The organism is Pseudomonas sp. XWY-1 (assembly GCF_002953115.1).
GTDB lineage: Bacteria > Pseudomonadota > Gammaproteobacteria > Pseudomonadales > Pseudomonadaceae > Aquipseudomonas > Aquipseudomonas alloputida.
This window is the reverse complement of the sequence record NZ_CP026332.1, coordinates 1,587,309-1,644,342: the sequence shown is the minus strand read 5'-3', so window position 1 is coordinate 1,644,342 and position 57,034 is coordinate 1,587,309. Positions and strand designations below refer to the sequence as shown.

56 protein-coding genes (2 of these 56 only partly in view) are annotated in these 57,034 nt (G+C 62.0%); 10 read left to right on the top strand and 46 right to left on the bottom strand.

The window, feature by feature from the left end:
* From flhA to PRJ_RS07700, 42 genes are all read right to left on the bottom strand, one after another.
* Window positions 1-1,597, bottom strand: the 5' portion of a protein-coding gene (gene flhA / locus PRJ_RS07935) for a flagellar biosynthesis protein FlhA (RefSeq protein ID WP_104961056.1). 533 nt of this gene lie to the left of the window's left edge; 1,597 of the gene's 2,130 nt are visible here — the first part of the coding sequence; its start codon is at window positions 1,595-1,597; its stop codon lies beyond the left edge, outside the window.
* Between the two features lie 969 nt (window positions 1,598-2,566).
* The gene (gene flhB / locus PRJ_RS07920) at window positions 2,567-3,709 is read right to left on the bottom strand and encodes a flagellar biosynthesis protein FlhB (RefSeq protein ID WP_104886512.1); all 1,143 of its coding nucleotides are present in this window, start codon (window positions 3,707-3,709) and stop codon (window positions 2,567-2,569) included.
* A 2-nt stretch (window positions 3,710-3,711) separates the two neighbouring features.
* The gene (fliR, locus tag PRJ_RS07915) at window positions 3,712-4,488 is read right to left on the bottom strand and encodes a flagellar biosynthetic protein FliR (RefSeq protein WP_010955080.1); all 777 of its coding nucleotides are present in this window, start codon (window positions 4,486-4,488) and stop codon (window positions 3,712-3,714) included.
* A 7-nt stretch (window positions 4,489-4,495) separates the two neighbouring features.
* Window positions 4,496-4,765 (bottom strand): flagellar biosynthesis protein FliQ, encoded by a 270-nt coding sequence (fliQ, locus tag PRJ_RS07910; RefSeq protein ID WP_014590156.1) that lies wholly within the window; start codon window positions 4,763-4,765, stop codon window positions 4,496-4,498.
* Between the two features lie 21 nt (window positions 4,766-4,786).
* The gene (fliP, locus tag PRJ_RS07905) at window positions 4,787-5,542 is read right to left on the bottom strand and encodes a flagellar type III secretion system pore protein FliP (RefSeq protein WP_003254415.1); all 756 of its coding nucleotides are present in this window, start codon (window positions 5,540-5,542) and stop codon (window positions 4,787-4,789) included.
* On the bottom strand, window positions 5,542-5,976 hold the full coding sequence (gene fliO, locus PRJ_RS07900; RefSeq protein WP_050545952.1) for a flagellar biosynthetic protein FliO: 435 nt from the start codon (window positions 5,974-5,976) through the stop codon (window positions 5,542-5,544). The genes fliP and fliO overlap by 1 nt, the downstream gene beginning before the upstream one ends.
* Window positions 5,977-5,988: 12 nt before the next feature.
* The gene (fliN, locus tag PRJ_RS07895; RefSeq protein ID WP_003254417.1) at window positions 5,989-6,453 is read right to left on the bottom strand and encodes a flagellar motor switch protein FliN; all 465 of its coding nucleotides are present in this window, start codon (window positions 6,451-6,453) and stop codon (window positions 5,989-5,991) included.
* A gap of 47 nt (window positions 6,454-6,500) precedes the next feature.
* The gene (gene fliM / locus PRJ_RS07890; RefSeq protein ID WP_003254418.1) at window positions 6,501-7,469 is read right to left on the bottom strand and encodes a flagellar motor switch protein FliM; all 969 of its coding nucleotides are present in this window, start codon (window positions 7,467-7,469) and stop codon (window positions 6,501-6,503) included.
* 9 nt (window positions 7,470-7,478) lie between these two features.
* Window positions 7,479-7,976, bottom strand: coding sequence for a flagellar basal body-associated protein FliL (gene fliL / locus PRJ_RS07885; protein ID WP_064491804.1), 498 nt, complete (start codon window positions 7,974-7,976; stop codon window positions 7,479-7,481).
* Between the two features lie 218 nt (window positions 7,977-8,194).
* Window positions 8,195-9,460, bottom strand: a complete 1,266-nt coding sequence (locus PRJ_RS07875; protein WP_104961052.1) for a flagellar hook-length control protein FliK — start codon at window positions 9,458-9,460, stop codon at window positions 8,195-8,197.
* 71 nt (window positions 9,461-9,531) lie between these two features.
* Complete coding sequence (locus tag PRJ_RS07870) at window positions 9,532-9,879, bottom strand: Hpt domain-containing protein (RefSeq protein ID WP_004577674.1); 348 nt, start codon at window positions 9,877-9,879, stop codon at window positions 9,532-9,534.
* Between the two features lie 48 nt (window positions 9,880-9,927).
* The gene (locus tag PRJ_RS07865; RefSeq protein ID WP_104961051.1) at window positions 9,928-11,619 is read right to left on the bottom strand and encodes a fused response regulator/phosphatase; all 1,692 of its coding nucleotides are present in this window, start codon (window positions 11,617-11,619) and stop codon (window positions 9,928-9,930) included.
* Between the two features lie 8 nt (window positions 11,620-11,627).
* Window positions 11,628-11,933, bottom strand: coding sequence for an STAS domain-containing protein (locus PRJ_RS07860; protein ID WP_003254426.1), 306 nt, complete (start codon window positions 11,931-11,933; stop codon window positions 11,628-11,630).
* 309 nt (window positions 11,934-12,242) lie between these two features.
* The gene (gene fliJ / locus PRJ_RS07855; protein ID WP_020192694.1) at window positions 12,243-12,695 is read right to left on the bottom strand and encodes a flagellar export protein FliJ; all 453 of its coding nucleotides are present in this window, start codon (window positions 12,693-12,695) and stop codon (window positions 12,243-12,245) included.
* Between the two features lie 6 nt (window positions 12,696-12,701).
* Complete coding sequence (gene fliI, locus PRJ_RS07850; RefSeq protein ID WP_010955088.1) at window positions 12,702-14,057, bottom strand: flagellar protein export ATPase FliI; 1,356 nt, start codon at window positions 14,055-14,057, stop codon at window positions 12,702-12,704.
* A complete protein-coding gene (gene fliH, locus PRJ_RS07845; protein WP_104961050.1) occupies window positions 14,047-14,835 on the bottom strand; it encodes a flagellar assembly protein FliH in 789 nt (262 codons plus the stop codon). Before fliH ends, fliI begins: the two co-directional genes overlap by 11 nt.
* Window positions 14,836-14,997: 162 nt before the next feature.
* Entirely contained in the window at window positions 14,998-16,017 is a 1,020-nt protein-coding gene (gene fliG, locus PRJ_RS07840) for a flagellar motor switch protein FliG (RefSeq protein ID WP_003254434.1), read from the bottom strand.
* Window positions 16,010-17,788 (bottom strand): flagellar basal-body MS-ring/collar protein FliF, encoded by a 1,779-nt coding sequence (gene fliF / locus PRJ_RS07835; protein ID WP_104961049.1) that lies wholly within the window; start codon window positions 17,786-17,788, stop codon window positions 16,010-16,012. Before fliF ends, fliG begins: the two co-directional genes overlap by 8 nt.
* Before the next feature lie 15 nt (window positions 17,789-17,803).
* Window positions 17,804-18,136 (bottom strand): flagellar hook-basal body complex protein FliE, encoded by a 333-nt coding sequence (gene fliE, locus PRJ_RS07830; RefSeq protein WP_003254438.1) that lies wholly within the window; start codon window positions 18,134-18,136, stop codon window positions 17,804-17,806.
* Between the two features lie 194 nt (window positions 18,137-18,330).
* Window positions 18,331-19,686 carry a sigma-54 dependent transcriptional regulator gene (locus PRJ_RS07825; protein ID WP_104886518.1) on the bottom strand — a complete coding sequence of 452 codons (1,356 nt, stop codon included), beginning with the start codon at window positions 19,684-19,686 and terminating at the stop codon, window positions 18,331-18,333.
* A complete protein-coding gene (locus tag PRJ_RS07820; protein ID WP_014590148.1) occupies window positions 19,686-20,903 on the bottom strand; it encodes a PAS domain-containing sensor histidine kinase in 1,218 nt (405 codons plus the stop codon). Before PRJ_RS07820 ends, PRJ_RS07825 begins: the two co-directional genes overlap by 1 nt.
* A 202-nt stretch (window positions 20,904-21,105) precedes the next feature.
* Window positions 21,106-22,581, bottom strand: coding sequence for a transcriptional regulator FleQ (gene fleQ / locus PRJ_RS07810; RefSeq protein WP_003254443.1), 1,476 nt, complete (start codon window positions 22,579-22,581; stop codon window positions 21,106-21,108).
* Window positions 22,582-22,751: 170 nt separating this feature from the next.
* Window positions 22,752-23,045, bottom strand: coding sequence for a hypothetical protein (locus PRJ_RS07805; RefSeq protein WP_003254445.1), 294 nt, complete (start codon window positions 23,043-23,045; stop codon window positions 22,752-22,754).
* A 19-nt stretch (window positions 23,046-23,064) separates the two neighbouring features.
* Window positions 23,065-23,460, bottom strand: coding sequence for a flagellar export chaperone FliS (fliS, locus tag PRJ_RS07800; protein WP_003254447.1), 396 nt, complete (start codon window positions 23,458-23,460; stop codon window positions 23,065-23,067).
* A 77-nt stretch (window positions 23,461-23,537) separates the two neighbouring features.
* A complete protein-coding gene (fliD, locus tag PRJ_RS07795) occupies window positions 23,538-24,893 on the bottom strand; it encodes a flagellar filament capping protein FliD (protein ID WP_104961048.1) in 1,356 nt (451 codons plus the stop codon).
* A 78-nt stretch (window positions 24,894-24,971) separates the two neighbouring features.
* Window positions 24,972-25,322 (bottom strand): flagellar protein FlaG, encoded by a 351-nt coding sequence (locus tag PRJ_RS07790; protein ID WP_104961047.1) that lies wholly within the window; start codon window positions 25,320-25,322, stop codon window positions 24,972-24,974.
* 76 nt (window positions 25,323-25,398) lie between these two features.
* On the bottom strand, window positions 25,399-27,147 hold the full coding sequence (locus PRJ_RS07785) for a flagellin (RefSeq protein ID WP_004575774.1): 1,749 nt from the start codon (window positions 27,145-27,147) through the stop codon (window positions 25,399-25,401).
* Window positions 27,148-27,540: 393 nt separating this feature from the next.
* Complete coding sequence (locus PRJ_RS07775) at window positions 27,541-28,470, bottom strand: ketoacyl-ACP synthase III (protein ID WP_003254453.1); 930 nt, start codon at window positions 28,468-28,470, stop codon at window positions 27,541-27,543.
* Between the two features lie 498 nt (window positions 28,471-28,968).
* A complete protein-coding gene (locus tag PRJ_RS07765) occupies window positions 28,969-30,534 on the bottom strand; it encodes a flagellar hook-associated protein 3 (RefSeq protein ID WP_003254454.1) in 1,566 nt (521 codons plus the stop codon).
* Between the two features lie 13 nt (window positions 30,535-30,547).
* A complete protein-coding gene (gene flgK, locus PRJ_RS07760; RefSeq protein WP_104961044.1) occupies window positions 30,548-32,590 on the bottom strand; it encodes a flagellar hook-associated protein FlgK in 2,043 nt (680 codons plus the stop codon).
* 12 nt (window positions 32,591-32,602) lie between these two features.
* The gene (gene flgJ, locus PRJ_RS07755; protein WP_104961043.1) at window positions 32,603-33,757 is read right to left on the bottom strand and encodes a flagellar assembly peptidoglycan hydrolase FlgJ; all 1,155 of its coding nucleotides are present in this window, start codon (window positions 33,755-33,757) and stop codon (window positions 32,603-32,605) included.
* Between the two features lie 11 nt (window positions 33,758-33,768).
* Window positions 33,769-34,878 (bottom strand): flagellar basal body P-ring protein FlgI, encoded by a 1,110-nt coding sequence (locus tag PRJ_RS07750; protein ID WP_004575771.1) that lies wholly within the window; start codon window positions 34,876-34,878, stop codon window positions 33,769-33,771.
* Window positions 34,879-34,890: 12 nt separating this feature from the next.
* On the bottom strand, window positions 34,891-35,586 hold the full coding sequence (gene flgH / locus PRJ_RS07745; protein ID WP_003254461.1) for a flagellar basal body L-ring protein FlgH: 696 nt from the start codon (window positions 35,584-35,586) through the stop codon (window positions 34,891-34,893).
* 36 nt (window positions 35,587-35,622) lie between these two features.
* Window positions 35,623-36,408 (bottom strand): flagellar basal-body rod protein FlgG, encoded by a 786-nt coding sequence (flgG, locus tag PRJ_RS07740; protein ID WP_003254462.1) that lies wholly within the window; start codon window positions 36,406-36,408, stop codon window positions 35,623-35,625.
* A 47-nt stretch (window positions 36,409-36,455) separates the two neighbouring features.
* A complete protein-coding gene (flgF, locus tag PRJ_RS07735; protein ID WP_010955101.1) occupies window positions 36,456-37,196 on the bottom strand; it encodes a flagellar basal-body rod protein FlgF in 741 nt (246 codons plus the stop codon).
* 160 nt (window positions 37,197-37,356) lie between these two features.
* Window positions 37,357-37,548: a hypothetical protein gene (locus PRJ_RS07730; RefSeq protein ID WP_003254464.1), complete on the bottom strand. Its 192-nt coding sequence runs from the start codon at window positions 37,546-37,548 to the stop codon at window positions 37,357-37,359.
* 70 nt (window positions 37,549-37,618) lie between these two features.
* Complete coding sequence (gene flgE, locus PRJ_RS07725) at window positions 37,619-38,941, bottom strand: flagellar hook protein FlgE (RefSeq protein WP_020189992.1); 1,323 nt, start codon at window positions 38,939-38,941, stop codon at window positions 37,619-37,621.
* Window positions 38,942-38,969: 28 nt separating this feature from the next.
* On the bottom strand, window positions 38,970-39,671 hold the full coding sequence (flgD, locus tag PRJ_RS07720; RefSeq protein ID WP_003254468.1) for a flagellar hook assembly protein FlgD: 702 nt from the start codon (window positions 39,669-39,671) through the stop codon (window positions 38,970-38,972).
* Between the two features lie 12 nt (window positions 39,672-39,683).
* On the bottom strand, window positions 39,684-40,127 hold the full coding sequence (flgC, locus tag PRJ_RS07715; protein ID WP_003254469.1) for a flagellar basal body rod protein FlgC: 444 nt from the start codon (window positions 40,125-40,127) through the stop codon (window positions 39,684-39,686).
* 2 nt (window positions 40,128-40,129) lie between these two features.
* Entirely contained in the window at window positions 40,130-40,540 is a 411-nt protein-coding gene (flgB, locus tag PRJ_RS07710; RefSeq protein WP_010955103.1) for a flagellar basal body rod protein FlgB, read from the bottom strand.
* Window positions 40,541-41,164: 624 nt separating this feature from the next.
* Complete coding sequence (gene cheR / locus PRJ_RS07705; protein ID WP_004575768.1) at window positions 41,165-41,992, bottom strand: protein-glutamate O-methyltransferase CheR; 828 nt, start codon at window positions 41,990-41,992, stop codon at window positions 41,165-41,167.
* 52 nt (window positions 41,993-42,044) lie between these two features.
* Entirely contained in the window at window positions 42,045-42,974 is a 930-nt protein-coding gene (locus PRJ_RS07700; RefSeq protein WP_010955104.1) for a chemotaxis protein CheV, read from the bottom strand.
* A 77-nt stretch (window positions 42,975-43,051) separates the two neighbouring features.
* Here PRJ_RS07700 and flgA point away from each other — a divergent pair, with 77 nt between their 5' ends.
* The 4 genes from flgA (at window position 43,052) to PRJ_RS07680 (ending at window position 45,623) form a co-directional block, all read left to right on the top strand.
* Window positions 43,052-43,804 carry a flagellar basal body P-ring formation chaperone FlgA gene (gene flgA / locus PRJ_RS07695; RefSeq protein ID WP_012051593.1) on the top strand — a complete coding sequence of 251 codons (753 nt, stop codon included), beginning with the start codon at window positions 43,052-43,054 and terminating at the stop codon, window positions 43,802-43,804.
* 164 nt (window positions 43,805-43,968) lie between these two features.
* Window positions 43,969-44,283: a flagellar biosynthesis anti-sigma factor FlgM gene (gene flgM, locus PRJ_RS07690; protein ID WP_003254479.1), complete on the top strand. Its 315-nt coding sequence runs from the start codon at window positions 43,969-43,971 to the stop codon at window positions 44,281-44,283.
* Between the two features lie 49 nt (window positions 44,284-44,332).
* Window positions 44,333-44,800 carry a flagella synthesis protein FlgN gene (locus PRJ_RS07685; RefSeq protein ID WP_020193298.1) on the top strand — a complete coding sequence of 156 codons (468 nt, stop codon included), beginning with the start codon at window positions 44,333-44,335 and terminating at the stop codon, window positions 44,798-44,800.
* Between the two features lie 79 nt (window positions 44,801-44,879).
* The gene (locus tag PRJ_RS07680; RefSeq protein ID WP_104961042.1) at window positions 44,880-45,623 is read left to right on the top strand and encodes a flagellar brake protein; all 744 of its coding nucleotides are present in this window, start codon (window positions 44,880-44,882) and stop codon (window positions 45,621-45,623) included.
* 93 nt (window positions 45,624-45,716) lie between these two features.
* Here the strand turns inward: PRJ_RS07680 and PRJ_RS07675 are convergent, their stop codons facing one another.
* The 3 genes from PRJ_RS07675 to bkdR all read right to left on the bottom strand — a co-directional run bounded on the left by PRJ_RS07675 (window position 45,717) and on the right by bkdR (window position 49,147).
* Window positions 45,717-47,057, bottom strand: a complete 1,341-nt coding sequence (locus PRJ_RS07675; RefSeq protein ID WP_104961041.1) for an MFS transporter — start codon at window positions 47,055-47,057, stop codon at window positions 45,717-45,719.
* A gap of 131 nt (window positions 47,058-47,188) precedes the next feature.
* Window positions 47,189-48,430 carry a glutamine synthetase family protein gene (locus PRJ_RS07670; protein WP_162497236.1) on the bottom strand — a complete coding sequence of 414 codons (1,242 nt, stop codon included), beginning with the start codon at window positions 48,428-48,430 and terminating at the stop codon, window positions 47,189-47,191.
* A gap of 231 nt (window positions 48,431-48,661) precedes the next feature.
* Entirely contained in the window at window positions 48,662-49,147 is a 486-nt protein-coding gene (gene bkdR, locus PRJ_RS07665; RefSeq protein WP_003254485.1) for a Bkd operon transcriptional regulator BkdR, read from the bottom strand.
* Between the two features lie 198 nt (window positions 49,148-49,345).
* On the opposite strand from bkdR, the gene PRJ_RS07660 reads away from it, so the two are divergent.
* Genes PRJ_RS07660 through lpdA form a run of 4 tightly spaced genes read left to right on the top strand, consistent with a single transcriptional unit; the run spans window position 49,346 to window position 54,292 of the window.
* A complete protein-coding gene (locus PRJ_RS07660; RefSeq protein WP_003254486.1) occupies window positions 49,346-50,578 on the top strand; it encodes a 3-methyl-2-oxobutanoate dehydrogenase (2-methylpropanoyl-transferring) subunit alpha in 1,233 nt (410 codons plus the stop codon).
* 1 nt (window position 50,579) lies between these two features.
* The gene (locus tag PRJ_RS07655) at window positions 50,580-51,638 is read left to right on the top strand and encodes an alpha-ketoacid dehydrogenase subunit beta (RefSeq protein WP_012051588.1); all 1,059 of its coding nucleotides are present in this window, start codon (window positions 50,580-50,582) and stop codon (window positions 51,636-51,638) included.
* Window positions 51,639-52,910: a dihydrolipoamide acetyltransferase family protein gene (locus tag PRJ_RS07650; protein WP_010955112.1), complete on the top strand. Its 1,272-nt coding sequence runs from the start codon at window positions 51,639-51,641 to the stop codon at window positions 52,908-52,910.
* 2 nt (window positions 52,911-52,912) lie between these two features.
* Complete coding sequence (lpdA, locus tag PRJ_RS07645) at window positions 52,913-54,292, top strand: dihydrolipoyl dehydrogenase (protein WP_104961039.1); 1,380 nt, start codon at window positions 52,913-52,915, stop codon at window positions 54,290-54,292.
* Between the two features lie 272 nt (window positions 54,293-54,564).
* Here lpdA and PRJ_RS07640 read toward each other — a convergent pair whose 3' ends face one another.
* Window positions 54,565-55,563, bottom strand: a complete 999-nt coding sequence (locus tag PRJ_RS07640; RefSeq protein ID WP_104961038.1) for a diguanylate cyclase domain-containing protein — start codon at window positions 55,561-55,563, stop codon at window positions 54,565-54,567.
* A 215-nt stretch (window positions 55,564-55,778) separates the two neighbouring features.
* Here PRJ_RS07640 and PRJ_RS07635 point away from each other — a divergent pair, with 215 nt between their 5' ends.
* Together PRJ_RS07635 and PRJ_RS07630 are read left to right on the top strand one after the other, a co-directional pair.
* Window positions 55,779-56,306, top strand: a complete 528-nt coding sequence (locus PRJ_RS07635) for a hypothetical protein (RefSeq protein ID WP_104961037.1) — start codon at window positions 55,779-55,781, stop codon at window positions 56,304-56,306.
* A gap of 312 nt (window positions 56,307-56,618) precedes the next feature.
* Window positions 56,619-57,034 carry the 5' portion of an amino acid permease gene (locus tag PRJ_RS07630; protein ID WP_104961036.1) on the top strand. The gene runs 967 nt beyond the window's last position, so the window shows 416 of its 1,383 coding nt (coding positions 1-416); it begins with the start codon at window positions 56,619-56,621; the stop codon falls past the right edge of the window.

Genomic DNA, 57,034 nt, shown 5'->3' with positions numbered 1-57,034 from the left:
CAAGTTTAGGCGATGCCTTGGCCAGCACCTGCAGCAGCTGCTGAACCTCTTCGTGGCCGATCAGCTCGTGGCAGTGCTTCTGCAGGATCTGGTTGAGGTGGGTGGCCACCACGGTGCTGGCATCGACCACGGTGTAACCCAGCGACTGCGCCTGTGAGCGCTGGCCGACGTCGATCCACACCGCCTCCAGGCCAAACGCCGGGTCGCGCGCGGCAATACCGTTGAGGGTGCCAAACACCTGCCCAGGGTTGATCGCCAGTTCGCGGTCCGGATAGATCTCCGCCTCGGCCAGAATCACCCCCATCAGGGTCAGGCGGTACGCGCTGGGTTGCAGGTCGAGGTTGTCACGAATGTGCACGGTGGGCATCAGGAAACCCAGGTCCTGCGACAGCTTCTTGCGCACGCCCTTGATCCGCGCCAGCAGCTGGCCGCCCTGGTTGCGATCGACCAGCGGGATCAGCCGATAGCCGACCTCTAGGCCGATCATGTCGATGGGGGTGACGTCGTCCCAACCCAGCTCCTTGGTTTCCAGCGCGCGCTGTGGCGAGGGCAGCAGGTCCTGCTGGCGCTGCGCCTCTTGCTGGGCTTTGACCTTGGCCTGCTGCTGCTTCTTCCACACCAGGTAGGCGCCGCCGGCAGCCATCAGGCCGAGGCTGAGGAAGGCAATGTGCGGCATGCCCGGCACCAGCCCCATGACGATCATCAACGCGCCAGACACCGCCAGGGCCTTGGGCGAATCGAACATCTGCCGATTGATCAGCTTGCCCATGTCCTCGGAACCCGACGCGCGGGTCACCATGATCGCGGCGGCAGTGGACAACAGCAGTGATGGCAATTGCGCCACCAAACCGTCACCGATGGTCAACAAGGCGTACACCTTGCCGGCCTCCGTGAAACTCATACCGTGCTGCATCATGCCGATCAATATGCCGCCGATCAGGTTGATGAACAGGATCAGCAAGCCAGCGATGGCGTCGCCGCGCACGAACTTGCTGGCACCGTCCATCGAACCGTAGAACTCGGCCTCCTGCGCCACCTCGGCACGGCGGTGCTTAGCCTGGGCCTGGTCGATCAGGCCGGCATTGAGGTCGGCGTCGATGGCCATCTGCTTGCCAGGCATGGCGTCGAGGGTGAAACGCGCACTCACTTCCGAGATACGCCCGGCACCCTTGGTCACCACCACGAAGTTGATGATCATGAGGATGGCGAATACCACGGCACCGACCACGTAGTTACCGCCGATCACCACCTCACCGAAGGCCTGGATCACTTTACCGGCAGCGCCATGGCCCTCCTGGCCATGCAGCATGACCACACGGGTGGACGCGACGTTCAGGGCCAGGCGCAACAACGTGGCCACCAGCAGGATGGTGGGGAACGCGGCAAAGTCGAGCGGGCGCAGGGCGTATACACAGACCAGCAGCACCACGATCGACAGGGCGATGTTGAAGGTGAAGAACACGTCGAGCAGGAACGGCGGTATCGGCAACATCATCATTGCCAACATCACCAGCAGCAACAGCGGCACACCCAGGTTGCCCCGGCCGAGCCCGGCCAGGTTGTTGCGGGCGTTGCTGATTAACTGAGTGCGATCCACCGCGAGTCCTCTTGATGCAAAACTTTGACGCCCAGGGGGCGCCTGGGCGTGGCTTTGCAAGAAGCTTTCCAACTTTGCTCGGCGAGAGATTTATGTTGCTGGTACCGGCCCTTTCGCGGGTAAACCCGCTCCTACGACGGGCTGTGCCCAAACACCAATGTGTGCCCACCCCCGATAGGTGTAGGAGCGGGTTTACCCGCGAATACGGTAGCGGCGGCAACGGTGAACGGCGGGTGGAAATTGGCCAGCAGGCCCGGCCCTTTCGCGGGTGAACCGCTCCTACACGCGGCCTGTGCCCAACCACCGACATGTGTCCAACCCCGATCCGGCGTAGAGCGGGTTTACCCGCGAATACGGTAGCGGCGGCAACGGTGAACGGCGGGTGGAAATTGGCCAGCAGGCCCGGCCCTTTCGCGGGTGAACCCGCTCCTACACGCGCCTGTGCGCCAACCACCGACTGTGTCCACCCCCGATCCGGCGTAGGAGCGGGTTTACCGCGAATACGGTAGCGGCGGCAACGGTGAACGGCGTGTGGTAATTGGCCAGCAGGTCCGGCCCTTTGCGGGTGAACCCGCTCCTACACGCGGCCTGTGCCCAACCACGACATGTGTCCACCCCGATCCGGCGTAGGAGCGGGTTTACCGCGAATACGGTAGCGCGGCAACGGTGAACGGCGGGTGGAAATTGGCCAGCAGGCCCGGCCCTTTCGCGGTAAACCCGCTCCTACACGGCGGCCTGTGCCCAACCACCGACCTGTGTCCACCCTCGATCAGGCGTGTAGGAGCGGGTTTACCCGCGAATACGGTAGCGGCGGCAACGGAGAACGACGGGTGGAAATTGGCAGCAGGCCCGGCCCTTTCGCGGGTGAACCCGCTCCTACACGCGGCCTGTGCCCAGCCACCGACCTGCGCCCACCACCGTGGTAGGAGCGGGTTTACCCGCGAAAGGGCCAGAAGCCGTGACACAAGGTCAACTGTCGCGGCGCAGGTCCGGCGGGATCGGCAGGTCGTCCTTCAGCGGCTCTGGGCGCTTGCCCTTGCCGGCGCGGTATTGGCGAATCTGGAACACATACGCCAGCACCTGCGCCACCGCCAGGTACAGCCCCGCCGGGATCTCCTGCTCAAGTTCGGTGGAGTAATAGATCGCCCGCGCCAGCGCCGGCGATTCGAGGATCTGGATGTTGTGCTCCACGCCAATTTCACGAATCTTCAACGCCATGAAATCGCTACCCTTGGCCAGCAGCAACGGCGCCGCACCGCCTTTCTCCGGGTCGTATTGCAAAGCCACCGCATAATGCGTCGGGTTGGTGATGATCACGTCTGCATCCGGTACCGCCGCCATCATGCGCCGCTGCGACACCTCGCGCTGCAGTTGGCGAATACGTTGCTTGACTTCGGGCTTGCCCTCGCTGTCCTTGTACTCGTCGCGCACTTCCTGCTTGGTCATCTTCATTTTCTTGTGCGTCTGGTACAGCTGGAACGGCACATCTGCCGCGGCAATCAGCAACAGCCCGGCTGACATCCACAAGGCACTCCAGCCCACCACCTGCAAGCTATGGATGATCGCCTGCTCCAGCGGCTCATTGGCAATCGACAGCAAGGCCTGGCGGTCACCGGAGAGCACCACCACCGCCACCACCAGAATCACGAAGAACTTGGCCAGCGCCTTGAGCAATTCAGTCAGGGCCTGCATCGAGAACATGCGCTTGATCCCCGCCAGCGGGTTCATGCGGCTGAATTTGGGCTGCAGCAAGCTGCCCGAGAACAGGAAGCCGCTAAGCGCGATGGGCGCCACGAAGGAAACCACGAACAGCAGGATCAGCACCGGCTGCACCGCCCATATGGCCATCTTGCCCGAGGCCAGCAGGAAGGCACCCATGGCCCGTTCATCGACGATGATGTCGCGGGTCAAACTGAAGTTCATGCGCATCAACGCAAGCAATGTCTCGGCCACGTGGCCGCCGAACGCCAGGAGGCCACCGGCACCCGCCAGGGTCACCGCCACCGTGTTCAGCTCCTTGGAGCGGGCGACCTCGCCCTTCTCGCGGGCGTCGCGCTTGCGCTTTTCGGTGGGGTCTTCTGTCTTGTCCTGACCGCTCTCGCTTTCTGCCATGCTCAGCGCACCCTCGCCAGCTCACGCAGCCATTGCAGCGTTTCGCTGGCCAATGCCTGATAGTGGGACAGGACATCGGCCAGGCCGACCCAGAAGATGAACATGCCCATGACCAAGGTCAGCGGGAAGCCGATGGAGAAAATGTTCAGCTGCGGCGCGGCGCGGGTCATTACGCCAAAGGCAATGTTCACCACCAGCAGCGCAGCGATCACCGGCAGAATCAACAGCAGGCCGGCACCGAACACCCAGCCCATACGCCCGGCCAGCTCCCAGAAGTGATTGACCACCAGCGCACTCCCCACCGGCAAGGTGGTAAAACTTTCGGTCAGTACCTCGAACACCACCAAGTGGCCGTTCATCAACAGGAACAAGACACTCACCAGCATGGTCATGAACTGGCTGATTACCGTGACGTTGACCCCGTTGGCGGGGTCGACCATCGAGGCGAACGCCATACCCATCTGTACCGCGACGATTTGCCCGGCAACCACGAAAGCCTGAAACAGCAACTGCAAGGCCAGGCCAAACAGCGCACCAACGATGATCTGCTCGGCGCACAGCAGCATACCGCGCAGGCTCAACGGGTCGAACTCGGGCAGCGGCGGCAATGCCGGCACGATCACCACGGTCACCGCCACCGCCACGTACAGGCGAATCCGCGCCGGCAACATGCGGGTACCGAAGATCGGCATGGTCATCAGCACCGCAGTCACCCTGAACAACGGCAGGATGAAGGTGGCGACCCAGGTGCCGATCTGCGTGTCGGTCAGTTCCAGCATCGCCGCATCAACCTATGAGCTGCGGGATGTTGGTGTAGAGCGTGGTGAAGTACTCCATGAACTTCTGCACCAGCCACGGCCCGGCGATGATCAGCGTGATCAGCATCACCAGCAGGCGCGGCAAAAAGCTCAAGGTCTGTTCGTTGATCTGCGTGGCAGCCTGGAACATCGCCACCACCAGGCCCACCAACAGGCTCGGCACCACCAGCACGGCGACCATGAGGGTGGTCAGCCACAGGGCATCACGAAACAGGTCGACAGCGACTTCAGGTGTCATCGGCGGCTCTCCTTGACGGCGTCAGACACCGCCGAAACTGCTGGCCAGGGTGCCCATGATCAACGCCCAACCGTCGACCAGCACGAACAGCATGATCTTGAACGGTAGCGAGATGATCAGCGGCGACAGCATCATCATACCCATGGCCATCAGCACACTGGCCACGACCATGTCGATGATCAGGAACGGGATGAAGATCATGAAACCGATCTGAAACGCCGTCTTCAACTCGGAAGTGACGAACGCCGGCACCAGGATCGTCAGCGGCACCTGGTCGGGGCCGGCGATGTCGGTACGCTTGGACAAGCGCATGAACAGGTCAAGGTCGCTTTGCCGGGTTTGCGCCAGCATGAAGTCCTTGAGCGGCCCCTGGGCCTTGTCGATCGCCTGCTGGGCAGTCATCTGCTCCTTCAGGTAAGGCTGCAGCGCGTCCTGGTTCACCCGATCGAACACCGGCGCCATGATGAACATGGTCAGGAACAGCGCCATGCCGGTCAGCAACTGGTTGGACGGCGTCTGCTGCAGGCCCAGGGCCTGGCGCAGGATCGAGAACACGATGATGATGCGGGTAAAGCTGGTCATCAGGATGACGAACGCCGGGATGAAGCTCAGCGCGGTCATGATCAGCAGGATTTGCAGGCTGACCGAATATTCCTGTTGCCCGTCCGGGGTGTTGGACAGGGTGATGGCCGGGATCGACAGCGGGTCGGCGGCCAGGGCCAGCGGCGCAGCCAGCAGCAGCGCCAGAGTCAACAACGTACGCAGCGCGCCGCTCATCACTTGTTGTCCTTAGGGTCCTTGCCCATCAGCTCCATCAGCCGCTGGGCAAACTCCGGCGTCGCCTGACGGACGCTTGCCGGCACTTCCACGGGTTCGGCCAGTACGTGCAGCGCTTCGATACTGCCGGGGGTATGGCCGATCAGGATCTGCTCCTTGCCCACCTGCACCAGCAGCAGGCGGTCACGCGGGCCGATGGCACGGCTGCCGACAATCTCGATCACCTGCCCACCCTTCACTGCGGTGCTCTGCAGGCGCCGCAGCAGCCAGGCCAGAAAGAAGATCAGGCCCACCACCAGCAGCAGGCCCAAGACCATCTGCGCCAGCTGCCCGCCAAGACTGCCAGGTTGAGCCGCCGGGGTGGCTGCTGGCGTGGCCGCCGCCAGGCAGGCGTGGCTGGCGAACAGCACCGCTGCCGCAGCGATGGCGCGCATCGTGCCCTTCACTCAGCGCAGCTTCTTGATACGTTCGCTGGGGCTGATCACGTCGGTCAGGCGGATGCCGAACTTTTCGTTGACCACGACCACTTCGCCATGGGCGATCAGCGTGCCGTTGACCAGCACGTCGAGCGGCTCGCCGGCCAGGCGGTCGAGCTCGATCACCGAGCCCTGGTTGAGCTGCAGCAGGTTGCGGATGTTGATCTCGGTGCTGCCCACTTCCATGGAAATGTTCACCGGGATGTCCAGGATCACGTCCAGGTTCGGGCCTTCGAGGCTGACATTTTCGTTCGGCTTCGGCGAGCTGGCGAATTCTTCCATCGGCAGGCGGCCCGGGCCGCTGCTGCCGGTGTCCCCGCCCAGCAGCGCATCGATGTCGGCCTGGCCGGCAGAACCGGTTTCTTCCAACGCTGCGGCCCACTCATCGGCCAGTGCCTGGTCCTCTGGGGAGGTGATCTCGTTTTCGTTAGCCATGATTTCCTCGACAGGCATTCAATTCGTTGTAAGCGACCGGCACACCGTCAGCGGCGTTCGATCGGGTCGATGATCTGCAGGGCTAGGTTGCCCTTGTGCGAGCCCAGCCGCGCCTTGAACGCTGGCACCCCGTTAGCGCGTAGCACCAGGTGTTCGGGCAGCTCCACCGGGATCACGTCACCCGGCTGCATGTGCAGGATGTCGCGCAGCTTCAGCTGGCGTCGGGCAACCGTGGCGGTCATTGGCACGGCCACGTCCAGCACGTCCTCGCGCAGGGCCTTGACCCAGCGCTCGTCCTGGTCGTCCAGGTCCGACTGGAAACCGGCATCGAGCATTTCCCGCACCGGCTCGATCATCGAGTACGGCATGGTCACGTGCAGATCGCCGCCGCCACCGTCCAGTTCGATGTGGAAGGTGGACACCACCACCGCTTCGCTGGGGCCGACAATGTTGGCCATGGCCGGGTTGACCTCGGAGTTCATGTACTCGAAGCTGACCGGCATGATCGCCTGCCAGGCTTCCTTCAGGTCGACGAAACACTGGTCCAGCACCATGCGCACCACACGCAGTTCGGTCGGGGTGAACTCACGCCCTTCGATCTTGGCGTGGCGGCCATCGCCGCCAAAGAAATTGTCCACCAGCTTGAACACCAGCTTGGCGTCGAGGATGAACAGCGAAGTGCCGCGCAGCGGCTTGATCTTGACCAGGTTGAGGCTGGTGGGCACGTACAGCGAGTGCACGTATTCGCCGAACTTCATTACCTGCACGCCACCCACGGCCACGTCAGCGGAGCGGCGCAGCAGGTTGAACATGCTGATACGGGTATAGCGGGCGAAGCGCTCGTTGATCATTTCCAGGGTCGGCATGCGACCCCGCACGATACGGTCCTGACTGGTCAGGTCGTAGCTTTTGATACTGCCAGGCTCGGATGCACTCTCGGTCTGCACCAGCCCGTCGTCGACACCATGCAACAGGGCATCGATTTCATCCTGGGACAGCAGGTCCTGTACGGCCATTGCGGACTCCTACTGCAATACGAAATTGGTGAACAGCAACTGGTCGATGACCGGCTTGCCGACTTCCTTCTGCGCCACTTCCTGGACCACCGCGGTGGCCTTCTGGCGCAGCATCTCCTGCCCTACCGGGCTGCTGGCGAGGGTGTCGAACCCTTGCCCGGAGAACATCATCACCAGGTTGTTGCGGATCACCGGCATGTGCACCTTGAGGGCATCCAGGTCGGCCTGGTTACGCGCCTGCAGGGTGATGCTCAGCTGCATGTAGCGCTGGCGGCCGTTCTGGTTGAAGTTGACCACGAAGGCAGGGGTCAGCGCCTCGTAGATCGCCGCTGGCTTGACGTTGCTGGCCGTGGCCTCGGCGGCCGGAGCCGGCTCGCTCTTGTGCATGATGAACCAGGTAGCGCCCACCGAAAGGCCGATCGCCAGCAACAGGCCGACGACAGCCAGCAGGATCAGCTTGAGTTTGCCTTTAGTGGCGGGGTCTTTGACTGCTTCGCTCTTCGCCATGCCAATAATCCGTCGTCCATCGGGGGTTCAAAGGAGAATGGCTTGGCTTGAGCAAGTGTTATGCCAGATTTTGCAGGGGATGGATTCCAGCAGGTTTTGCGGTGCTGGCTTCTTCGCGGGCACGCCCGCTCCCACAGGTACCGCACAGGGTTCGAAATCAACGAAATTCCTGTGGGAGCGGGCTCGCCCGCGAAGAAGCCAGCCCAGGCCAACAGGCATCAGGCGTAGTAATCGACCGCACTGTCGCCGACAACCACCTGCTGCTCCAAAGGCCGGGCGCTATCGACCGCTTCGGCCCCACCCTGCTCGGCCCGGCGCGCCGCCACCCCGGAAAGGTTGCTGCCCTGCGCCTGCCCCTGCTGTTGTTGCTGCCCGCGCGACTGGTCAGCCACGTTGACATCCGGCTGCGCCAACCCCTGCTGGGCAAACAGTTCGCGCAGGCGGTGCACCTGGCTGTCGAGGGCGTCACGTACGCCGGCGTGGCCGCTGATGAAGGTGACCTGGGTGGCCTGGTCCGCCGCAACATTGACGCGAATGTCGAGGCGACCGAGTTCTGCCGGCTCCAGCTGGATATCAGCCGACTTGAGGTTCTGGCTGGACAGGTACATGACCCGGTTGACCAGGCCCTCGGCCCAAGCGTTCTGGTTCATCGGCAATGGCTGATGCAGCGGGTTCGCAGTGGCCGATACGGCGTTGGCGGTCTTGGCCGTGGCCGCCTGGGTCAGGCTGGCCAGGCGGTTGGCAAAATCATCGATGCGGGTGTCGCTGCTGGCGCTCTTGGTGTCTTTCAGGCCGTCTTCAAGCAAGGCGCCAAAGGCCTTGCCACCTGATTCAGCGCTTTCGCCATCGGTATCCTCGACCAGATTCGCCAAGGTATTGACGGCCGCCTGCCCTTCCTCGCCCTGAGCCTGGGCAGCATCAAGGGCATGTGCAGAGGTGCCCCCCTTGGCCTGGGCACTGTGCTCCAGCGCCAGGCGCAGGGTCGGCAGGTTGGCCAGGGGGTCAGCATCCGGATCGAAGGCTTCCTCGGCGGACGGCTCTTCAGGCAGTGCCGCGGCAACCTGGGTTTGCGCCGTGGCCGCCTGCAGCACGGGCGCCACCGCCTCGGCCTGCGCCTGGATCAGTTGTGCGCCAGGCTGGGCATCAGTGACCTGACCGGCCACCAGGCTGGCATCACGTACACCCGTCTCGGCCTGGGCCGAATCCTCTTCTGGCAACTTGTTGCCGTCATCGGCAACTGCAGCTTTGCCAGAAGGGTCTTTCTTGCCGCCAACTGCCGCATCAGGTTTGTCCTTGGGCTTGGCCTGAGCGACCTTGTCGTCCTGCCCGGCAACCTTGTCGCGGCCCTGCCTGGCCATCACCTGGCCAAAGGCATCGCCCTTGTCACCCAGCGCCTGCAACGGTTTGTCCGCCTGCACGGTGGCCGAACGCGAGGTTTTGGCAATGGCATTGGCTTGCAGCAAAGGGTTGGGTGCGACAGGCATCGAGCGGTCTCCGCGCCAGAAACAAAAAATCATTCAGGCAGAGACAGGCAAGACTCGCGCCAACTCGCGTATCAGCCTGCGGAAATACGTTGCTGCTCACCACGGTAAAAGTGCTGCACCACGACGAATTCCATGTCGATGCGGCTGATCAAGTCTTCAATACCGTACAACGGGGGCCGCCGCGCGCGCTCTTCGAGCTGCTGACACAGGCTGGCCAAGGCCACCGCGCCCATGTTGCTGCTGCTGCCCTTGAAACTGTGGGCTGCCGCGCCAAGCTCCTCGGCGCTTTTGGCCGCGTGCAACTGCCCAAGACGCCGCTCCGAGTCGTCCAGAAAAGTCTGCACCAATTGCAGGTAGCCATCTTCCATGACCTCACGCAGGTCACTGAGTACCTTGTGGTCAATATGCATGTCAGTCACTTGTTCACTCCTTGATCAAGCCAGATTATGCCCGAGCCAACCCGTGGCTCACCATACGAACTCCACATGCGCGCAACGCCCGCCCTCACTCCAGCACGCGTCACTGGCCAACTGCCGCACCAGATTCAGACCGCGGCCGCTCAGCCCCTGGTCCGGCGAAGGCCGCGCAAGCACGCGCTGCACGTCGAAGCCGGCACCGCTGTCGCGCACTTCGATCATCAGACGCCCACCGCCGCCATGCGGTTCAACCTTGAAATCGATGCTTACAAAGCCTTCGGTCAGCGAGCCCAGGCGCCGGGCACGCTCCTGGTAATAGTCGGTAAAGCCTTGCACATCGCGCTTGAGCTGCGAGTCCAGGCCCAGCACACCATGCTCCAGCGCATTGGCATACAACTCGCTAAGCACACTGTGCAGGTTGCCGGTACGTGCGCGCAGGCCATGAATTTCCTGCAACAACTGCACCAGGTACGGCACAGGGTTGAAGCGTTTCAGGCTTTCGCCACGCACCTCGAAGCTCAGCGACCAGTCCAGCGGGCTGGAGCGGCCACTATCAGAGTAGATCATCGGGGCCGCCACCCGCTCCTCGGCAGTGAACATGCGAATATCGCACAAGCTGATGTCATCGCGTGGCTGCCCACCAAAACGCTCCAGGGCCAGCATCAGCTCATCGAACAACTTCACCGGGTCGCGGTTGTCGGCCAGCACCGCTCGCAGGCGCTGTACGCCAAACAGGCATTCCTGGTCGTCGGCGGTATCGATCACACCGTCTGACAGCAGCAACAGGCGCTCGCCCGGTGCCAGCGGCAACACCTCCGTGCTGTCATCGAAACGCTCAGCGGCCAGAATGCCCAGCGGCAGGTGCCGCGAACTCAGTGCCGACAGCACTTGGCCATCCACCGACAGGCGATAGCCATCAGGCATACCGCCATTCCACACCTCCACCGAGCCGCGCTGCATGCTGAGGTTGAGCAGTAGCGCACAGCAGAACATATCCACCGGCAGGATGCGCTTGAGCTTGGCATTCATCTCGCGCAGGATCTGCGCCATGCCGTAGCCCTTGGCGGTCATGCCGTAGAACACCTCAGCCATCGGCATGGCGCCGACCGCCGCCGGCAGGCCGTGACCGGTGAAATCGCCAAGCAGCACACGCATGTCGCCGGCCGGGGTAAATGCCGCCAGCATCAGGTCGCCATTGAACAGCGCGTAAGGCGATTGCAGGTAGCGAATGTTGGGCGCAGAAAGGCAACCAGAGTGGGCCACCTTGTCGAACACCGCCTTGGCGACCCGCTGCTCGTTAAGCAGGTGATGGTGATGCCGGGTGATCTGGTCACGCTGTTCCAGTACCGTTGCCTGCAAGCGACGCAGGCGGTCCATGGCGCGAATCTTGGCAGCCAGGATCACCGCGCTGTAGGGCTTGGCCATGAAATCATCGCCCCCCGCCTCCAGGCAACGCACCAGGCCTTCTTCTTCATTCAGCGACGTCAGGAAAATGATCGGCACCAGCGCTTCGCCAGCCAATGCCTTGATCTGCCGCGCCGCCTCGAAGCCATCCATGACCGGCATCAGGGCGTCCAGCAGCACCAGTTGCGGGCGCCGCTCGAGGTACAGCGCTACCGCCTGCTCACCGTTTTCAGCGGTGAATACCTGATGCCCCTGGCGGCGCACGATCTGCGCAAGCAGAAGGCGATCGACAGCACTGTCTTCGGCGACCAGCACGGTTAACGCCTGTTCGGCCGGCATGTCGGCGCTCAACTGATATCGAAGAGTTTTTCGAAATTGGAGATGGCGAGAATCTTGCGCACATCGGAGCTGGCATGCACTACCCGCACATCCGACTCGTCGCCGCCCGCGTGGTCGCGCAGCAACAGCAGCATGCCGAGCGCGGAGCTGTCGAGGTAGGTGGTGTCCTTCAGGTCGACGACCACCGAATCCGGCCGCCTGGGCTGGCGTTCGTAGGCGTCGCGAAACTCCTGATGCTTGCCGAAATCGAAGCGCCCCTTGATCTTGATGGTCAGCTTTTTCCCGTCCTGCGAAAAATCAGTCTCGACTGCCATGCTAGCGATTCCTTCGATGATGGCGGATGCAACTGCTTTAAGGTTTAGCAGGCGATGGTGGGGGAGGCAAGCGGATGCAGGCTCATGGCGTTGATGGCCTGTACCGGCCTCTTCGCGGGTGAACCCGCTCCTACAATCAATCGGTGGTGTCGCCCAATACCGTGGTAGGGGCGGGTTCACCCGCGAATAGGCCGGACCTGCCAGCCAATATACCCGGTCATACACCGTCGCAGCCGCCACCGCATTCGCGGGCAAGACCTCTCATTTGTTTCGGGCCAATTATTCCGCTGCAAGGCCTGCGGCGAACACCTATAGCTGGTTTTGCCGCGGCAGGCGCTGCGACAGCTCATCCAGCAAACGCTGCTCGCGCTTGTCTTCAGCGCGCCGGGCCTCGTCCTGGTAGCGCTGTACCAGCTTGCGCAAACCTTCCACCCGGGCATAGGCCTGCTGCCATGTACCACGGGCGTTATTGAGGTTGTTCTGGTGCCAGACCAGGCTCTGGCGCTGCTGGGTCATGGCCGTTTCCAGCTGCCCCAGAAAGCGCTGGTAATTGACCAGCCAGCTGCCATTGACCCCTTGCCCGCCGCGGTTGATCCACTGCAGCTGGTAATCCTCGCGAAAGCGCTCCAGCTCGGCCAGCTTGGCCTGGGCCGTGGCCACCTGCTGCTGGAAATGGCCAAGGCGCTGAGCCGCCTTGCGCTCGGCCTCTTCGGCCATGTCCACCACCGGCGCCAGGCGCGCGGCACGTCCGGGCAGCGCCATGGCTTATCAACCTGCCGGGGGCGTGAAAATCGCCCCCAGCTGTTCGCGGCTCTGCGCCATGCCCACGTTCTCGCGCAGGCCCTGGCGCAGAAACTCAACCAGCTTCGATTGCAAGGCAATGGCCAGGTCGGTCTCCGGATCACCGCCGGCTACATAGGCGCCCACGCTGATCAGGTCGCGGCTTTGCGACAGGCGCGACCACAGTTGTTTGAACTTCTGCGCCTGGCGCAAGTGGTCGGCATCGACCACTTGGGGCATGACCCGGCTGATCGACGCTTCGATGTCGATGGCCGGGTAATGGCCTTCCTCAGCCAGCCGACGCGACAGTACAAAGTGGCCGTCAAGCACGCCCCGCGCCGAGTCGGCGATCGGGTCTTGCTGATCGTCGCCTTCAGACAGCACGGTATAGAACGCAGTGATCGAACCACCGCCAGGTTCGCCATTGCCTGCCCGCTCCACCAGCTTGGGCAGCTTGGCGAACACCGAGGGCGGGTAACCCCGGGTGGCTGGCGGCTCGCCGATGGCCAGGGCAATTTCCCGCTGGGCCTGGGCGAAACGGGTCAACGAGTCCATCAGCAACAGCACATTCTTGCCTTTGTCGCGGAAGTACTCGGCAATGCGTGTGCAATACATGGCGGCGCGCAGGCGCATCAGCGGCGCATCGTCGGCCGGCGAAGCCACCACCACCGAGCGCTTGAGGCCCTCTTCACCGAGGATGTGCTCGATGAATTCCTTCACCTCGCGCCCCCGCTCCCCGATCAGGCCGACCACGATGATTTCGGCTTCGGTGAAACGGGTCATCATGCCCAGCAATACCGATTTACCCACACCGGTACCGGCGAACAGGCCTAACCGCTGGCCACGGCCGACAGTAAGCAGGCCGTTGATACTACGAATGCCCACATCCAACGGCTTGCTGATAGGGTCGCGGTTGAGCGGGTTGATCACCGGGCCGTCCATCGGCACCCAGTCCTCGGCCTTCATCCCGCCCTTGCCATCCAGCGCACGGCCGGCGCCGTCGAGCACCCGGCCCAGCATGCTCATGCCCATGGGCAGACGGCCGCCGTCATCCAGCGGCACGACCCGGGCCCCCGGTGCGATACCGACGATACTGCCCACCGGCATCAGAAACACCTTGGGCCCGGCAAAGCCCATGACTTCGGCCTCGACCTGCACGGGGTGATAACTGTCATCGTTGATCACCAGACAGCGGCTGCCCACTGCAGCGCGCAGGCCTTCGGCTTCCAGGGTGAGGCCGACCATACGCAGCAAGCGGCCTTCGACGATGGGTTGCGCCGGCAGCTCGATGGCCTCAGCGTAAGTGCCCAGGCGCTTGCCGAAGCTGGTGCGTTCAAGGCGCATCTGGGCTGTCCACGGTACGCTCGACCGGCGCGTCCAGGTCTATCGACATGTCTGGCGCCGCCGGGTGCAGGGAATGATCGTGCAACTGGTCGAACAGCTGCGCCACCGCTTTTTCGATACGCGTTTCCATGGTGGCATCGATACGGCTGTGGGCCGTCTCGATGCGGCAACCACCCGGTAGCAGCGCGCTGTCTTCCAGCAGCCGCCAGTTCTCCTCATGGCGTTCGCGCAGGGCCTTGGCCAGCTCGAAATCCTGCGGGTTGAGGTGGATGCGGATATTGTCCGCACCCATGGGCAGCAGCTTGAGCGCTTCGCGCAGCACCTGAGTGATCTGGCTGGAATCGTTGCGTAGCTCGCGGCCGATCACCTGGCGGCTCATGTGCGCGATCAGGTGCACCAGGCTTTTCTCGATCTGCGTGTCTTGCTCGGCAATCGGCTCCATCAGGTTAGCCATCAGCCGCTCGAGGCTGTCGAGTTTGGTTTTCAGGGCCTCTTCGGCCTCCTGGCGAACCTTGAGCTGGGTGCTGTGGAAGCCCTCGCGCTCACCGGTTGCGAAGCCCTCGTTGTAAGCCTCCTGACGGATGGCTTCGAGCTCTTCCAGGGTCAACGGCTGGACTTCTTCCAGCGGCACTTCCTCGACTTCTTCCGCGATGACCTCGGGTTCCGGCTCTGGCTCGGGCTCGGGCTCCGGGTCGAAGCTTGGCAGCGTCCACACATCCACGCCCTCGAGGTCGCGGGCACGGATCAGGTCGCTGGGGTGGTGTTCTTTGGTGGGCATGCTGTCATGTTCTCAAACCATGTTCGGCCGACACGGTCCCTTGTAGGAGCGGGTTCACCCGCGAATGCGTCGGCAGCGACAACCTCGATTGCCAGGACCGACGCCTTCGCGGGTAAACCCGCCCCTACAAAAGGCGGCGTCGGCTATGGGATCGCGAATACCTTAGATCATTTCCTCGGCGCCCTTGCCGCCGAGCACGATCTCGCCGGCCTCGGCCATGCGCCGGGCAATGGTGAGGATTTCTTTCTGCGCGGTTTCCACGTCGCTGACCCGTACCGGCCCTTTGGCCTCCAGATCGTCACGCAGCAGTTCCGAAGCACGTTTGGACATGTTCTTGAAGATCTTGTCCTTGACCCGCTCGTCGGCGCCCTTGAGCGACACCACCAACACGTCGGAGGACACTTCGCGCAACAGCGCCTGGATGCCCCGGTCGTCGACGTCGGCCAGGTTGTTGAAGACGAACATCAGGTCTTCGATCTGCTCCGACAGGTCGCTGTCGATTTCGCGGATCGCGTCCATCAGTGCGCCTTCCACCGAGCTGTCGAGGAAGTTCATGATGTCGGCAGCACGCTTGATACCACCCAGGGTGGTGCGCGCGGCGTTGGAGTTGCCCGAGAACTGCTTCTCGAGGATCTGGTTCAGCTCCTTCAGCGCCGCGGGTTGCACGGTGTTCAGCGATGACACGCGCAAGACGATATCCAGGCGCACCTTGTGGTCGAAGTTGCTCAGCACTTCACCGGCCTGGTCGGGGTCGAGGTAGGCGACCACGATGGCCTGGATCTGCGGGTGCTCGTAGCGGATCACGTCGGCCACGGCACGCGGTTCCATCCACTTGAGGCTGTCCAGGCCGCTGGTATTGCCGCCGAGCAGGATGCGGTCGACCAGGCCGTTGGCCTTGTCCTCGCCCAGGGCCTGGTTGAGCATCTTGCGGATGTACGCATCAGAACCGACGCCCAGGCTGGTCTGGTCGCCGACGATGTCGACGAACTCGCTCATCACCTGTTCGACCTGGTCACGGTGCACATTGCCCATCTGCGCCATGGCCACACCCACCCGCTGCACTTCCTTCGGGCCCATGTGCCGCAGCACCTGGGCCGCATCGGTCTCGCCCAGCGAGAGCAGGAGGATCGCCGCCTTGTCGACGCGGCTCAGCTTGGCGGTAACGGCTCGGTTATCACTCATCGGCGTTGATCCAGTCTTTCACGACCTGAGCCACACGGCCCGGGTCTTCGGCCACCAGGCCTTTGATTGCGTTGAGCTGTGCCTCGTAACCCTCGCTCGGGCTAGGCAGCAGAATGCTTGTCGGGCCACCCAGGCTGACGCGGTCGTTGGCCAGTTCGCCATCCAGACCCATCATGCCGCCCAGCTCCATGTCACTGTCCGGGGCAGCCTGCTTGCCGCCCCCGGTAATGTTGTTCAGCACTGGCCGCAGCACGCCGAACACCAGCACCAGGATGAACACCACGCCCAGCACCTGCTTGACGATATCCCAGAACCACGGCTGCTGGTAGAAGGCGATGTCGGCGATTTCCTCGCCACGGTCGGCGGCGAACGGCACGTTGATCACCGTCACGCTGTCGCCACGACTGGCATCGAAGCCAACTGCGTCCTGCACCAGGCGGGTAAAGCGCGCCAGGTCCTCGGCGCCCCATGGCGCACGCGTGGTATCGCCAGTGGCCGGGTCGATCTTGACCTGGTCGTCCACCACCACCGCTACCGACAGACGGGTCATGCGCCCCTGCTGCTGACGAGTGTGGCTGATGGAACGGTCCAGCTCGAAGTTCTTGGTGCTTTGCTGACGTTTGTCTGACGGGTACGGCGCGAGCATCGGCTGGCCGGTGGCCGGGTCCATGATCTGCTGGCCGTTGGCATCCACCAGCGGTTGGCCAGGCTGAATGGCGGCAGCCGGGGTAGCCGCGCCACCGGTGGTCTGCGGTGCCGAAGCGGCCCCTGGTGGCTGGTTGCTCAGCGCGCCAGGCACGCCTTGCGGGCCTTGGCTGCTGGCACGTTGTTCGTCAACCGACTGCTCGCTGCGCAACGCCGGCTGGTCGGGGTTGAACTGTTCGGAGGTGGACTCGACCGCACTGAAGTCGAGGTCGGCGGACACTTCGGCCTTGTAGCGGTCGTTGCCCAACACCGGCTGCAGAATGTTGTGCACACGCTGGGTGAGCATGCTTTCCACCCGGCGGCTGTAGTCGAACTGCTTGCCGGCCTGGGTCAGTGCGGAATCCTGAATCTGCTCGGACAGCAGGTTGCCCTTCTGGTCGACGACGGTGACCTGGGATTTGTCCAGTTCCGGCACGCTGGTGGCGACCAGGTTGACGATGGCCATCACCTGCCCGGCTTCCAGTGCACGGCCTGGGTACAGCTCGACCAGTACCGAGGCGCTGGGCTTGCGTTCATCACGCACGAACACCGAACTTTTCGGGATGGCCAGGTGCACGCGCGCGGCCTTGACGTTGTTGAGGCTGGAAACGGTACGGGCCAGTTCGCCTTCCAGGCTGCGGCGGTAGCGGGTGGCTTCCATGAACTGGCTGGTGCCCAGGCCCTGCTCCTTGTCGAGCAGCTCGAAGCCGACATTGCCATCGCTCGGCGCCACGCCGGCGGCTGCCAGTTTCAGGCGCGCACGGGAGAGGTCGTCGGCCTTGACCAGCAGGGCACCCGAGTTGGGCTCCACGTTATAGGGGATGTCAGCAGCAGCCAGGGTGTCCATGACCTGCTTGGTGTCCATGCCCGACAGGCTGCCGTACAACGGACGGTAATCGGGTTGTTGCGACCACAGCACCACGGCAAAGCCGATGGCCACGCTGGCCGCCAGGCCGACCAGGAGGCCGATCTGGCGCAGCATGGGCATCTGCGAGATGTTTTCCAGAAACGCCATGCCAAACAGCGGCGGCTTGGCCGCTGGCGAGCCAGCTTTGGCGGGGGCGTTTTCGACGACTGCTTCAGCCATGGGTTACATCCGTCCTCAAACCGGCATCTGCATGATGTCCTGGTACGCCTGGACCAGCTTGTTGCGTACCTGGGTCATGGCTTGCATCGACACGCTGGCCTTTTGCGAAGCGATCATCACGTCAGTCAGGTCGACGCCGCTCTTGCCGATTTCGAACGCGTTGGCCAGTTGGGTCGAGGCCTGCTGCGTCTCATGCACCTTGCCGATGGCCTGGCCGAGCATGTCGGCGAAGGTGCTTTGCCCTGGCGCCAGCTCGGGGGCGGCAGTTACCTTGGGCAGCGACATGGCATCGGCCTGCATGGCCCGCATGTCCAACATCAGACGATTGAATTCAACACCTTGGCTCATGACCCTTCTCTCTCCTGCGGCCGCATTTTTTTGACAGTCATGCGGCGAATGACCTACCTAAAGCAACAAAGGTGCCAGCCTTCGCAACTCATTTCCCAGGGATCACACAATTCCTGTGGGAGCGGCCTTGCGTCGCGATAGGGACGCAAGGCCGCTCCCACAGAGGTCCGCGCCAGTTGCAGATGATTTGCCAGTCAGCCGAACAGGCTGGCCTCGACGTCAAACCCGGCATCGCGCATCTGCGCCAGCTTGTAGCGCAACGTACGTGGACTGATCCCCAGGCGTTCGGCCGCCTCTTTGCGGCGGCCGCGCTCGGCGCGCAGGGTGTCGATGATCATCTGGTACTCGTGGCGACGCATGTCATCCCCCAGGCCGCCGGCATCAGCAGCCACCTCGAGAGATGGCTCGGTGCCAGCCGACAATGGAATGGCGCCTGCCAGACAAAAATCCGCCGCCTCGATCACGCCACCCTGCTGCAGAATCAACGCCCGCTGCAGGGCGTTGTCCAGTTCGCGCACGTTGCCCGGCCAGGCATATGCCTGCAGGCAGGCCCGAGCCGCTGGCGAGAGGCGCACCGGGGCATGCTTCATCTTGGTCACATGGCGCGCCAGCAGGCGCTCGGCCAGCTGCAGGATATCGCCCGGCCGCTCACGCAGCGGGCGCCAGGCCAGCGGGAACACCGACAGGCGGTAGTACAGGTCTTCGCGGAAGCGCCCGGCCGCCACCTCGCCGGCCAGGTCGCGGTTGGTGGTGGCCAGCACCCGAATGTCCAGGCTGATCGGCTTGCGCCCGCCTACCCGCTCCACCTCGCGCTCCTGCAGCACACGCAGCAGCTTGGCTTGCAAGGCCATGGGCATTTCCGAGATTTCGTCGAGCAGCAGGGTGCCGCCTTCGGCCTGCTCGAACTTGCCTGCCTGAGCCGCGATAGCACCGGTGAAGGCACCCTTCTCGTGGCCAAAGAGGGTGGCCTCGAGCATGTTGTCGGGGATCGCCGCACAGTTGATCGCCACGAAGGGCTGCGCCGCACGCGGCGACTGCTGGTGAATGTAGCGCGCCAGCACTTCCTTGCCAGTACCGGACTCGCCGGAAATCAGCACGGTCGAGTCACTGCGCGCCACACGGGCCGCCAGCTCCAGCAACTGGCGACTGGCCGGCTCGCAGGCCACCGGCCCTTCTTCGCCGGTCACACGTCCGGCGGCATGCCGCTCCACGAGGTTGAGCAGCGCCTTGGGCTCGAACGGTTTGACCAGGTAGTCGGCGGCGCCTTGGCGCATGGCCTCGACTGCACGCTCGACGGCAGCATGCGCCGTCATCAACAACACCGGCAACTGTGGCTGCTGGCGGCGCAGCTGGCTCAGCAACTGGTGCCCATCCATACCGGGCATGTTGACGTCACTGACCACCAGGCTGAACGCGTCTTCGAGTACGGCCTCCAGCGCTTCTTCGGCACTGCCCACTGCCTGATAGGCGAAACCGCCGATTTCCAGGGTATCGCCCAACGCCTGGCGCAATACGCGGTCATCCTCGACCAGCAGCACCTTGATTGCCATTACACCCCCTCCGCCAATTGCCCGTCGATCAACGGCAGCTCTACCCGCACGCAGGTACCACGGCCGACTTTCGAGCGCAGGTTGATCGTGCCCTGATGCGCACGCACCACCGCCTTGACCACGGCCAGGCCCAGGCCGGTACCGGTGGCCTTGGTGGTAAGGAACGGCTCGCCCAAACGGCCGAGCAAGCCTGCATCGATGCCGCTGCCGGCATCGCTGACGCACAGGTGCAAGCTACGTTCGCGGCGGTACAGGTGCACCTTCAGCCGCGCCGGGCCATCGCTGGCCTGCAGGGCATTTTCAATCAGGTTGAGCAAGGCGCCGACCAGGGTGTCGCGGTTGCACAGCAGCTCACCCAGATGACTGTCGCACTGCCAGCGCACGGCGTGCCCCTGCACATGCGCCTGGGCCGCCTGCTGCAGGGCCTGGAACAGCGCTTTCGGGGTCACCCGATCCCCCAGCGGCAACTCGCCACGGGCAAACACCAGCATGTCGCGCACCTGGTGTTCCAGCTCGTGCAGGCGTTCCTTCAAGGTCGCGGCAAAACGCAGGCGGGTTTCCGCGCTCAGCGCTTGCTCGCTATCGGCCAGGTGGCTGGCATACAACATGGCTGCCGATAGCGGTGTGCGGATCTGGTGGGCCAGCGAGGCAACCATGCGCCCCAACGACGACAGGCGCTCGTGGCGAGCCAGCTGGTCCTGGAGGCGACGGGTTTCAGTCAGGTCGTTGAGCAGCACCAATTGGCCAGGCTCGGCATCCAGCGAGCGGGTGGCGATCGACAGGCGGCGACCGTCGCGCAGCGAGACTTCGTGGCCGTCGTCCTTGCGCGGGGCAAAGCTACGGGCGATCACCTGGCGCCACAATTGGCCGATCAGAGGCTCACCGAGCAACTCGCAGGCGGCCGGGTTGGCTTCGCGCACCAGGCCCTGGCCGTCGATCACGATCACCCCGCCGGGCAGCAAGTCCAGCAGGTTCTGCAGGCGGTTGGCCAGGCGTTCCTTTTCACTCAGTTCGTCGATGCGCTGGGCGCTGACCACGGCCAGCTCACCTTTGAGTTCACTGACCCGGGCTTCAAGCAGGCTGTAGGACTGGCTCAGCTGGCTGGACACCTGATTGAACAGGGCGAAGGCTTGCGCGATACCCTGGCCGCTGTCCTGCGCGACCAGGGTTTGCCCCTGCTGATCGGGGGCTCGGGATACGTGGGCGGCCTGGGGCATCGTGCTCTCTCGCGTGGCTGACCGTCATAAAAACGGTGTGTTGCCAGCGGTGTAGCAATAGCCGTGCCGGAGATAGGGATTTGTGCCGGCCTCTTCGCGGGCACGCCCGCTCCCACAGGGATATCACCGAATTGAAGATGTGCATCGATCCTGTGGGAGCGGGCGTGCCCGCGAAGAGGCCGGCACAGGCAACCGCCAGGCTTCAATCTTCCGCCTGTTCCTCGCCGCCTTGGCGGCTCATGCCGTACTTGCGCATTTTCTCGACCAGGGTGGTACGGCGAATACGCAAACGTTCAGCCGCGCGCGCAACGATACCGTTGGCATCGTCCAGCGCCTGCTGGATCAGGCCCTGCTCCAGGCTACCCAGGTAGTCCTTGAGGTCCAGGCCTTCGGGCGGCAGCATGGCGTGGTTGCTGAAGTTTGGTGTGTGGCCATTGATCGCCACGCGCTCTTCCAGGTCGCTGCGCAGGCTGTCGACCATCTGCTCGTCTTCGTCATCGACATAGCGGAATTTCTTCGGCAGTTCCGACACGCCAATGACCCCGTACGGGTGCATGATCGCCATGCGCTCGACCAGGTTGGCCAGCTCGCGCACGTTGCCCGGCCAGCCGTGACGGCACAGCGACATGATCGAGGCGGAATTGAAGCGAATGGAACCGCGCTTCTCGTGCTCCATGCGCGAAATCAGCTCGTTCATCAGCAACGGGATGTCTTCCACCCGCTCACGCAACGGCGCCATTTCGATAGGGAACACGTTCAGGCGGTAGTACAGGTCTTCGCGGAAGGTGCCGTCCTCGATCATGGTTTCGAGGTTCTTGTGCGTCGCAGCGATGATGCGCACGTCGATGCTCTGGGTCTTGTTGCTGCCCACGCGCTCGAAGGTACGCTCCTGCAGCACACGCAGCAGCTTGACCTGCATCGGCAACGGCATGTCGCCGATTTCGTCGAGGAACAGGGTACCGCCGTTGGCCAGCTCGAAACGCCCGGCACGGCTGGTGATGGCCCCGGTAAAGGCGCCCTTCTCGTGGCCGAACAGTTCGCTTTCCAGCAGCTCAGCCGGGATCGCGCCACAGTTGACCGGCACGAACGGCGCTTCGCGGCGCTTGGAATGGTAGTGCAGGTTACGCGCCACCACTTCCTTGCCGGTGCCCGACTCACCCAGGATCAGCACGCTGGCGTCGGTATCCGCCACTTGCTGCATCATTTGCCGCACGTGCTGAATGGCACGGCTGGTGCCCACCAGGCTACGGAACAGATTGGGCTCGCGCTGGCGACCGCGCTCGCGCGCCTGGTCATACATTTCGCGGTAGACCTGGGCACGGTGCAGCGAATCCAGCAGCTGGCTGTAGCTTGGCGGCATTTCCAGGTTGGACAGCACCCGGCGGCGAAGGTCTTCCGGCAGCTCGGCAGAAGAAATTTCACCTAAAAGCAGAACCGGAAGGAACTCATCCCAGGTAGCCACTGTCTTAAGCAGCCCAAGCAGATTGCCCGGAGCATTCACGGTGCCGATGAGCACGCACAGCACTTCGCGGCTCGAGGACAATGGCTCGACCGCCTGCTGCCAGTCATGGCTGGCACACGCGAGGTTTTCTTCGCCGAGGAAGTTCAGCACCACCGCAAGGTCGCGGCGGCGCGCGCTGTCGTCATCGATCAGCAGAATCTTGGTTTCACGCCACATGCAATAGCAACTTCCCTAGTCATATCGGCGCCCTGCAGGGGCGTGCTCGACATCATTCCGACTGAATGGTCAGTGTTCGGACGTCTGAAATTCGAAAACAGCCACTAGTAAAGTCAAAAACTTAAAGGCAGTCAAATTTATGGCGCCGAAGCGTTGCTCTCTGCCCAGCTTCAGCTGAACAGATGGTATACCTTTGTGGCGTGTTTCGCTTGGTTGATATTCGACATTTGTGCGACCAAGGATTGACGCTCGTCACTTGCAACGTCGATCAGCTGACGATAAACCGCCATCAACGCTTCCAGATTGGCCCGGATTGCGGCCTCATCATCCTGATTCTCTTGCAGTAATTCATCCATCAGCGCACGACAGGCCAAGTCCAACTCACCAATGGCCGCCCAGTCGCGCACTTGCAGGGCCTCGCTCAGGGCAAGGCGGGTGTCTTCGATTTGCTGCAGCGCGCTCATGGGGGTGCTCCTTAGGGTGTTATTGCTCGGCGGAGGCGATGGCATCCCAGCCGCTTTTGACAGTGATCATCAATTGCGCGACTTCGTCGATCATGGCCGGGTCGCTATGCAGATTGGCCTGAGTCAGGCGGCGAGCCATGTAGTCGTACAGGCTGTCGAGGCGGTCCAGTTCGTCTGGGTTATCGGTCTTTTCCTTATCCAGCCCCTCACGCAGACCACCGATGATGTCAATAGCCTTGCCCAGCATCACACCCTTCAGCGCCACATCGCCGCGCGCGATCGCACCTTTGGCCTGAGCCATGCGGTCAAGCGAACCCTCCATCAGCAACTGCACCAAGCGGTGCGGGGTAGCTTCGGAAATTTGAGCGTGGGAATTGACCTTCTGGTACTGGCGAAGGGCTCTCATCGGGTGCATGGGGGATCCTCATTGAACGGGGCTGGACGTGGGCCGCATGTCTACTACATCGGCCCGGCCCGGCGTTTCTTTAATGATCAGCTGTCGCTATTGGCTTTGTTCAACGCGTTGAGCGTGGTCATCACGCTGTCACTAGTAGCCTTGAGCTGGGCGACCATGGTGTCCATGGCGTTATATTTCTTGGTCAGGGTTTCGGTCAAAGACTCGATACGACGGTCCAGGGCGGTTTGCGACTCTTCCAGTTGCTTGAGCTGATTAGTCAGATTGGTCTGACGAGAGGCCAGGATGCCACCGGTCTTGGCGTATTCCTCGGTGGCGGAGGTCATGCGCGTGAGCAGGCCTTCCTTACCGGTGAACAGACCGCTGATGTCAGCACCATACGTTTTGACCGCAGCGTCCCACTTGGTGTCATTGAGCTCCAACAGGCCGGTTTTCTGGACGGTATTGATGCCTAATTGCGACAAAGTGCGCAGGCCTGTACTGCCAACGCTGCGACTGATCTCGCTACGAATGGAATTGACCAGCGAGCGCATGGTCGCATCACCGGTCAATGCGGCCGAGCCGGTGGCAGAGCCATCAGAGCCTGTGGTGACCTTGGTCTGGGCATTGATAGTAGTCATCAGCGCATTGTAAGCGGTGACGAACGACTGCACCGAGGTCTTGAGCGTATCGTTATTGCTCGATACCGCTAGGCTGGCCTTGCCTTCCTTGACCAGTGTGATATCCACGCCACTGATGGCGCCTGTTACAGTATTCGAGGCCGATTCCAGCTCAAGACCGTCCAGGGTGTATTTTGCGTTCTGTGGCTCGGCGATGGTCGTCACATCACTAGCCATGCTGGCGTCGCCGCCCAACGTCAGTTCGGTGCCCTCACCCATTTTAGTGGACGAGAAGATCAGGCGTGAACCACTGGCGTCGGTGACGATGTTCGCGGTGATACCTTTTGACTGCAGTTGACCATTGATCGTGTCACGAGCCTGCTGCAGGGTCGCGCCGTTGGCGATGGTCACGCTATGGGTAGCACTGCCCTGGCTAATGGTCAGGGTTTGCGATTGCCCCGAATCGTTGACGATGGTCGAAGTCTTCTCGTAGACCTGTGTCGAGATCTTGGAAGCTGTCGCCAACTGGGTAACTTCGAGAGCATAGTCACCGGAAGACGCGCCATCGCCCAGCTTGATCTTGGCGATGGCTTCATCGGACGACGATGACGCCAAACCGGAAAAGCTCGAAGCCGTGTTTAGCTTGGCAACGGCTGCACGAAAGGTATCCAGTGCGCTTTTCACAGTACCGATGGCCGACAGCGAGGTGGTGGCTGTGGTGGTCTGGTTGTTGATCTGGGTTTGCTTGGGCGCCTTTTCGGCATCTGCCAGCGCCTTCACGATACCGCTGATATCGAGGCCAGAGCCAAGCCCATTGATGGTTGAGCTCGCCATATCACATCTCCTTAATCGTTGCCGCCGGTTTACCGACGAAAAGGCATCCGTGCGCTAATAAACAAATGCCGTGCCAACTCAGACCTGGGCATTGAACAACAGGCTATTGGCATCCTTCAGGTTTTCCGCCAGTTTCAGTGCCACTTCGGAAGGCAACTGGCGAATGACTTCGCCGCTTTGGCGGGCTATGACCTTGACCACCACCTGGCCGGTGGAGTCATCGATCGAAAAATCGAGTTGCCGCTCTGAAGCCTTGACGAAGTCCTGGATGGCACTGATGGCGCTTTCCAGGTCTTGCCGAGCTTCAGGCTTGGGTTGTTTGTCGACCGACTCGCTGGCTGCCAGATCGCTTGCTTGCCGCTTGCTCGTCGATGTGTCGGGCGCAGCGGAGGCGGGATAGGACAGGCCCAGTTTCACGCTCATATCCATGTCTTACACCTCTTATTCTCGGAAAGACGAAAGGGTACGTCGCCGTACCCTTCGTCAAACTACTCAGCTTTTGAAATTAGCCCAGCAGTTTCAGTACCGACGACGGCAGCTGGTTGGCCTGGGACAGGATCGCGGTGGAAGCCTGTTGCAGGGTCTGCTGCTTGGTCAGCTCGGCGGTTTCAGCAGCAAAGTCGGCGTCCTGCACACGACTGCGGGCAGCGGTGGAGTTTTCCGAGATGCTGTTCAGGTTGGCTACGGTGCTGTCGAAGCGGTTTTGAACGGCACCCAGTTGGGCGCGCTGGCTGTCGACTTGGGCGATAGCAGCATCCAATGCTTGGATCGATATCTGCGACGACTTAGCGTCAGTAATGCTGAGGTTGGAAACGGTAGTTTCCATTGCAACTGCCGTCGCACCAGTTTTGCCGGCTAGACCGAGAGCGGCGAGACCAGTACCTGCACTACCGTCAGCAACAGTAATGTCTTTGTCGGAGAACAGCGACAGCTTACCATCATCAGTCAGACTGGCAGTAACACCCGTGCTAGCGCTATTGATCGCCGAAACGACGTTCTGAGCGCTGGAGCCCTTGGCGAACTTGACTTCTACACCATTCAGAGTAATCGAAGTATCTTCAGTAGTTTTAGCTTCAGAAGTACCAGCAGTCAGGCCCAACTGAGCCAAGGAACCGCTTTGATCATTCGAGAGACGAACATCGCTGCCATCTTTCGAAACGATATTCAAACGACCATCAGCATCGATTTTGGTTTTGGTTGCGTCGATAGTACCGATAGCGTTGATTTGAGTGAGAACAGAGTCAATATCAGCACCTGCAGCCCAAGTAACCTGAGTGTCATTGACCTTGATAGTGCCACCAGCAGCAAGAGTAGTTGCGCCAGTTGCAGGGGTTGGAGTACCTGCACGAACAGCGTTAGTGGTGCCGGTAGCTAGACCAACAGCGGAAGCACCAGCGCCGGAAATTTCTATATCTGCCAAGGCAGACATGGTGAAGCCATCAGCGTCAGTAAAGCCTACAGTGGCGGTATTATCACCAGTCGCAGCTCGCAGAGCGGCTTGCATCTTAGTAGCAATAGCTGCACCTTCGTCACCAACCTCTACCAATACAGATTGATTACCGATAGCGAAGCCGAATTCCGCAGCGAAGCCGCCTCCACCAGCCTTAATCTCGTCTGGTACTGATGTGCTGTTCACGACCGCCGCACCCACCACCGGCGCTGGAGTGGTCAGCTTAGTACCCAATGCAGTGGCAGTCAGCCCCCCCATTTCATTACCAGCAACAGTTGCCTCGCTGTAAGATCCTTTTAGACCAGTTGCACTGATGTCAGTCATGCCGAACGAAATTGTTTCGTTAGCGCTAGCACCAATCTGGAAACCGATGTTCTGGAAAGAGCCGTCCAGAATGTTACGACCACCGAAGGTAGTGGTGTTTGCAATACGAGTCAGCTCACCCGACAGAGCGGTGAACTCCTGCTGCAGGGAAGTACGGTCATCATCGCTGTTCGAGCCGTTAGCCGACTGCAGGGCCAGTTCGCGCATACGCTGCAGAATGCTGGTCGATTCCTGCATCGCACCTTCAGCAGTCTGAGCGATGGAGATGCCGTCGTTGGCGTTTTTCACGGCAACGCTCAGGCCTTTGATCTGGCTGGTCAGACGGTTGGCGATCTGCAGGCCAGCGGCGTCGTCTTTGGCGCTGTTGATTTTCAGGCCAGAGGACAGGCGGGACATGGAGGTGCCCAGCGCGTCGGAAGCACGGTTCAGGTTCTTCTGAACGCCCAAGGAGGTGATGTTAGTGTTAACGGTCAAAGCCATGACGAATTCCTCGTTGTATGGATACTGCGGCTTCCGGCCCTGGCGACAGCCGGGTGTGGCCTAGAGAACCTTCGTAATGGTTATCGTCGGGTGTGCGGGTTGCTTGAGGGTTTTTTCAAAAAAAAAATACTGGCATGGGGCCAGCCCTGAGAAATCAAGGGGTTAAGGGCGGTTTATTGGCGTCAAAAACTGTTTGGAATGGGCTGAATGCCTCATCCCATCTGTAGGAGCGGGTTCACCCGCGAACACCGGCGAAGCCGGTGCCATAGACCGAGCTGCCTTCTTCGCGGGTGAACCCGCTCCTACAATGGGCTGCGTTAGGCAGAAGTTTATTGTCGGCAGAAAAAAAGCGCCGGGCGGTGGCCGCCGGGCGCTTTTAGGGGCTGACTGGGATCAGTCGCGGTACAGGATGGCCGAGCCCCACGACAGGCCCACGCCAAAGCCACTGATCGCCACGCGCTTCCAGCTGCCATCGAGCATGTGCTTCTGCAGCAGCAGCGGAACACTGGAGGACACCGTATTGCCGGTTTCCAGCATGTCCTTGACGAACTTCTCCGGGTGTTGCTCTTCAAAGCGTCGCGCCACGGCGTCGACAATCGCCGCACTGCCCTGGTGGATGCAGAAGGCGTCGATATCCGACGACTTCAGGCCGCTGGCATCCAGCAGCTCGTGCAGGTGCGCTGGCACTTTGATCAGGGCGAAGTTGAATACCTGGCGGCCATTCATGAAGAATTTGCCGTCACTGACTTTCAGGTGCTCGGCACCGGAACCGTCAGTGCCGAAACGCGCCTGGCCCAGGTTCCAAACCGCGTTTTCACCCATCCAGGTTGCCGTGGCGGCGTCGCCGAACAGCATGGTGGTGTTGCGGTCTTCCGGGTCGACGATCTTCGAATACGGGTCGGCGGTGATCAGCAGGCCGTTCTTCAGGCCTGCCGCCTCCATGAAGCCTTTGATCGCATACAGGCCATACACATAGCCGGAGCAGCCCAGCGACACGTCGAACGCCGCCACGCGGGTAGACAGGCCAAGTTTGCTCTGGACGATGGCTGCGGTGTGCGGCAGGCCTTCTTCGTCGCCGTTCTGGGTGACCACGATCAACGCATCGATCGATTGCGGATCAAGGTCGGGGTTGCTGGCGAACAGCGCCTGGGCGGCTTCTACGCACAAGTCGGAGGTTTCTTGCTCTTCGGCCTTGCGCGGCAGGAACGACGCACCGATCTTGCCGAACATGAACTCTTCGTCCTTGCCGAACTTCGCACCCTGAACGTAGTTGTCCAGGCCAGCGGTGGGCACGTAACTCGCAATGCTTTTGATGCCAATCATTCTGGCTTCCCAATGAAAACAGCCAAAGACCACCACTCGATGAATTGAGGGCGCCAAATACCGGAGCGGTCACCGCCAGGGGTTGTAGCCAGGGCTCGCCTGCGCACCGGTAACAAAATGCTGCAACAGCTGCTGCATAGAATACAGGGAAGATGAGCGTTTTGACTCATTGGTCACATTGAAATGCTACGAAAGCCGTGGCGAGGGTGTGGGGACTGGGGAATTTTTGGAATGACCGGGCGGGCACTGGACCCCGAATGATCAGCTTCGCAGCAGATATCGATGGGGCCGCTTCGCGGCCCTTTCGCGACGCAAGGCCGCTCCCACAAATACGCCACCTTCAGGAGAGAGGACGACCTGGACTGCCCCCAAGAAGCTGGACACCAATCCAACCCTGGGGAGCAGCCCAAATACGCCACCCTCAGGAGAGAGGAGGACCTGTGGGGGGCCCTGTGTCGCGATAGGGCTGCGCAGCAGCCCCAGGATCAGGCAGGCAGACTAGATCTTGTCGAACAGGCTTAGCTGAGAAATGCGCGCAAACGCCAACTGCGAAGCTTCAAGCATGGCCTGCTGCAGGGTCAGCTGAATGGTGGCCGAGGCCATGTCAGTATCGCCAATGGCACTTTGTGTGCTTTGGTTGGCCAGCCCCAGGCTTTCGTTTTCCTGCGCCTGAATATCCAGCGAGTTGCCCCGCGCACCGATCGAACCACGGGTAATGTCGATACGATCCCGGGCACTGGCCAGGTTGGAAATCGCCGAGTCGGTGGCGGTTTTCAGTGCAGCCTGCGCCTCGGGCGTGTCCAGCGGCTTTTCCAGAGCGCTGCGTAGCTGACCCAAGGTATCCAGTACGTTCTGCGTGCGATGGGTATTGGCATTGACCGAGAACTGGTCGCCTTGCTTCGGCGCGCTGTCGAACTGGTAGGTAACGCCTGCCACCGTCACTGCGTTGCCCGCCCCTACTGTACCCGAGCCAATCGGCTTGCTGTCGGCACTGTACGGCTGCGCATACAGAGAATACTCGGTATCGCTGGTGAAGCGGATCACCGCGCCGTTGCTTGGGAAGGTGCTACGGTAAGCTTCCGGGTCGGTAACGCTGGTGCCGGTCACCTGCGCCGTCGACGGGTTGCCCGCGCTACGCGTCGCCGTGAGGGTATCGGGCTTGGCTTCGAGGGTGAACACATGGCCGGCAACGACGGCGTCAGCATCGTCACCTTCCGCCAGGTTCAGGTTGATCTCGAAGTCGACACCGCGCAGCGAGATCATCTTGCCGCCTTCGGTATTGACGTCGAACTTGCCCTTGCCGGCGGTTTCATTGGTGATGTCATTGCCGGCGGCATCCCTCACGCTGTACTCGGTGGCACTGGTGAAGGTGACAGAATACGGCTGACCAGCGGCAAACTGATTGCCGTAGGTGGTGGCCGAGGTCAACAGGCCGCCAGACAGCAATACCTTGCCGTCATCCGGCGACGGTGCTACCAGGCTCGACTGGGTGCGGCTGTTATTGGTGGCCTGGTCGAAAATGCTGTAGCCGGTGTCGTTGGTCGCCAGGCGCAAGGTGTCGGACACCTGCAGGCTCAGCTGGGTCTGGTCGCCCTGGTAGCTGTAGGTGCCGTCGGCGTTGCGCACATAGGGCGGGGTCGACGACTTGGAGCCGCCAAACATGTAGTCGCCGTTGGCATCGCGCGAGTTCAGCAGACCGAACACGTTGGCTTCGATTTCCTTGATCTCGCTGGCGATCGAGGTACGGTCGGCATCGCTCAGGCCCCCGTTACCCGCCTGGATCGCCAGCTCGCTGGCACGCTGCAGGGCATCGTTGATGGTCGATAGCACGCTCTCTTCCTGCAGCAGGGCGTTCTTGACCGTGGTCATGTTGCCGCTGTACTGCTCCAACAAGGCGCTCTGTTGCTGCAGCACCAGCAAGCGCGCAGCGCCGACCGGGTCGTCACCGGCCGACTGGATGCGCGATTTGGAGGTGACCTGTTCGGTAATCTTGGCCAAGTTGGAGTAGTTCTGGGAGTAGCTAGTGGCGCTGGTCTCATAGAACTGAGCAGTTGAAATACGCACGGTCCGCTACTCCTTACAGGGCGTTGATCAGGGTGGAGAAGGTTTCTTGCGCCGCCTTGATGATCTGCGACGACGCTGTGTAGTAGTGCTGGAACTTCACCAGGCTGGCCGCTTCGTCATCGAGGTTGACGCCCGACACCGCGCTGCGGCTCTCGGTCGCAGACTTGAGCACTGCCTGGGTCGCCGTGGTGTCAATGGTGGCCTGGCTGGCCTTGGCCCCTACCCGCTCGACCAGCGAGGCGTAGGCCGAGGTGAAGCTGGTCCCGGTGCCAGAATTGGTGCCCACGGTCGACTTGGTCTGCAGGTCCAGCAGCGCGTTGGCATTGCGGTTGTCCGCCTTGCCGTCGGCATTGAACGACAGGGTAAAGCTGTCATTGGCCGCAGGGCTGCCACCGATTGTGGTCTCGACGGCAAAGGTACGCGGGTTACCGCTACCATCCAGAATCGGGTCGCCGGCCGCATCCAGCATCGGCACGGCGATGGACAACTTGTTGTCCTGCCCAGGCACCACGCTGCCGGTACCAATCTGGGTGCCCTTGGCATCGAACAGCTTGTAGCCCTGGGAGCCTCTACTGGCAGCATCGAACACCACGCGCACCGGCATCGAATCGCGAATCGACTGCTGGATCAGCGCGGTATCGGCACCGCCGTAGATGTCCAGCGACTCGCTCAGGGTCGGCTGGGTGATGGTGCCAGTACCGCTGTTGCCACTGCCCGAGGTCGCGCTGACAGGGCCGGCGAAGGCCAGCTTGTTGGCATCGGTCAAGGTCGTGGTAATGCTCCCGGCAGCTGCACGGGTGGGGATGACCTTGAAGCTGTCGCCGGCCGCCAGGCCGCCGCCTTTCAACGCCAGGCTGAAACCATCGATCACCGGTGCCGGGTCGGCATTCAGGTCGAAGCTGCCCATGTCGGTGCCGTCCGAGCGGCGCACACTGTACTGGTTGGCGCTGGTGAACTTCACCTCGTAGTCGTAGGTGGTCAGCGCACCGCTGTTGGCGATGGTGACATCCAGATTGCCGGAGCCGGCACTGTTGTTCGACGAGGCCAGGCTGCGCTGGGCAATGGCGGTGGCGCTGTTGATGCTGGAGAACAGCGAGCTGCCGAACTGGCCGTTGGCATCCAGGCCCTGACCCAGCTGGCTATTGATGCTGTCGGCGACTACCAGGGCAACGCGACCAAGCTCGTTCATCGACGGCGTCAGCACGTCCTGGCGATAACGCAACAGGCCGCCAATGGCGCCACCGGACACCACCGAGGTCACGTCCGAGCTGAACGAGTCATAGTTGATGCGCAGGGCAACCTGGCTCTTGTCGGCCACACCCGGCTCCACCGACAAGGTGTTGGCCTTGGTTCCGGTGACCAGCGATTGGCCACTGCCCAGGTACACGTCGTAGTTGCCATCACGCTCCTGCACCGTCACCCCTACCAGCTCGTTGAGCTGGCGCACGGCTTCGCTGCGCGCATCCAGCAGGCTGTTAGGGCTGTTGCCGGAGGCGCTGGCGGCGGTGATCTGCTTGTTGTACTCGGCAATGTTGGCGGTGAGCTTGTTCACCTGGCCGGCCATGGTGTCGAGCTGGGAGTTGATCGTGGCGTTCTGCTGGGTCAGCTGGGTGCTCACCGCGTTGAAACGGTTGCTCAGGGTTTGCGCCTGGGTCAGCAGCAGCTGACGCGAGGCAACGTCACCCGGTTTCGCCGCTGCAGTCTGCAGCGCCGAAAAGAAGGCGGTAAGGACCGAACTGATACCGGTGTCACGGTCGGCCAGCAGCTTGTCGACGCTGGTGATCTGATCCTGGAACGTCAGCGAGTCTGCCTGCAACGAGGTGGCCGTCTGCAACTGGTTGTCCAGGTAGGAGCTGTAGATGCGACGCACATCCGCCAGCGTGGTCCCGGTACCCAGGAACCCTGCGCCTATGTTGTGCGAAGGCCCCGCCGCCTGAACCGTCTGCTGGCGCGAGTAGCCACTGGTCGCGGCGTTGGCGATGTTGTTACTGGTTACCGACAAGCCCGCCTGGCTGGCACTCAGGCCACTCAGGCCGATGGAAATCAGGCTCGACATGATTTAGTCCTTTTATAAGTTCGTGGTTCTGCCAGCCATGGCGTATTGCGGGGTTGACTGCATTTGCTGGGCGATGCTGATGATCTTCTTCGCATAGCCCGGGTCGGTCGCATAACCTGCTTTTTGCAGCTCTCTTGCAAACTGCTCAGGGTTATCGGCCGCATCCAGCGCACCTTGATAGCGAGCATTGCTCTGCAGCAAGGTAACGAGATCGTGGAAGCTGTCCTGGTAGGAGTCGTAGCTGCGGAACGCCGCGGTTTCCTTGACGAACTGGCCATCGCGGAATTCGCTGGTGATCGCCCGCGCCTGCTCGCCTTGCCAGTTGCCGGTGGCTTTGATGCCGAACAGGTTGTGGCTGCTGCTGCCGTCGCTGTTGCGCATCACCGACTTGCCCCAACCGGTTTCCAGCGCGGCCTGGGCCACCAGGTAGCGCGGGTCGACACCAATGCGCCTGGCGGCCTGCTCGGCCATTGGCAGCATGGTGGCGACGAAGGCGTCGCTGTCGGTGAAAGCCTTGTTCGGCGCCAGCGGTGGCTGGGCCACGGCACGGCCGACAATGCGCAGGCCGTTGTCCGGCACGGCGAAGGCCTTGGCGACTGGCTGACCGTCACGGGCAGGCACGGCGGCGTTATTGGCAGTTTCCGCCGACGGTACGATACCGGCCAACAGGCGGTCGGTGAGTTTGCTGGGCAGGGCCAGGCGCCGCGCGTTGAGTGCAGCAACGTCGTTGCGCGTAGCGGACGAGGCCATGGCATGCGCTGGCTCCGCCACCTTGTTGCCCCACAATGCCGGGCCACCGCTATCGACGCGCGGGAACGGGCTGGTATTGATCGACGCACTGCGCCCCTTGGTCAGCTGGCGCACCAGCACGTCCTGCAAGCCGATGCCGCCACCTTCGCGGGACATGCTCACGGCCAACTGCTGGTCGTACATGTCGCGGTACTGCTTGACCGTTTCGGTGTTCATCGGGTTGTCGTCGGCCAGCACGTCACTGGCCTTGCGCGAGGCCTTGAGCATTTCGCTGATGAACAGCGACTCGAATTCCTGGGCCACCTTGCGCACATTGGCTTCGCTGTCGCGGTCGCCGTGCTTGAGGGCACTCAGGCGGTTGAGGTCGGTATAGGCGCCGCTGTCGGCACTACCGGATACCTGGCTTTTGATATTCATCCGCGCCGTCCTCAGATCACGATCAGGTCGGCCTGCAAGGCGCCGGCCTGCTTCAAGGCTTCGAGGATCGCCATCAGGTCGCCGGGCGCTGCGCCCACCTGGTTCACCGCGCGGACGATTTCATCCAGCGTGGTGCCCGGGCCGAACTTGAACATCGGCTTGGCTTCCTGCTCGGCATTGACCCGCGAGCGTGGCACCACGGCAGTCTGGCCATTGGAGAAGGCCCCCGGCTGGCTGACGATCGGGTCTTCGGTGATGGTCACGGTCAGGCTGCCGTGGGTTACCGCTGCCGGCGACACCTTGACGTTCTGGCCGATGACGATGGTGCCGGTACGCGAGTTGATGATGACTTTGGCCACCGCCTGGCCCGGGTCGATTTCGAGGTTTTCGAGGATCGACAGATAATCCACGCGCTGGCTTGGGTCCATCGGCGCGCTGACCCGTACCGAACCACCATCCACGGCCTGGGCCACGCCAGGGCCGAGCAGGTCGTTGACCTTGTCCACGATGCGCTTGGCGGTCGTGAAGTCGGGACGATTGAGGTTAAGGGTCAGGGTATTGCCCTGGTTGAAGCCGCTCGGCACCGCACGCTCGACACTGGCACCACCCGGAATACGACCGGCCGACGGCACGTTGACAGTGATCTTCGAGCCGTCACGACCTTCGGCATCAAAGCCGCCCACGACCAGGTTGCCCTGGGCAATGGCGTAGACATTGCCGTCGATACCCTTGAGCGGGGTCATCAACAGGCTGCCGCCGCGCAGGCTCTTCGAGTTACCGATCGACGACACGGTGATGTCCACCACCTGGCCCGGCTTGGCGAACGGTGGCAGGTCGGCATGCACCGACACTGCGGCAACGTTCTTCAGCTGCACGTTGCCGGAACCGGCCGGCACCTTGATGCCGAATTGCGACAGCATGTTGTTGAAGGTTTGCAGGGTGAACGGCGTCTGGGTGGTCTGGTCACCCGTGCCATTGAGGCCCACCACCAGGCCGTAACCAATCAACTGGTTGGAACGTACGCCAGAGATGCTGGCAATGTCCTTCAGGCGCTCGGCCTGGGCAGCGAAGGCGCAGGACAAAAGCAGGGTTGTGGCAATCAGCTGCCTCACGTTGAACATGGTCATCCGTACTCAGAAAGGCCAAAGCGGGCTGATGAAGAAGCGGTCCAGCCACCCGGGCTGGCTGGCATCGGCGAACGAACCGGTACCGGAGTAGGTGATGCGCGCGTCGGCCACACGGGTGGACGGCACAGTGTTGTCGGTGGCGATATCGTCAGCGCGAACCATGCCGGCAATGCGCACCAGCTCTTCGCCGGTGTTCAGGGTCAGCCACTTCTCGCCGCGCACGGCGATGATGCCGTTGGGCAGCACCTCGGCCACGGTGACGGTGATCGAACCGGTCAGCGTGTTGCCCTGGGTGGCCTTGCTGTCGCCCTTGGTCGCGCGATCGCCGCTATAACCGGCCTCCAGCGAAAGGTCGCCGCCACCGAACGGATTATTGGTGTTGGGCGTGCTACCAAACAGCGAAGTCAGGCCGATGTCGGTCTTGCTGGTCTTGGCGATCTGCGAGCCCGCGTTCTTGCTGGCGGACGTGCGCTCATTGAGCGTGATGGTGATGATGTCACCCACCCGGAACGCCTTGCGGTCGCTGTACAGGTTCTGCTCGAAACCGGCCTGGTAGATCGAACCGTTGTTGGCCGCTGCCGGCAACGGGGTGCGCGGCAACACCGGCGCATAGTACGGGTCGTTGGGCTTGGGCGTCGGTGCGACGCAACCTGCCAGCAACACCGCCCCCCCCAGGGCGAAAACGGACAACAGACGATTCATGACACTTACCTCACGGGCGCAGCTGAGTGACAGGGCTTAGAGCTGTTGAGTAACGAACGACAGCATCTGGTCGGCCGTGGAAATGACTTTGGAGTTCATCTCGTAGGCACGCTGAGTGGTGATCATGTTCACCAGCTCTTCCACGGTGCTGACGTTGGAGTTCTCCAGCGTCTGCTGCAAGGTGGTGCCAAAACCGTTCAGGCCTGGGGTGCCAACCTGCGGTGCGCCACTGGCGGCGGTCTCGAGGAACAGGTTGTCGCCGATCGCCTGCAGGCCGGCCGGGTTGATGAAGTCGGCGGTCTGGATGTTGCCGATCACCTGTGCAGCCGGGTTGCCGGCGGTGGTGATCGACACGGTGCCGTCCTGGCCAACGGTGAAGGTCTGGGCGTCGTTAGGCACGACAATGGCAGGTTCCAGGGCGTAGCCGTTGGCGGTGACGATCTGGCCATCGGAGTTCAGGTGGAAGGTGCCGTCACGGGTGTACGACACGGTGCCATCCGGCTGCAGGACCTGGAAGAAACCGCGACCGTTGACGGCCATGTCCAACGGGTTTTCCGTGGTTTGCAGGCTGCCGGCGACGAAGCTTTTCTGGGTGCCCACGATACGCACACCGGTACCGACCTGCAGGCCCGAGGGCAGCTCGCTGTCCTGGGTCGACTGGGCACCAGGCTGGCGCTTGATCTGGTAGAGCAGGTCTGCGAATTCGGCGCGATCACGCTTGAAGCCGGTGGTCGAGACGTTGGCCAGGTTGTTGGAAATGACCGTCAGGTTGGTGTCCTGAGCGGACAGGCCGGTTTTAGCGACCCAAAGAGCCGGAAGCATGTGAGTTCTCCTCGTGCGCCTGTTTTACGGCACCCGTTCAAAAGTGATTAGCCGATTTGCAAAACCCGAGCCATGGCTTCGTCGCCTTCCTTGGCCGTATTCATCATCTTGACGTGCAGTTCGAACTGGCGGGACAGCGCCAGCACCGAGGTCATTTCCTCGACAGCGTTGACATTGCTGCCTTCCAGGAAGCCAGCCACCACCCGCACGTTGACGTCGGCATCGGCCGGCTGGCCGGAAGTGGTATGGATCAGACCGTCCAGGCCCTTCGTCAGGCCTTTGGTGTCCGGGTTGACCAGTTTGATGCGGTCGACCTCGGCCATCACCCGCGGGTCTTCACCCATGGAGCGGATGCTGATGGTGCCGTCGGCACCCACTTCCACTTTCTGCTCCGGCGGGATGGCGATCGGGCCACCGTTGCCGATCACCGGCATGCCATTGCCGGCACGCAGCACACCGAGGGCATCGATGTTCAGGCTACCGGTACGCACATAGGCTTCGCTGCCGTCCGGCGCCTGCACGGCGATAAAGCCTTTGCCGGTCACCGCCACGTCAAGGTCGCGGCCAGTTTCGACCAACGGGCCTTCACTGAAGTCGGTGGCCGGGCGCTCGGTCATGGCGAATGCACGCGCCGGAAAGCTGTCACCGAACACCGGCATCGAGCGGGCCTGCTCCAGGTCGCGCTGAAAACCGTTGGTGGAAATGTTCGCCAGGTTGTTGGCGTGGGCCTTCTGCGCCAGCGCGTTCTGGCTGGCGCCGGTCATGGCCACATAAAGCAACTTGTCCACAGTTTCTCCTCTGCGCGTAGCTGCCGCGCTGTCACTGGGCAGGTTCCAAGCAATAATTGAACCAAGTCTGAAACACCCGGTTTACGGGGCTTTCAGCGCGGCAAGGGGCAATAACCGTCAGTTTGTCGGCGGATGTTTGCCGCCTGCGGCAAGGGCTTGCTCAATGGGCGCGGCAGGCGGCGTTGTTGTAGGGGCCAGAGTGGCGCACCCAGCCTTTGCCCGGGTTGTGGGCCGAACACAGGTAGCGGCCGGTGACCAGGCTTTGCCATTGATAGAACGGGGCGGGGGCAGCGGGGGCCGGCAGAACCAGCACCAGCAGGGGGAACAAGGCCAGTAACGACAGCCGCTTCATTCGCATGAACCTTCACATTCTTGGGGCCGCTTTGCGGCCCCAATTACAAACACCACAGCAAAAACAATCATCAGGTCATCTGAATGATGGTCTGCATGATGGTGCTTTCAGTGGAAATGGTCTTGGCATTGGCCTGGTAGTTGCTCTGCGCCTTGATCAGGTTGACCAGCTCGCCGGTCAGGTCGACGTTGGAGTCCTCCAGGGCACCACCGGAAATCTGGCCGAGGGTACCGGTGTCCGGAGCGCCGATCACCGGCACGCCCGAGGCATAGGACTCTTTCCAGTTGGTACCGCCAATCGGCGTCAGGCCCTGCAGGTTGGCGAAGTTGGCAATCGCCACCTGGCCGATCACCTTGTCCTTGCCGTTGGTGAAGCTGGCAAACAGGTAGCCGTTCTGGTCGATGCTCAGCCCCGACAGCTCACCGGTGGCGAAGCCATCCTGGGTTTTGGCGATTTCTGCGGACGACGCGTTGTATTGGGTGGCACCCAGCATGTCCAGCTTCACACCGTCCGCGTTGGCGATGGCGCCATTGGCCGACCACTCTCCAGCGGCGTTTTTCTGCGCCGGGATCCAGTCGTTGAGCTGGAAGATCTTGTCTTCGCCAATGCTCAGGCCGCCCGCGACGTCACCCGCAGTCATTGCATCCTTGTCCAGCGTACCATCGGACTTGAACGGCACGGCGTTGACCAGCGGCGTGGTGGAAGCCGGATTGGCCGGGTTGCGGCCATCGATAGTGGTGTGCATGGACCAGGTATTGGTCGCGTCGTCCTTGATGAAGTACTGGTTCATCTGGTGTTCATTACCCTGGCTGTCGAACACCGGGGTATTGAACGTGAAGTTGTAGGAACTGGCATTGGTGGGATCGAAGGGCGTCACCGACGGGGAGGTCGCGGCCGAGTTCAGGTTGATCTTCTCGGTGATGAGGCCGGTCGGCTTCGGCGTCAGGTTGGAAGTATCGATCTGCAGGTCAGTCAGGATACCCTGGATGATCTTGCCGTCCTCGCCGACCGCATAACCCTGCAGGTTGGCACCCGAAGCATTCACCACATAACCGGCCTTGTCGCTGTAGAAAGCGCCCGCACGGGTATAGATCTTCGAGCCGTTGTCGTTCAGGGCAAAGAAGCCGTTGCCATCGATAGCCATGTCCAGCGCCTGGCCGGTGGCGTTGATATTGCCTGGCGTGAACAGCTGCGAAACCGCGGCAGTCTTTACCCCGGTGCCGATCACGGTCTTGCCCGCGCTGGTGCCGCGAATGGAGTTGGAGTACTGGTCAGCGAACTCGGCACGCGACGACTTGAAGCCGGTGGTGGCAACGTTGGCAATGTTGTTGCCGGTAACGTTCAGGGCCTTGTTTGCTGCATAGAGGCCGCTAAGGCCGATATTGAAAGACATGTGTAACTCCTGTCGTTTTGCTCAGGCCCTAGATGCCGATGCTTTGGATTTTGGAAAGCGCAACACTGCCCAGCCCGGCCAGGTTGAGCGTCATCTCCGAACCGTTGCTACCCATGGTCACACTGGTAACCGAGGCCGGCAGGTTGGTGGTCATGGCCGTGGCCTTGCCATCGATCGAGGCGGTGGCCTTGAAGGTGTAGGTCCCGGCGGCCGCGACTTCACCGTCATCGTTCAGGCCATCCCAGGTAAAGTCGATGCTGCCAGACTTCTGGGTACCGAGTTCGATGGTGCGCACCAGCTTGTCGTCCTTGTCGTAGATCCCCACCGAGGTGGAGGTACTGGACGACGTCAGGTTGACCGAGCCCTTCATGTCCTTGCTGGTATCGACCACGGCCTTGTCGGTCTGGACAATGACATTGCGCCCGACCAGCGAGGAGGCCTGCAAGGCCTGGGAAGATTGCAGCCCGGCCGCGATGTAGGTCACAGCGTCGTTCAGCGACTGCATGCTTTCCAGGCTGCTGAACTGCGCCAACTGGGCCACGAACTCGCCGTTTTCCTGCGGGTCGAGCGGGTTCTGGTTCTGCATCTGGGTGACCAGCAACTGCAGGAACGCGTCCTTGCCCAGCGCGCTGCCGGCGGCGCCGGTAGAGCTGTCAGTCTTGGACGTCTGCTTCTGCAGCGAGGTCAGGTATGCGCTGCCGACGTCTGTAGTGGAATTGGTGGTGGTCATGTCGGCTTCCTATCACTGCCCCAGGGTCAGCACTTTCTGCATCATGTTCTTGGCCGTGTTCATCAGTTCAGCGTTGGTCTGAAACGCGCGGCTGGCGGAGATCATGTCAGCCATCTCCTCGACCACATTGACGTTCGGGTAGTAGACGTAGCCGTCCTTGTTCGCCGCCGGGTGGTTCGGCTCGTAGCGTGCTTCAAGGGTGCTCTGGTCTTCGACGATGCCTTTTACCTGCACGCCCTGCCCTGCCTCGCCCTGGTCTTCGAACAGCGACTGGCTGCTGCCGGCCTGTGCATTCTGGAAAGTGGTGGCGAACACCGGGTGACGGGCGCGGTACGTCTGGTCGATGCTCGAAGACACGGTCTCGGCGTTGGCGATGTTGGACGCCACGGTGTTCAGACGCGTGTTCTGTGCGCTCATGCCGCTACCGGCAATGTTGAAGACACTGGAAAGGGACATGGTCATTCTCCCCGCAGGGCGGAAACCAGCCCTTTGAATTTACTGTTGAGCAAGGTGAAGCTGGCCTGGAAGCCAATCGCGTTTTCCGTGTAGTTCGATTGCTCGATCTGCGCATCCACGGTGTTCTGGTCGATCGACGGCTGCAGCGGCGTGCGGTACTTGAGGGTTTCATCGGCCATGGCCAGGCCCTCAGCTTCGATGTGCCGGCTGTTGGTCCGGTCAAGGTTGAAGCGGCCGCCGCTCTGCTGCTTGTCGCTTTCGGCTGCGAGCACCGAGGCGAAGTCCATGTCACGGGCCTTGTAGTTGGGCGTGTCGGCGTTGGCGATGTTGTTGGCCAGCACTTCAGCGCGCTGGGCGCGGAAGCCCAGTGCCTTTTCGTGAATACCAAGCGCCTTGTCGAAGCTGATGCTCATGTCAGGGAAACCTTCAGAGGTTGACCGGAATTTCGTTGAGCAAGGTATAGCAAGGGCTGTGCCAACCACTGAAAAGCCCGTGTTTATGGGGTTTTGCGGCGCAGTACTGTCAGATTGATGCCAGAAAAGCGGCAAAGGCCTTCCGCCTGAGGTGACAAAAGCGGCAATTGATGGGCGGCAAAAGCGGCAAAACAAAAAATTGACGTCAGTGTTTTCCTGGGCGGGCCTCTTCGCGGGTAAACCCGCTCCTACGGCGGGCCGTGTCCAACCTCCGATGTATGTCCACCACCAATCTGTGTAGGAGCGGGTTTACCCGCGAATACGGTAGCGGCGGCAACGGTGAACGCCTGGTGGAAATTGGCCAGCAGGCCCGGCCCTTTCGCGGGTGAACCCGCTCCTACACGCGGCCTGTGGCCAACCCCTGATTGTGTGGCCATCACCGATCAGTGTGGTAGGAGCGGGTTTACCCGCGAATACGGTAGCGGCGGCAACGGTGAACGGCGGGTGGTAAATGGCCAGCAGGGCCGGCCTCTTCGCGGGTGAACCCGCTCCTACGGGGAGCTCGGCAGGAACAGCGGATAGGCATACAAAAAGGCCGGCATCTCTCGATACCGGCCTTCGTGCTTACTTGGCCTGGTAGATGATCCCCGGGCTGCACTGCACCATCTGGTAATGGTCCGGCAAGCCGTTCAGCGCTTCCGAGGCGCCGAGGAACAGGTAGCCACCGGGCTTGAGGGTACTGTGAATGCGCAGCAGGATGTCCTTCTTCACCTGCGCCGAGAAATAGATCAGCACATTGCGACAAAACACGATGTCGAACTTGCCCAGACTGGCATAACTGTCGAGCAGGTTGAACGAGCGGAACTCGACACGACTGCGAATCGCCGGCTTGACCGCCCAACGCCCCGGCCCCTTGGGGTCGAAATAGCGCTGCAGGCGTTCCTGGGACAGGCCGCGGGCAATCGCCAGGCTGTCGTATTCGCCGGTCTTGCAGTTGGTCAGCATGGTGCCGGAGAGATCGGTGGCGACGATCTGCGCCCCCATCTTCAACTGGCCGAGGTTGCTGCGCTCGAACTCGTCGATCGCCATCGAGATGGAATACGGCTCCTGCCCCGACGAACAGGCCGCCGACCACATGCGCAGGCGCTGGCCGGGGTTGTTGCGGATGAACTCGGGGATCACCTTGTTCTTCAACACCTCGAAGGGATAGGTGTCGCGAAACCACAGGGTCTCGTTGGTGGTCATGGCATCGACCACCTGCTCGCGCAAACCGCCGCGCGGCTGGGCCTGGATGCGCTGCACCAGCTCACCCAGGCTCTTGATGCCCTGTTGTTCCATCAGCTTGTTGAGACGGCTGGAAACCAGGTACTGCTTATTCTCGCCCAGCAGGATGCCACAGGCTTTCTCCAGGAAGACCCGGAACTGTTCGAAATCCAAATTACCCGTAGACACTACTGCCGCCTCTTTTCAATCACTGGTGCCGGAGGGCATGCCCCCGGCTGCTTCAATGCGCTGCCTTGATCCGGTCGACCACCCGCTGGGCCAGGTCATCCGGCTTGAACTTGGCCAGGAAGTCATCGGCACCGACCTTCTTGACCATTGCCTGGTTGAACACCCCGGAAAGCGAAGTATGCAGGCAGATGTGCAATTTTTGCATGCGCGGATCGCTGCGAATCTCTGCGGTTAGCGTATAACCGTCCATTTCCGGCATTTCAATGTCCGAGATCATCATCAGGAACTCTTCTTCCGGCTTTTTGCCCTCATCCACCAGCTGACGCAGGTAGTTCAGCGCCTGACGGCCATCATTGAGCGCCACCACCTCGACCCCTACGGTCTGCAGGCACCGGCTGACCTGTTTGCGCGCAACCGACGAGTCGTCGACGGTCAGCACCCGCATCAACACCGCCTTGTCCTGCACTTCGGCATCGATCACACCGGCCGATACCGACTCGGACGACGGCGACACTTCGGCCAGCACCTTCTCCACGTCGATGATCTCGACCATGCGGTTGTCCACCCGAGTGACCGCGGTCAGGTAGTGATCACGGCCGGTACCCTTGGGTGGCGGATGGATCTCTTCCCAGTTCATGTTGACGATGCGCTCCACCGAATGCACCAGGAAGCCTTGGGTCTTGGTGTTGTACTCGGTGATGATCACGAAGCTGTTGCGTGTGTCTTCCTGCAACGGCCGCAACCCGGTGGCCATCGACAAGTCGAGGATCGGGATGGTCGCCCCGCGAATATTGGCAACGCCACGCACCACAGGGTGCGCCTTGGGCAGCAGGGTCAGCGCAGGGCATTGCAGTACTTCCCTGACCTTGAACACATTGATGCCGTAAAGCTGTTCGCCATTGAGGCGGAACAGCAGCAATTCCAGGCGATTCTGCCCCACCAGCTGCGTGCGCTGGTTGACCGAATCCATAACACCCGCCATGCCAGACTCCTTAACGTTTCAGCCTTTCGTTGCAACTCAGGTAGCGAGTCGGCACGGGCTTTGCTTTTTTGAGTGTCATGCACACGAAAACGACATTTTCCCGACGATTGACACGCCTGCTGACTGGCCCGCTGGCCACGCTGTGCCTGCTGATGCCCGGCGTTCGCACGGTGGCGAACGCGTTCACCTTGCCTGAACAGCTTATCGGTGTCACCCAAGGGTTTCTTGAATTCACTGTTGAAGATTATCTGTCCACCACCCAGACTGCCGGCCGCTATGAAATCCAGGTCAACCCACTGGACCCACGCCTGCGCATGCCGTTGTGCAGCCAGCAGCTGGACGCCTCACTGGAAAGCCCGGCCCAGCCGCTGGGCCGGGTGACGGTACGGATACGCTGCAACGGCGCAGCACCGTGGACGGTATTCGTGCCGGCCACCGTGCGACTTTTCCGCGATGTGGTGGTGGTGACCCGCCCGCTCAAGCGCGACAACACGGTCGGCGAAGGTGACGTGGCCCTGCGCGAGCGCGATGTCGGTACCCTGGGCCAGGGCTTTCTGACCGAGCTGGACCAGGCGGTGGGCATGAAGATGCTGCGCCCCACGGTGATCGACCAGGTGCTCACCCCGCAACACCTGGAACAGGCCGAGGTGGTGCGCAAGGGTGACCAGGTGGTGATCATCGCCCGCAGTGGCAGCCTGAGTGTGCGCATGCCGGGCGAAGCCCTGAGCAAGGGCGGCCTGAGCGAGCAGATCCGGGTACGCAACCTCAATTCCAAACGCGTGGTCAAGGCCAGGGTGACCGGCCCGGGCCAGGTCGAGGTCAGTATGTAGGCCAGCCACCAGATTGCGCTGGCAGTGAGGAACCGCTTTTCCTAAACTGTGTCAGAACACGGGTTCGCGGGCTTGCCGACAGGCGGCAATGCATTTGTGCCTAAAGTTTATATCGGGTTGGCCGAAAACAAGGCAAGCGTCCAAATACCCAGAGGTTTCTGATCATGGTCATCGACTTCAGTCGTTTGAATAACTCTCCGTCCGTCACGGGCGGCGTGCGCGGCAACACCGCGTCCGGCAGCGCCGAAAAACCGGCAGCCAGCCAGGAAGCGGTGAAAGACACCAGCGCCAGCGGAGAGGCGGTACACCTCAGCCAAGAGGCACAGCAGTTGCAGAAGATCAGCGACAAGCTGCGCGACGAGCCCGTGGTCAACAGCGCCCGTGTGGCCCAGTTGAAGCAGGCGATCGCCGACGGCAGCTACCAGGTCGATGCCGGCCGGGTCGCCAGCAAACTGCTTGATTTCGAAGCCCAGCGCTGACCGTACGGCGCGCTGACTTCACGGACGCCAGAAAAGCCAAGAGTTAGCCATGCACGACACCACCTTGCTGCAACTGATCGAAGATGACATTGCCCCGATGCAGGAATTGCTCGACCTTCTGCACAAGGAAGCAATCGCCCTGCATGGCCGCGACATGCCGCTGCTGGAGCAAATCCTGGCGCGCAAGCAGTCGTTGATCATCTTGCTCGAGCAGCATGGCCAGCGCCGCAGCCAATTGCTCGGCAGCCTGGGCCTGAGTGCCGACCGCATCGGTGTGCAGGCTGTAGCCGCGCAGTCACCCCATGGTGATGTGATGCTGCAGCGGCTCGACATGTTGTCGCAACTGATGGACGACTGCCAGCAGGTCAACCAGACCAATGGCCGGATCATCCAGGTGCAGCAACACGTCACCAACAACCAGATCCGCATCCTTCAGGGCGGCGATTCGCCTTCGCTCTACGACAGCCGTGGCAGCACCTCGCCGCTGGCCAAGCCGCGCGCGCTCAGCCAAGTGTGATTTTTCTATCAAGGCACAGAACATAGTGGCAAAATGCCGTTACTTGCGTGTGTCGCTTTTGCCTGGAGAACAATAAGCTGTGTTCAATGAATCCGATGCCCCGCAACCACCCAAGGTGTTGAGCACCCCCTTGGAGATTGCGGCCAACTTGCGGCAGCTGCAGGAAAGCCACGACCCCCTGATCATCACCTTCCACGACCGCAGCCAGCGCTTCCAGAGCTATGTGGTGCACGTGGACCGCGAAAGCAACACCCTGGCACTGGATGAGATGATCCCCCGTGACGGCGAGAAATTCATCGAGAACGGCGAGCACTTCCGTGTCGAAGGCTTCCACGATGGTGTACGCATCGCCTGGGAATGCGATCACGCGCTGAAAATCAGCGAAGTCGACGGCCACCGCTGCTACAGCGGCGCCCTGCCGCAAGAGGTGACCTACCACCAGCGCCGCAACGCCTTCCGCGCCGCGCTGAAGCTATCGCAGCTGGTCGACATCATCCTCGACGGTGCTCACCTCAAGGGCAACGGCGCCATGCGAGGCAAGCTGCTGGATATCTCGGCCACCGGCTGCAAACTGCGCTTTGAAGGCAATGTCGAAGACCGCTTGCAACTGGGCCAGGTGTATGAGCGTTTCAAGGCAGGCAACCCACTGGGCCTGGTGGACACCATGGTCGAGCTGCGTCATCTGCACTATGAAGAGCGCATCAACACCACCTTTGCCGGCGTGCGCTTCCACAACTTGAGCGGGCAGGCTCAACGCAAGATCGAGAGTTTCGTGTACCAGCTGCAGCGTGAGGCGCGGCGGTTCGACAAGGACGATTATTGATCGTCGGTCGGTAAAACAGAAAACGCCACCTGCTGAGGTGGCGTTTTCATTTGTGTTTCTGCTGGGCTGGCCTCTTCGCGGGTAAACCCGCTCCTACACCGACTTGCTGACCTCTTCAGGTTCAGGCGCCTGTTGCTGCGCGCCCTTCTCTTCATCCTCGGTGTCTTCAGCCGCCACCGGCGCCTGCATCACGTCCTGCACCGTCTGCTCATCCACTCGCGGGTCCAGCGCCGCCGACAATGGCGAACCGGCCGCCGGCATCGCCACGTGGCCCAGCGGTGCGTCCTGCACCTGATGCAGGCCGGTAACCGCTTTCGGCCGAATGCGCCAGACCAGCACCAGGGCAAAGAATACGAAGAAGGCATACAGCATCTGCGCGCCCAGCACTTTCATCAGAACCCCTGCCGCCAGCGGGCCGACGCATGCACCCACACCGTAGGTCACCAACAGCATCGCCGTCAGCGATACCCGGCGCTCGCTTTCCACGTGGTCATTGGAAAAGGCAACCGCCAGCGGGTACAGGCAAAACTGCAGCAACGAGATCAGGAAGCCGATACCGAACAGCAACTCCAGCGGCACACTGGGCAGTATTGCCAATGGCGCAGCCGCCAGCGCCAGCCCCACTGCCACACTCCGAATCAGCACCGCCCGGTCATAACGGTCAGACAACCAGCCCAGCGGCCACTGCACCAGCAGGCCGGCAAAAATGCAGCTACCCATGAACAGACCGATCTGCTCGGTACTCATCCCCTGGCTTGACGCATATAAAGGCGCCAGACCGTAGAACGAGCCGACAATCAGCCCCGAGCCCAAAACCGTACTGAGCGACTGCGGCACGCGCTTGATGAAGAACTTCGGCTCCATCGGTGCCGGGCGCAAGGGCGCCGGGTGAATACGCCGGGTCATCGCCACGGGCACCAGGCACAGGGCAAAGCACATCGCCACCAGCATCAGCAGCTCAGGGCCGAGCTGCGGGTGCACCACCAGAATCAACTGGCCAAGCACCAGCCCCAGGTACGAGGCAATCATGTAGCCGCTGAACACCGCGCCCCGGTGCTTCACATCGGCCTGCTCATTGAGCCAGCTCTCGATGACCATGTATTGGCACATCATCCCCAGGCCGACGATCACGCGCAGCCCGACCCAGGCCGGCAGCCAGCTGGTCAGGCCATGGCCGAGCACCGCAGCGCCGACGATACCGGCACAGGTGGCATAGGCTCGTATGTGCCCTACCCGTCCGATCAGCCGGTGGCCAACCTTGCCGCCAACCGCCAGACCAAAGTAGTTGGCCGCCATCAACGCACCCACCCACAGGCTGTCGACATGGTCGGCAGCCAGGCGCAGGGCCAGGTAGGTGCTGAGCAGGCCCGAGCCGATCAACATCATCAGCGCGGCGAAATACAACGACTGAAACGGCTTCCATACATTTCGCATACGTCCCGTGGAGCTCCCTGGTCAGGTGGCAGTTTTGGGTGCTAGCAGCATAAAGGCAAAACCCGCCTGGCGCAGGCCCCCGACAGCTATTTGGCACTGCGGGGGCGTGCCCGGTGCAGGTTGTGTCGCGCTCAGGCCTGTGCCGCCAGGACCCGGCGCTCCCACGGCGTGATCTCGTCGAAGAAATCGCTCAGCTCAAGGGTCTTGCTGGCAATGTAGCCTTCGATGAACTCGCTGCCGAACAGTTCCCGCGCCAGCGTACTGCGCTTGAGCCTTTCAAGGGCCGCGTGCAGCGTGCACGGCAGGCTCAGGTGCTCGGGCACTTCGAATTCGCCCTGGATGGCCGGCGATGGCTGCAAGCGCTGCTCGATGCCATGCAGCCCGGCGGCCAGGCTGGCTGCAATGGCCAGGTAGGGGTTGGCATCGGCGCCAGGCAGGCGGTTTTCCACCCGTCGCGCGACCGGCGCACTGGCCGGAATGCGCAAGCCAGCGGCGCGATTGTCCTCGGACCAGCACGCATTGTTCGGCGAGGCATAGGGGTGACACAGGCGCTGGTAGGAGTTGACGTTGGGTGCGAACAGGGCGGTGAAGTCGGCCATGCACGCCTGCAACCCGCCGATGAAATGGTGGAAGGTGTCTGTCGGCAGGCCTTGTTCGTCACTGAACACGTTACGCCCGCTGCCGACCTCGACCAGGCTCTGGTGAATGTGCATGGAACTGCCGGGCGTACGCGCTAGCGGCTTGGCCATGCAGACAACGGTCAGCCCGTGCTTGAGCGCCACTTCCTTGAGCAGGTGCTTGAACAGGAAGGTCTGGTCGGCCAACAGCAGCGGGTCACCGTGCAGCAGGTTGATCTCGAACTGGCTGACACCCATTTCGTGCATGAAGGTGTCACGTGGCAGGCCGAGCGCGGCCATGCACTGGTACACCTCCTTGAAGAACGGGCGCAGGCCGTTGTTGGAACTGACACTGAACGCCGAATGGCCCAGCTCACGGCGGCCATCGCTGCCTACAGGCGGCTGGAACGGTTGCTGCGGGTCGGTGTTGGGGGCGAAGACGAAGAACTCCAGCTCGGTTGCCACTACCGGCGCCAGGCCCAGTGCCGCATAGCGGGCTATCACGGCCTTCAACTGGCCCCGGGTGGACAGTGCCGAGGGCCGGCCATCCAGCTCGTTGGCATCGCAGATGGCCAAGGCGCGGCCGTCATCGCTCCAGGGCAGGCGGTGGACCTGACTGGATTCGGCCACCAGTGCCAGGTCGCCGTCGTCACTGCCGTAGAATTTCGCTGGTGGATAACCGCCCATGATGCATTGCAGCAGCACGCCCCGGGCCATCTGCAGACGACGGCCTTCGAGGAAGCCTTCGGCGGTCATCACCTTGCCGCGCGGGACGCCGTTGAGGTCGGGGGTGACGCATTCGATTTCGTCGATGCCCTGGAGCTGAGCAGTGCTCATGACGCTTGTCCTTGTTGTTGTAGGCTGACAACAACATAGGCTGCGGGTGTTTAAAATATCAAGCAGCCTATTGGGTGGCTGTCCCGGCCTCTTCGCGGGTGAACCCGCGCCTACAGGTGGATGCGATCCTTGTGCCGGCGCCGCCCCCCCCTACTCCCGCAAGGTCATGCCATTGGCCGGCAACGGCAACGCCGTCTTGTAGCGCACCTGCTTCAGGGCAAAACTCGAGCGAATATTGGCTACCCCTGGCAAGCGCGTCAGGTAATCGAGAAACCGCTCCAGCGCCTGGATGCTCGGCAGCAGCACCCGCAGCAGGTAATCCGGATCGCCGGTCATCAGGTAGCACTCCATCACCTCGGGCCGCTCGGCGATCTCTTCTTCAAAGCGATGCAACGACTGCTCCACCTGTTTTTCCAGGCTGACATGGATAAACACATTCACATCCAGCCCCAGCACCTCAGGCGACAGCAAGGTCACCTGCTGGCGGATCACCCCCAGCTCTTCCATGGCCCGCACCCGGTTGAAACAAGGCGTGGGCGAAAGGTTCACCGAGCGTGCCAGCTCGGCATTGGTGATGCGGGCGTTCTCTTGCAGGCTGTTGAGAATGCCGATATCGGTACGATCGAGTTTGCGCATAAGACAAAATCACCGGTTTTTTGTGTTTATGCGGAATGTTTATCTGCCCCGCTCAGCAAAGGCAATCAACTTGAGAGAAAAATTCTCCTGCCGTGCCACTAAGATGTAGGTGACGCTGACTTACCAGTCACAAGCCGGTACTCAGCGGCGGCCGCTTCAGAGCTCACAAAAACAAATACCCGAGCGAGCGTAAAAAGCATGAACGAGTACGCCCCCCTGCGTTTGCATGTGCCCGAGCCCACCGGCCGGCCAGGCTGCCAGACCGATTTTTCCTACCTGCGCCTCAACGATGCAGGTCAAGCCCGTAAACCCGCTATCGATGTCGATGCTGCCGACACTGCCGACCTGTCCTACAGCCTGGTCCGCGTGCTCGACGAGCAAGGCGATGCGCAAGGCCCCTGGGCCGAAGACATCGACCCGCAGATCCTTCGTCAAGGCATGCGCGCCATGCTCAAGACGCGGATCTTCGACAGCCGCATGGTGGTTGCCCAGCGCCAGAAGAAGATGTCCTTCTACATGCAAAGCCTGGGCGAAGAAGCCATCGGCAGCGGCCAGGCGCTGGCGCTGAACCGCACCGACATGTGCTTCCCGACCTACCGCCAGCAAAGCATCCTGATGGCCCGCGACGTGTCGCTGGTCGAGATGATCTGCCAACTGCTGTCCAACGAGCGCGACCCCCTCAAGGGCCGCCAGTTGCCGATCATGTACTCGGTGCGCGAAGCCGGCTTCTTCACCATCAGCGGCAACCTGGCGACCCAGTTCGTACAGGCGGTCGGCTGGGCCATGGCATCGGCGATCAAGGGCGATACCAAGATCGCCTCGGCATGGATTGGTGACGGCGCTACTGCCGAGTCGGACTTCCACACCGCCCTCACCTTTGCCCACGTATACCGCGCCCCGGTCATCCTCAACGTGGTCAACAACCAGTGGGCCATTTCCACCTTCCAGGCCATCGCCGGTGGCGAGTCGACCACCTTTGCCGGCCGTGGCGTGGGTTGCGGTATTGCTTCGCTGCGGGTTGACGGCAACGACTTCGTCGCCGTGTACGCCGCCTCGCGCTGGGCGGCCGAGCGCGCCCGCCGCGGCCTGGGCCCAAGCCTGATCGAGTGGGTCACCTACCGTGCCGGCCCGCACTCGACGTCGGACGACCCCTCCAAGTACCGCCCTGCCGACGACTGGAGCCACTTCCCGCTGGGTGACCCGATCGCCCGCCTGAAGCAGCACCTGATCAAGATCGGCCACTGGTCCGAGGAAGAACACCAGGCCGTCACGGCCGAGCTCGAAGCTGCGGTAATTGCCGCACAGAAAGAAGCCGAGCAATACGGCACCCTGGCCAACGGGCACATCCCGAGCGCCGCCTCGATGTTCGAGGATGTGTACAAGGAGATGCCCGAACACCTGCGCCGTCAACGCCAGGAACTGGGGGTTTGAGATGAACGACCACAACAACAGCATCAACCCGGAAACCGCCATGGCCACCACTACCATGACCATGATCCAGGCCCTGCGCTCGGCCATGGATGTCATGCTTGAGCGCGACGACAATGTGGTGGTGTACGGCCAGGACGTCGGTTACTTCGGCGGCGTGTTCCGCTGCACCGAAGGCCTGCAGAACAAGTACGGCAAATCGCGCGTGTTCGACGCGCCCATCTCCGAGAGCGGCATCGTCGGTACCGCCGTGGGCATGGGCGCCTATGGCCTGCGCCCGGTGGTGGAGATCCAGTTCGCCGACTACTTCTACCCGGCCTCCGACCAGATCGTCTCCGAGCTGGCCCGCCTGCGTTACCGTTCGGCCGGCGAGTTCATTGCCCCGCTGACCCTGCGCATGCCTTGCGGCGGCGGCATCTATGGCGGCCAGACTCACAGCCAGAGCCCGGAAGCGATGTTCACCCAGGTGTGCGGCCTGCGCACCGTGATGCCGTCCAACCCTTATGACGCCAAAGGCCTGTTGATTGCCTCGATCGAATGCGACGACCCGGTAATCTTCCTGGAGCCCAAACGCCTGTACAACGGCCCGTTCGATGGCCACCACGACCGCCCGGTAACACCGTGGTCGAAGCACCCGCACAGCGCCGTGCCCGACGGTTATTACACCGTACCGCTGGACAAGGCCGCCATTACCCGCCCTGGCAATGACGTGACCGTGCTGACCTACGGCACCACGGTGTACGTGGCACAGGTGGCCGCCGAAGAAAGCGGCGTCGATGCCGAAGTGATCGACCTGCGCAGCCTGTGGCCGCTGGACCTGGACACCATCGTCGAGTCGGTGAAGAAGACCGGCCGTTGCGTGGTGGTGCACGAGGCCACCCGCACCTGCGGCTTCGGTGCCGAGCTGGTGTCGCTGGTGCAGGAGCACTGCTTCCACCACCTGGAGGCGCCGATCGAGCGCGTCACCGGCTGGGACACCCCCTACCCTCACGCACAGGAATGGGCTTACTTCCCAGGCCCTTCGCGGGTAGGTGCGGCACTGAAAAAGGTCATGGAGGTCTGAATGGGCACGCACGTCATCAAGATGCCGGACATTGGCGAAGGCATCGCGCAGGTCGAGTTGGTGGAATGGTTCGTCAAGGTCGGCGACATCATCGCCGAGGACCAGGTGGTGGCCGACGTAATGACCGACAAGGCCACCGTGGAAATCCCCTCGCCGGTCAGCGGCAAGGTGTTGGCCCTGGGTGGCCAGCCCGGGGAGGTGATGGCGGTCGGTAGCGAACTGATCCGCATCGAAGTGGAAGGCAGTGGCAACCATGTGGATGTGCCTCAGCCAAAACCGGTAGAGGCCCCGGCGGCCCCCATTGCAGCCAAGCCGGAACCGCAGAAAGACGTAAAACCCGCCGTGTACCAGGCGCCCGCCAACCACGAAGCTGCGCCCATCGTGCCGCGCCAGCCGGGCGACAAGCCGCTGGCCTCGCCTGCCGTGCGCAAACGCGCCCTGGATGCCGGTATCGAACTGCGTTATGTGCATGGTAGCGGCCCGGCCGGGCGCATTCTGCACGAAGACCTCGACGCCTTCATGAGCAAGCCGCAAAGCAATGCCGGGCAAGCACCTGATGGTTATGCCAAGCGCACCGACAGCGAGCAGGTGCCAGTGATCGGCCTGCGCCGCAAGATCGCCCAGCGCATGCAGGACGCCAAACGCCGGGTCGCGCACTTCAGTTATGTCGAGGAAATCGACGTCACCGCCCTGGAGGCCCTGCGCCAGCAACTCAACAGCAAGCACGGCGACAGCCGTGGCAAGCTGACCTTGCTGCCATTCCTGGTACGCGCCCTGGTCGTGGCGCTGCGTGACTTCCCGCAGATCAACGCGACCTACGATGACGAAGCGCAGATCATCACCCGCCATGGCGCGGTGCATGTGGGCATTGCCACCCAAGGTGACAACGGCCTGATGGTGCCCGTGCTGCGCCACGCCGAAGCGGGCAGCCTGTGGGCCAATGCCGGCGAGATTTCGCGCCTGGCCAACGCTGCACGTAACAACAAGGCCAGCCGTGAAGAGCTGTCCGGCTCGACCATCACCCTGACCAGCCTTGGCGCCCTGGGTGGCATTGTCAGCACGCCGGTGGTCAACACCCCGGAAGTGGCAATCGTCGGGGTCAACCGCATGGTCGAACGGCCAGTGGTGATCGACGGCCAGATCGTCGTGCGCAAGATGATGAACCTGTCCAGTTCGTTCGACCACCGCGTGGTCGATGGCATGGACGCCGCCCTGTTCATCCAGGCCGTGCGTGGCCTGCTCGAACAACCCGCCTGCCTGTTCGTGGAGTGAGCATGCAACAGATTATCCAGACAACCCTGTTGATCATCGGCGGCGGCCCTGGCGGCTATGTAGCAGCCATCCGCGCCGGGCAACTGGGCATTCCTACCGTACTGGTGGAAGGCCAGGCACTGGGCGGCACCTGCCTGAACATCGGCTGCATCCCGTCCAAGGCGCTGATCCACGTGGCCGAGCAGTTTCACCAGGCCTCGCGCTTTACCGAACCCTCGCCGCTGGGCATCAGCGTGGCTTCGCCGCGCCTGGACATCGGCCAAAGCGTCACCTGGAAGGACGGCATTGTCGACCGTCTGACCACCGGTGTTGCCGCCCTGCTGAAAAAGCACGGGGTGAAAGTGATGCATGGCTGGGCCAAGGTACTGGACGGCAAACAGGTCGAAGTCGATGGCCAGCGTATCCAGTGCGAGCATCTGTTGCTGGCGACCGGTTCCAGCAGTGTCGAACTGCCTATGCTGCCGCTGGGTGGCCCGGTGATTTCCTCGACCGAAGCCCTGGCGCCGAAAACCCTGCCGCAACACCTGGTAGTGGTCGGCGGTGGCTATATCGGCCTGGAGCTGGGCATTGCCTATCGCAAGCTGGGTGCACAGGTGAGTGTGGTGGAAGCGCGTGAGCGCATCCTGCCGACCTACGACAGCGAATTGACCGCCCCGGTGGCCGAGTCGCTGAAGAAACTGGGCATAGCGCTGCACCTGGGCCACAGCGTCGAGGGCTACGAAAATGGCTGCCTGCTGGCCAGCGACGGCAAGGGTGGGCAACTGCGCCTTGAGGCCGACCAGGTACTGGTGGCCGTGGGCCGCCGGCCGCGCACCAAGGGTTTCAACCTGGAATGCCTGGACCTGAAGATGAACGGCGCCGCCATTGCCATCGACGAGCGCTGTCACACCAGCATGCACAACGTCTGGGCCATCGGCGACGTCGCTGGCGAACCGATGCTGGCGCACCGGGCCATGGCCCAGGGCGAGATGGTCGCCGAAATCATCGCCGGCAAGGCCCGACGCTTCGAGCCGGCAGCGATTGCCGCCGTGTGCTTTACCGACCCGGAAGTGGTGGTGGTCGGCAAGACCCCGGAACAAGCCAGCCAGCAGGGCCTGGACTGCATCGTCGCGCAGTTCCCGTTTGCCGCCAACGGCCGGGCCATGAGCCTGGAGTCGAAAAGCGGTTTCGTGCGGGTGGTGGCGCGCCGTGACAACCACCTGATCGTGGGTTGGCAGGCGGTTGGCGTGGCGGTCTCCGAGCTATCCACCGCGTTTGCCCAATCGCTGGAGATGGGCGCGTGCCTGGAAGATGTGGCCGGCACCATTCATGCCCACCCAACGCTCGGTGAAGCGGTACAGGAAGCCGCACTGCGCGCCCTGGGCCACGCCTTGCATATCTGACACTGAAGCGGCCGAGGCCGATTTGGCCCGCTGCGCCGAGAGGCGCTGCGGGTCTTTTTTCATTCAGGCCATCTAAGCCTCCAGAAAACAGCGCGCTCTTTGAGGGGCTAGTGTGGTGTTTTGCAAATACGGCCAATAACTCGCGAGCGATTTTTGCGCTCAGGCAAGGCGTCGCGACGAGTCGTAGCCCAGCTACGGCGAGGAGCGACAACGCCGCATGAGCGCAAAAAGCGCCGCGAGTTATGGTCGTTATTTGTGAAACACCACACTAGCTACTCGGCAATTGCGTTCTTGCCTGTCCCCTTGGCCCTGTAGAGCGCCTTGTCGGCACGCGCCAGCAGCGCGTGCTGGTCCTCCCCTTCCCGCCATTGCACCACGCCATAGCTCATGGTCAGCCGGCAATCACCCACCGGCTCCACCTGCTCCAGCATCTGACGCAAGCGCGCCGCCACATCCAGCGCCTCCCCCAACGTGGTCTGCGGCAGCACGATGACGAATTCGTCGCCGCCCCAGCGCGCCAGCAGGTCCAGCTCGCGCAAGCAGGTGCGCAGGCTTTCGGCCACCCGGACCAGCGCCGCATCGCCACGGGCGTGACCGTAGCGGTCGTTGATCGGCTTGAAATCATCCATGTCCATGGCAATCAGCGACAACGGCTGGCGGAAGCGCTGGGCGCGCTGGCACTCCAGCTGCAACGCGCTCTCCAGCCGGTAACGGTTGGCGACACGGGTCAACGCATCGCGTTCGGCCAATTCACGGTTTTCGTCCAGTTGCCGCTGCAACTGCTGGTTCACCCAGGACAACTCACGAGTGCGTTCGGCCACCTGAAACTCCAGCGACTGGTTCTTCTGTTCCAGTTGAGACACCAAACGCTTGCCAGCGTCGATATTGCGGTGCGCACCCAGCATGCGCGCCACGGAACCGTCCTCGTTATGCGCGATGATGTAGCCGCTGTCTTCGATCCAGATGTAGCTGCCGTCCTGACAACGGCAACGGTATTCAATGCGGTAGCGCTCGTTGCGGTGATTGATATAGGCCTCGAAATGGGCCATTACCCGTGGGTAGTCTTCGGGATGGATCACGCTTTCCCAGGTAAATACCGAGTTGGCCATGGAGTGGCTGGCATAACCCAGCATGCTGTACCAGCCCGGGTTGCGATAGACGTAACCGGTATTGGCATTCCAGTCCCAGATGCCATCGCTGATCAAATCGAACAAGGTGTGCAACTGCTGTTCACTGAAGCCGGCAGGTACCGGCCTGGTGTCTTGACTCATGGACGCTCTCCCTGATGCCCAGCAACTGCGCTCCGATCAAGGGGCTGCCGACAGTGGTGTTGATTGCCGCGAGCGGCAAGATGATGCCTATCACGGGCAAGCATATGCCCACCCGCGTGCAACCGAAATAGCGCCAACGCCCTGATTTCGACCGGCACAGCGCTGGCATGGCTTTTGCGCTTGGTAGCTGCCAACGAGATTTCCAAGGAGGAAACATGATAATCGCCCCTAACGGCGTCAGCTGGCAGCCCACGCTCCACCAGCCTCGGTACACCAGCGATGAGCAGACAGTGGCCCAGATTGCACCGCTGCGCACGCCAATAACCACCGCCAACACGGCGAGCCAACAACAGAGCGGGGGCAGCACCGCTCAGCAAAACGCTGAGGATGCTCGTGCAGAAGCCTTTGCCAAATTCAAGGTGATGCTGCAAAACCTGGGTTCTGCGACCACCGAGCCGGTCATCGGAGAACCACTGCCGCCCAAGACTGCCCGACAGGAATTTCACGACTTCATGTCCAAGTCGCCCGGCGAGATGATCAAGGAAAAACTGCTGCGTGAAATAGGCCTGACCGAAGAAGAGTACGACGCCCTGCCGCCCGAAATGAAAGCAAAGGTCGACGAGTTGATCGCCCAGCGCATGAAAGATGACATCGAGCGCAAGATCGAGGAGAAAGCGCAAGAGCAGGTCGCCAAGGTGGACGGCGGTGTGGGTGAAGAGCAACAAGCGGCACGCCCGGTATGAGGGAGTGGCAGCGGCCGGTAAGGAGAGCGCCGCGGTTCGTCCAAGGCGAACCAGCCTGAACGGTTTGAAGGCGTCCGGTGGCGTCGATGTTCAGGTGGTGCATGGCTTCGCTAACTGCACCGCTACCGGCGCCATCACCGGTCTCAGGAAAAATCGGCAGGATGTTGTGCAGAGAATTCGTTTGAGGTCCTTGGCCTTATTGTCCAGGGTGGCAGGCTGGTAGCTATTTGCCACGCGTGGACGCAGGCGCATGACGATGCCTGCGTAGGGGAACGATGCCGGATCCCCCCTAAAATAAGAGAGGACAAGGAAATGCAATCACACGGTTTGAAGCAAAGCCTCAAGCAGCGGCATATCACCATGATCGCGCTGGGTGGGGTGATCGGTGCAGGGCTGTTCATGGGCTCGGGCTCACTGATCGCATCGGCAGGGCCCGCGGCCATACTGTCGTATTTCATTGGTGGCCTGGTGGTCACCCTGGTCATGTTCATGCTGGGCGAAATGGCCTGCCGCAACCCGGATGCAGGGTCGTTCTCGACCTACGCCAACACCTACCTCGGCGACTGGGCAGGGTTTGCGGTCGGCTGGCTGTACTGGTTCAAGTCGATGATGACCATCACCCTGGAAGCGGTACTGCTGGGCGCCATCCTGCATGACTTCCTGCCCTGGCTACCGATCTGGGCAGGCGCCTTCCTGATGCTGGTGACACTCATGGCCAGCAACGCCTA

Coding starts and splice junctions, on each gene's coding strand:
- flhB (WP_104886512.1), bottom strand. CDS start 3,709: ATGGCAGAAAGCGAGAGCGGTCAGGACAAGACAGAAGACCCCACCGAA.
- fliR (WP_010955080.1), bottom strand. CDS start 4,488: ATGCTGGAACTGACCGACACGCAGATCGGCACCTGGGTCGCCACCTTC.
- fliQ (WP_014590156.1), bottom strand. CDS start 4,765: ATGACACCTGAAGTCGCTGTCGACCTGTTTCGTGATGCCCTGTGGCTG.
- fliP (WP_003254415.1), bottom strand. CDS start 5,542: ATGAGCGGCGCGCTGCGTACGTTGTTGACTCTGGCGCTGCTGCTGGCT.
- fliO (WP_050545952.1), bottom strand. CDS start 5,976: ATGCGCGCCATCGCTGCGGCAGCGGTGCTGTTCGCCAGCCACGCCTGC.
- fliN (WP_003254417.1), bottom strand. CDS start 6,453: ATGGCTAACGAAAACGAGATCACCTCCCCAGAGGACCAGGCACTGGCC.
- fliM (WP_003254418.1), bottom strand. CDS start 7,469: ATGGCCGTACAGGACCTGCTGTCCCAGGATGAAATCGATGCCCTGTTG.
- fliL (WP_064491804.1), bottom strand. CDS start 7,976: ATGGCGAAGAGCGAAGCAGTCAAAGACCCCGCCACTAAAGGCAAACTC.
- PRJ_RS07875 (WP_104961052.1), bottom strand. CDS start 9,460: ATGCCTGTCGCACCCAACCCTTTGCTGCAAGCCAATGCCATTGCCAAA.
- PRJ_RS07865 (WP_104961051.1), bottom strand. CDS start 11,619: ATGCCGGCCGAACAGGCGTTAACCGTGCTGGTCGCCGAAGACAGTGCT.
- PRJ_RS07860 (WP_003254426.1), bottom strand. CDS start 11,933: ATGGCAGTCGAGACTGATTTTTCGCAGGACGGGAAAAAGCTGACCATC.
- fliJ (WP_020192694.1), bottom strand. CDS start 12,695: ATGGCGCTGCCCGGACGTGCCGCGCGCCTGGCGCCGGTGGTGGACATG.
- fliI (WP_010955088.1), bottom strand. CDS start 14,057: ATGCGCCTTGAACGCACCAGCTTCGGCAAGCGCCTGGGCACTTACGCT.
- fliH (WP_104961050.1), bottom strand. CDS start 14,835: ATGCCCACCAAAGAACACCACCCCAGCGACCTGATCCGTGCCCGCGAC.
- fliG (WP_003254434.1), bottom strand. CDS start 16,017: ATGAGTGATAACCGAGCCGTTACCGCCAAGCTGAGCCGCGTCGACAAG.
- fliF (WP_104961049.1), bottom strand. CDS start 17,788: ATGGCTGAAGCAGTCGTCGAAAACGCCCCCGCCAAAGCTGGCTCGCCA.
- fliE (WP_003254438.1), bottom strand. CDS start 18,136: ATGAGCCAAGGTGTTGAATTCAATCGTCTGATGTTGGACATGCGGGCC.
- PRJ_RS07825 (WP_104886518.1), bottom strand. CDS start 19,686: ATGGCAATCAAGGTGCTGCTGGTCGAGGATGACCGCGTATTGCGCCAG.
- PRJ_RS07820 (WP_014590148.1), bottom strand. CDS start 20,903: ATGCCCCAGGCCGCCCACGTATCCCGAGCCCCCGATCAGCAGGGGCAA.
- fleQ (WP_003254443.1), bottom strand. CDS start 22,581: ATGTGGCGTGAAACCAAGATTCTGCTGATCGATGACGACAGCGCGCGC.
- PRJ_RS07805 (WP_003254445.1), bottom strand. CDS start 23,045: ATGAGCGCGCTGCAGCAAATCGAAGACACCCGCCTTGCCCTGAGCGAG.
- fliS (WP_003254447.1), bottom strand. CDS start 23,460: ATGCACCCGATGAGAGCCCTTCGCCAGTACCAGAAGGTCAATTCCCAC.
- fliD (WP_104961048.1), bottom strand. CDS start 24,893: ATGGCGAGCTCAACCATCAATGGGCTTGGCTCTGGCCTCGATATCAGC.
- PRJ_RS07790 (WP_104961047.1), bottom strand. CDS start 25,322: ATGGATATGAGCGTGAAACTGGGCCTGTCCTATCCCGCCTCCGCTGCG.
- PRJ_RS07785 (WP_004575774.1), bottom strand. CDS start 27,147: ATGGCTTTGACCGTTAACACTAACATCACCTCCTTGGGCGTTCAGAAG.
- PRJ_RS07775 (WP_003254453.1), bottom strand. CDS start 28,470: ATGATTGGCATCAAAAGCATTGCGAGTTACGTGCCCACCGCTGGCCTG.
- flgK (WP_104961044.1), bottom strand. CDS start 32,590: ATGTCGAGCCTGATTTCCATCGGCCTGAGTGGCCTGAGTGCCAGCCAG.
- flgJ (WP_104961043.1), bottom strand. CDS start 33,757: ATGAATATCAAAAGCCAGGTATCCGGTAGTGCCGACAGCGGCGCCTAT.
- PRJ_RS07750 (WP_004575771.1), bottom strand. CDS start 34,878: ATGTTCAACGTGAGGCAGCTGATTGCCACAACCCTGCTTTTGTCCTGC.
- flgH (WP_003254461.1), bottom strand. CDS start 35,586: ATGAATCGTCTGTTGTCCGTTTTCGCCCTGGGGGGGGCGGTGTTGCTG.
- flgG (WP_003254462.1), bottom strand. CDS start 36,408: ATGCTTCCGGCTCTTTGGGTCGCTAAAACCGGCCTGTCCGCTCAGGAC.
- PRJ_RS07730 (WP_003254464.1), bottom strand. CDS start 37,548: ATGAAGCGGCTGTCGTTACTGGCCTTGTTCCCCCTGCTGGTGCTGGTT.
- flgE (WP_020189992.1), bottom strand. CDS start 38,941: ATGTCTTTCAATATCGGCCTTAGCGGCCTCTATGCAGCAAACAAGGCC.
- flgD (WP_003254468.1), bottom strand. CDS start 39,671: ATGACCACCACCAATTCCACTACAGACGTCGGCAGCGCATACCTGACC.
- flgC (WP_003254469.1), bottom strand. CDS start 40,127: ATGTCCCTTTCCAGTGTCTTCAACATTGCCGGTAGCGGCATGAGCGCA.
- flgB (WP_010955103.1), bottom strand. CDS start 40,540: ATGAGCATCAGCTTCGACAAGGCGCTTGGTATTCACGAAAAGGCACTG.
- PRJ_RS07700 (WP_010955104.1), bottom strand. CDS start 42,974: ATGGCGGGTGTTATGGATTCGGTCAACCAGCGCACGCAGCTGGTGGGG.
- flgA (WP_012051593.1), top strand. CDS start 43,052: ATGCACACGAAAACGACATTTTCCCGACGATTGACACGCCTGCTGACT.
- flgM (WP_003254479.1), top strand. CDS start 43,969: ATGGTCATCGACTTCAGTCGTTTGAATAACTCTCCGTCCGTCACGGGC.
- PRJ_RS07685 (WP_020193298.1), top strand. CDS start 44,333: ATGCACGACACCACCTTGCTGCAACTGATCGAAGATGACATTGCCCCG.
- PRJ_RS07675 (WP_104961041.1), bottom strand. CDS start 47,057: ATGCGAAATGTATGGAAGCCGTTTCAGTCGTTGTATTTCGCCGCGCTG.
- PRJ_RS07670 (WP_162497236.1), bottom strand. CDS start 48,430: ATGACCGCCGAAGGCTTCCTCGAAGGCCGTCGTCTGCAGATGGCCCGG.
- bkdR (WP_003254485.1), bottom strand. CDS start 49,147: ATGCGCAAACTCGATCGTACCGATATCGGCATTCTCAACAGCCTGCAA.
- PRJ_RS07660 (WP_003254486.1), top strand. CDS start 49,346: ATGAACGAGTACGCCCCCCTGCGTTTGCATGTGCCCGAGCCCACCGGC.
- PRJ_RS07655 (WP_012051588.1), top strand. CDS start 50,580: ATGAACGACCACAACAACAGCATCAACCCGGAAACCGCCATGGCCACC.
- PRJ_RS07650 (WP_010955112.1), top strand. CDS start 51,639: ATGGGCACGCACGTCATCAAGATGCCGGACATTGGCGAAGGCATCGCG.
- lpdA (WP_104961039.1), top strand. CDS start 52,913: ATGCAACAGATTATCCAGACAACCCTGTTGATCATCGGCGGCGGCCCT.
- PRJ_RS07640 (WP_104961038.1), bottom strand. CDS start 55,563: ATGAGTCAAGACACCAGGCCGGTACCTGCCGGCTTCAGTGAACAGCAG.
- PRJ_RS07635 (WP_104961037.1), top strand. CDS start 55,779: ATGATAATCGCCCCTAACGGCGTCAGCTGGCAGCCCACGCTCCACCAG.